This is a genomic window from Parahoeflea alexandrii (assembly GCF_024105735.1).
Lineage (GTDB): Bacteria > Pseudomonadota > Alphaproteobacteria > Rhizobiales > Rhizobiaceae > Hoeflea > Hoeflea alexandrii.
The window spans coordinates 1,169,558-1,227,228 of sequence record NZ_JAAAML010000001.1 but is presented as its reverse complement, the minus strand read 5'-3'; the positions used below and the strand labels follow the sequence as shown (position 1 = coordinate 1,227,228).

The 57,671-nt window shown below is 61.5% G+C and carries 52 protein-coding genes (1 of these 52 cut by a window edge); 17 read left to right on the top strand and 35 right to left on the bottom strand.

The features are described from left to right. Positions 1-205 precede the first annotated feature (205 nt). Both GTW23_RS05595 and GTW23_RS05590 read right to left on the bottom strand, forming a co-directional pair. The gene (locus tag GTW23_RS05595) at positions 206-1,141 is read right to left on the bottom strand and encodes an ornithine cyclodeaminase family protein (protein ID WP_252914951.1); all 936 of its coding nucleotides are present in this window, start codon (positions 1,139-1,141) and stop codon (positions 206-208) included. A 285-nt stretch (positions 1,142-1,426) separates the two neighbouring features. Continuing rightward, positions 1,427-1,861, bottom strand: a complete 435-nt coding sequence (locus tag GTW23_RS05590) for a phasin family protein (protein WP_252914950.1) — start codon at positions 1,859-1,861, stop codon at positions 1,427-1,429. Positions 1,862-2,110: 249 nt separating this feature from the next. Between GTW23_RS05590 and GTW23_RS05585 the strand changes: the two genes are divergently transcribed. Further along, a complete protein-coding gene (locus GTW23_RS05585) occupies positions 2,111-2,641 on the top strand; it encodes a phasin family protein (RefSeq protein WP_252914949.1) in 531 nt (176 codons plus the stop codon). A gap of 147 nt (positions 2,642-2,788) precedes the next feature. On the opposite strand, the gene GTW23_RS05580 is transcribed toward GTW23_RS05585, so the two are convergent. From GTW23_RS05580 to GTW23_RS05545, 8 genes are all read right to left on the bottom strand, one after another. Further along, positions 2,789-3,394: a GNAT family N-acetyltransferase gene (locus GTW23_RS05580; RefSeq protein ID WP_152008164.1), complete on the bottom strand. Its 606-nt coding sequence runs from the start codon at positions 3,392-3,394 to the stop codon at positions 2,789-2,791. A gap of 218 nt (positions 3,395-3,612) precedes the next feature. Continuing rightward, entirely contained in the window at positions 3,613-4,767 is a 1,155-nt protein-coding gene (locus tag GTW23_RS05575; RefSeq protein WP_252914947.1) for an HNH endonuclease, read from the bottom strand. 74 nt (positions 4,768-4,841) lie between these two features. After that, positions 4,842-5,306: a DsrE family protein gene (locus GTW23_RS05570; RefSeq protein WP_152008163.1), complete on the bottom strand. Its 465-nt coding sequence runs from the start codon at positions 5,304-5,306 to the stop codon at positions 4,842-4,844. Positions 5,307-5,421: 115 nt separating this feature from the next. Then, positions 5,422-6,756 (bottom strand): PhnD/SsuA/transferrin family substrate-binding protein, encoded by a 1,335-nt coding sequence (locus tag GTW23_RS05565; RefSeq protein ID WP_252914946.1) that lies wholly within the window; start codon positions 6,754-6,756, stop codon positions 5,422-5,424. Between the two features lie 122 nt (positions 6,757-6,878). Continuing rightward, positions 6,879-8,231, bottom strand: a complete 1,353-nt coding sequence (locus GTW23_RS05560) for a methyl-accepting chemotaxis protein (RefSeq protein WP_252914944.1) — start codon at positions 8,229-8,231, stop codon at positions 6,879-6,881. Positions 8,232-8,501: 270 nt separating this feature from the next. After that, the gene (locus GTW23_RS05555) at positions 8,502-9,428 is read right to left on the bottom strand and encodes an HD-GYP domain-containing protein (RefSeq protein ID WP_267661720.1); all 927 of its coding nucleotides are present in this window, start codon (positions 9,426-9,428) and stop codon (positions 8,502-8,504) included. A 283-nt stretch (positions 9,429-9,711) separates the two neighbouring features. Further along, the gene (locus GTW23_RS05550; RefSeq protein ID WP_290128864.1) at positions 9,712-10,926 is read right to left on the bottom strand and encodes an acyl-CoA dehydrogenase; all 1,215 of its coding nucleotides are present in this window, start codon (positions 10,924-10,926) and stop codon (positions 9,712-9,714) included. A gap of 163 nt (positions 10,927-11,089) precedes the next feature. Next, positions 11,090-11,560: a PAS domain-containing protein gene (locus tag GTW23_RS05545; RefSeq protein ID WP_252914940.1), complete on the bottom strand. Its 471-nt coding sequence runs from the start codon at positions 11,558-11,560 to the stop codon at positions 11,090-11,092. Between the two features lie 117 nt (positions 11,561-11,677). Between GTW23_RS05545 and GTW23_RS05540 the strand changes: the two genes are divergently transcribed. Both GTW23_RS05540 and GTW23_RS05535 read left to right on the top strand, forming a co-directional pair. After that, the gene (locus tag GTW23_RS05540; protein WP_152008158.1) at positions 11,678-12,706 is read left to right on the top strand and encodes an AraC family transcriptional regulator; all 1,029 of its coding nucleotides are present in this window, start codon (positions 11,678-11,680) and stop codon (positions 12,704-12,706) included. A gap of 231 nt (positions 12,707-12,937) precedes the next feature. Further along, a complete protein-coding gene (locus GTW23_RS05535) occupies positions 12,938-13,171 on the top strand; it encodes a LuxR C-terminal-related transcriptional regulator (RefSeq protein ID WP_152008157.1) in 234 nt (77 codons plus the stop codon). Between the two features lie 136 nt (positions 13,172-13,307). On the opposite strand, the gene GTW23_RS05530 is transcribed toward GTW23_RS05535, so the two are convergent. Then, positions 13,308-13,994, bottom strand: coding sequence for a D-lyxose/D-mannose family sugar isomerase (locus GTW23_RS05530; protein WP_252914939.1), 687 nt, complete (start codon positions 13,992-13,994; stop codon positions 13,308-13,310). Positions 13,995-14,170: 176 nt separating this feature from the next. On the opposite strand from GTW23_RS05530, the gene GTW23_RS05525 reads away from it, so the two are divergent. Both GTW23_RS05525 and GTW23_RS05520 read left to right on the top strand, forming a co-directional pair. Continuing rightward, complete coding sequence (locus GTW23_RS05525) at positions 14,171-14,647, top strand: MarR family winged helix-turn-helix transcriptional regulator (RefSeq protein WP_152008155.1); 477 nt, start codon at positions 14,171-14,173, stop codon at positions 14,645-14,647. A 397-nt stretch (positions 14,648-15,044) separates the two neighbouring features. Next, positions 15,045-16,649: a TadE/TadG family type IV pilus assembly protein gene (locus tag GTW23_RS05520; protein ID WP_252914938.1), complete on the top strand. Its 1,605-nt coding sequence runs from the start codon at positions 15,045-15,047 to the stop codon at positions 16,647-16,649. A gap of 167 nt (positions 16,650-16,816) precedes the next feature. Here GTW23_RS05520 and gndA read toward each other — a convergent pair whose 3' ends face one another. The 7 genes from gndA to GTW23_RS05485 all read right to left on the bottom strand — a co-directional run bounded on the left by gndA (position 16,817) and on the right by GTW23_RS05485 (position 25,444). Further along, complete coding sequence (gene gndA, locus GTW23_RS05515) at positions 16,817-18,235, bottom strand: NADP-dependent phosphogluconate dehydrogenase (protein ID WP_152008153.1); 1,419 nt, start codon at positions 18,233-18,235, stop codon at positions 16,817-16,819. A gap of 246 nt (positions 18,236-18,481) precedes the next feature. Next, complete coding sequence (ccoS, locus tag GTW23_RS05510; protein WP_152008152.1) at positions 18,482-18,640, bottom strand: cbb3-type cytochrome oxidase assembly protein CcoS; 159 nt, start codon at positions 18,638-18,640, stop codon at positions 18,482-18,484. Continuing rightward, on the bottom strand, positions 18,637-20,955 hold the full coding sequence (locus tag GTW23_RS05505) for a cation-translocating P-type ATPase (RefSeq protein WP_152008151.1): 2,319 nt from the start codon (positions 20,953-20,955) through the stop codon (positions 18,637-18,639). The genes ccoS and GTW23_RS05505 overlap by 4 nt, the downstream gene beginning before the upstream one ends. Next, positions 20,952-21,464: a FixH family protein gene (locus GTW23_RS05500; RefSeq protein ID WP_252914937.1), complete on the bottom strand. Its 513-nt coding sequence runs from the start codon at positions 21,462-21,464 to the stop codon at positions 20,952-20,954. The genes GTW23_RS05505 and GTW23_RS05500 overlap by 4 nt, the downstream gene beginning before the upstream one ends. Then, positions 21,461-23,044, bottom strand: coding sequence for a cytochrome c oxidase accessory protein CcoG (ccoG, locus tag GTW23_RS05495; protein ID WP_152008150.1), 1,584 nt, complete (start codon positions 23,042-23,044; stop codon positions 21,461-21,463). The genes GTW23_RS05500 and ccoG overlap by 4 nt, the downstream gene beginning before the upstream one ends. Before the next feature lie 71 nt (positions 23,045-23,115). Beyond that, the gene (locus GTW23_RS05490) at positions 23,116-24,222 is read right to left on the bottom strand and encodes a dimethylsulfoniopropionate demethylase (protein WP_252914936.1); all 1,107 of its coding nucleotides are present in this window, start codon (positions 24,220-24,222) and stop codon (positions 23,116-23,118) included. A gap of 109 nt (positions 24,223-24,331) precedes the next feature. Next, the gene (locus tag GTW23_RS05485; RefSeq protein ID WP_252914934.1) at positions 24,332-25,444 is read right to left on the bottom strand and encodes a HupE/UreJ family protein; all 1,113 of its coding nucleotides are present in this window, start codon (positions 25,442-25,444) and stop codon (positions 24,332-24,334) included. 72 nt (positions 25,445-25,516) lie between these two features. Between GTW23_RS05485 and GTW23_RS05480 the strand changes: the two genes are divergently transcribed. Continuing rightward, positions 25,517-26,344, top strand: coding sequence for a DUF4198 domain-containing protein (locus GTW23_RS05480; RefSeq protein WP_252914932.1), 828 nt, complete (start codon positions 25,517-25,519; stop codon positions 26,342-26,344). 877 nt (positions 26,345-27,221) lie between these two features. On the opposite strand, the gene ccoP is transcribed toward GTW23_RS05480, so the two are convergent. Genes ccoP through ccoN form a run of 4 tightly spaced genes read right to left on the bottom strand, consistent with a single transcriptional unit; the run spans position 27,222 to position 30,616 of the window. After that, a complete protein-coding gene (gene ccoP / locus GTW23_RS05475) occupies positions 27,222-28,085 on the bottom strand; it encodes a cytochrome-c oxidase, cbb3-type subunit III (RefSeq protein WP_252914930.1) in 864 nt (287 codons plus the stop codon). 3 nt (positions 28,086-28,088) lie between these two features. After that, the gene (locus GTW23_RS05470) at positions 28,089-28,241 is read right to left on the bottom strand and encodes a cbb3-type cytochrome c oxidase subunit 3 (RefSeq protein ID WP_152008146.1); all 153 of its coding nucleotides are present in this window, start codon (positions 28,239-28,241) and stop codon (positions 28,089-28,091) included. A gap of 12 nt (positions 28,242-28,253) precedes the next feature. Continuing rightward, positions 28,254-28,985 (bottom strand): cytochrome-c oxidase, cbb3-type subunit II, encoded by a 732-nt coding sequence (gene ccoO / locus GTW23_RS05465; protein ID WP_152008145.1) that lies wholly within the window; start codon positions 28,983-28,985, stop codon positions 28,254-28,256. A gap of 11 nt (positions 28,986-28,996) precedes the next feature. Next, positions 28,997-30,616 carry a cytochrome-c oxidase, cbb3-type subunit I gene (gene ccoN, locus GTW23_RS05460; RefSeq protein ID WP_152008144.1) on the bottom strand — a complete coding sequence of 540 codons (1,620 nt, stop codon included), beginning with the start codon at positions 30,614-30,616 and terminating at the stop codon, positions 28,997-28,999. 225 nt (positions 30,617-30,841) lie between these two features. Between ccoN and GTW23_RS05455 the strand changes: the two genes are divergently transcribed. Next, positions 30,842-31,351: a hemerythrin domain-containing protein gene (locus tag GTW23_RS05455; RefSeq protein ID WP_152008143.1), complete on the top strand. Its 510-nt coding sequence runs from the start codon at positions 30,842-30,844 to the stop codon at positions 31,349-31,351. 55 nt (positions 31,352-31,406) lie between these two features. Here GTW23_RS05455 and GTW23_RS05450 read toward each other — a convergent pair whose 3' ends face one another. Continuing rightward, complete coding sequence (locus GTW23_RS05450; protein ID WP_252914929.1) at positions 31,407-32,345, bottom strand: GlxA family transcriptional regulator; 939 nt, start codon at positions 32,343-32,345, stop codon at positions 31,407-31,409. 94 nt (positions 32,346-32,439) lie between these two features. On the opposite strand from GTW23_RS05450, the gene GTW23_RS05445 reads away from it, so the two are divergent. The 8 genes from GTW23_RS05445 (at position 32,440) to GTW23_RS05410 (ending at position 42,707) form a co-directional block, all read left to right on the top strand. After that, positions 32,440-32,991: a cysteine hydrolase family protein gene (locus GTW23_RS05445; protein ID WP_252914927.1), complete on the top strand. Its 552-nt coding sequence runs from the start codon at positions 32,440-32,442 to the stop codon at positions 32,989-32,991. Between the two features lie 222 nt (positions 32,992-33,213). Beyond that, positions 33,214-34,746 (top strand): replicative DNA helicase, encoded by a 1,533-nt coding sequence (locus tag GTW23_RS05440; RefSeq protein ID WP_252914926.1) that lies wholly within the window; start codon positions 33,214-33,216, stop codon positions 34,744-34,746. A 66-nt stretch (positions 34,747-34,812) separates the two neighbouring features. Then, positions 34,813-35,889, top strand: coding sequence for an alanine racemase (gene alr, locus GTW23_RS05435; protein WP_252915575.1), 1,077 nt, complete (start codon positions 34,813-34,815; stop codon positions 35,887-35,889). A 155-nt stretch (positions 35,890-36,044) separates the two neighbouring features. Next, the gene (radA, locus tag GTW23_RS05430) at positions 36,045-37,454 is read left to right on the top strand and encodes a DNA repair protein RadA (RefSeq protein ID WP_252914925.1); all 1,410 of its coding nucleotides are present in this window, start codon (positions 36,045-36,047) and stop codon (positions 37,452-37,454) included. Between the two features lie 61 nt (positions 37,455-37,515). Beyond that, positions 37,516-38,073, top strand: a complete 558-nt coding sequence (locus GTW23_RS05425) for a CvpA family protein (protein ID WP_252914924.1) — start codon at positions 37,516-37,518, stop codon at positions 38,071-38,073. 34 nt (positions 38,074-38,107) lie between these two features. Beyond that, on the top strand, positions 38,108-39,592 hold the full coding sequence (purF, locus tag GTW23_RS05420; RefSeq protein WP_382264078.1) for an amidophosphoribosyltransferase: 1,485 nt from the start codon (positions 38,108-38,110) through the stop codon (positions 39,590-39,592). Positions 39,593-39,601: 9 nt separating this feature from the next. Beyond that, on the top strand, positions 39,602-40,339 hold the full coding sequence (locus tag GTW23_RS05415; protein WP_252914923.1) for an SDR family NAD(P)-dependent oxidoreductase: 738 nt from the start codon (positions 39,602-39,604) through the stop codon (positions 40,337-40,339). A gap of 133 nt (positions 40,340-40,472) precedes the next feature. Then, positions 40,473-42,707 (top strand): AMP-binding protein, encoded by a 2,235-nt coding sequence (locus tag GTW23_RS05410; RefSeq protein ID WP_252914922.1) that lies wholly within the window; start codon positions 40,473-40,475, stop codon positions 42,705-42,707. A gap of 12 nt (positions 42,708-42,719) precedes the next feature. On the opposite strand, the gene pssA is transcribed toward GTW23_RS05410, so the two are convergent. The 5 genes from pssA to GTW23_RS05385 all read right to left on the bottom strand — a co-directional run bounded on the left by pssA (position 42,720) and on the right by GTW23_RS05385 (position 48,889). Then, positions 42,720-43,601: a CDP-diacylglycerol--serine O-phosphatidyltransferase gene (gene pssA, locus GTW23_RS05405; RefSeq protein WP_152008134.1), complete on the bottom strand. Its 882-nt coding sequence runs from the start codon at positions 43,599-43,601 to the stop codon at positions 42,720-42,722. Between the two features lie 31 nt (positions 43,602-43,632). Then, positions 43,633-44,331 carry a phosphatidylserine decarboxylase gene (locus tag GTW23_RS05400; protein WP_252914920.1) on the bottom strand — a complete coding sequence of 233 codons (699 nt, stop codon included), beginning with the start codon at positions 44,329-44,331 and terminating at the stop codon, positions 43,633-43,635. 89 nt (positions 44,332-44,420) lie between these two features. Continuing rightward, positions 44,421-46,313: an ABCB family ABC transporter ATP-binding protein/permease gene (locus tag GTW23_RS05395; protein ID WP_252914919.1), complete on the bottom strand. Its 1,893-nt coding sequence runs from the start codon at positions 46,311-46,313 to the stop codon at positions 44,421-44,423. A gap of 1 nt (position 46,314) precedes the next feature. Then, positions 46,315-46,677: an ArsR/SmtB family transcription factor gene (locus GTW23_RS05390; protein ID WP_324288521.1), complete on the bottom strand. Its 363-nt coding sequence runs from the start codon at positions 46,675-46,677 to the stop codon at positions 46,315-46,317. Positions 46,678-46,762: 85 nt separating this feature from the next. Next, entirely contained in the window at positions 46,763-48,889 is a 2,127-nt protein-coding gene (locus tag GTW23_RS05385; RefSeq protein ID WP_252914916.1) for a LysM peptidoglycan-binding domain-containing protein, read from the bottom strand. Positions 48,890-49,027: 138 nt separating this feature from the next. Here GTW23_RS05385 and GTW23_RS05380 point away from each other — a divergent pair, with 138 nt between their 5' ends. Continuing rightward, positions 49,028-49,645 carry an LOG family protein gene (locus tag GTW23_RS05380; RefSeq protein ID WP_252915573.1) on the top strand — a complete coding sequence of 206 codons (618 nt, stop codon included), beginning with the start codon at positions 49,028-49,030 and terminating at the stop codon, positions 49,643-49,645. A gap of 484 nt (positions 49,646-50,129) precedes the next feature. Beyond that, positions 50,130-51,089 (top strand): flagellin N-terminal helical domain-containing protein, encoded by a 960-nt coding sequence (locus tag GTW23_RS05375; RefSeq protein WP_252914914.1) that lies wholly within the window; start codon positions 50,130-50,132, stop codon positions 51,087-51,089. Between the two features lie 102 nt (positions 51,090-51,191). Here GTW23_RS05375 and rarD read toward each other — a convergent pair whose 3' ends face one another. The 7 genes from rarD to cysS all read right to left on the bottom strand — a co-directional run. Next, positions 51,192-52,139: an EamA family transporter RarD gene (gene rarD, locus GTW23_RS05370; RefSeq protein WP_252914912.1), complete on the bottom strand. Its 948-nt coding sequence runs from the start codon at positions 52,137-52,139 to the stop codon at positions 51,192-51,194. A gap of 108 nt (positions 52,140-52,247) precedes the next feature. Continuing rightward, the gene (gene cimA, locus GTW23_RS05365; RefSeq protein ID WP_252914910.1) at positions 52,248-53,864 is read right to left on the bottom strand and encodes a citramalate synthase; all 1,617 of its coding nucleotides are present in this window, start codon (positions 53,862-53,864) and stop codon (positions 52,248-52,250) included. A gap of 162 nt (positions 53,865-54,026) precedes the next feature. Continuing rightward, a complete protein-coding gene (gene pip / locus GTW23_RS05360) occupies positions 54,027-54,989 on the bottom strand; it encodes a prolyl aminopeptidase (RefSeq protein WP_152008126.1) in 963 nt (320 codons plus the stop codon). A gap of 120 nt (positions 54,990-55,109) precedes the next feature. Next, positions 55,110-55,592 carry a GFA family protein gene (locus GTW23_RS05355; protein ID WP_252914908.1) on the bottom strand — a complete coding sequence of 161 codons (483 nt, stop codon included), beginning with the start codon at positions 55,590-55,592 and terminating at the stop codon, positions 55,110-55,112. Then, positions 55,589-56,095: a GFA family protein gene (locus GTW23_RS05350; RefSeq protein WP_252914906.1), complete on the bottom strand. Its 507-nt coding sequence runs from the start codon at positions 56,093-56,095 to the stop codon at positions 55,589-55,591. The genes GTW23_RS05355 and GTW23_RS05350 overlap by 4 nt, the downstream gene beginning before the upstream one ends. Then, positions 56,088-56,459 (bottom strand): endonuclease domain-containing protein, encoded by a 372-nt coding sequence (locus GTW23_RS05345; protein WP_267661734.1) that lies wholly within the window; start codon positions 56,457-56,459, stop codon positions 56,088-56,090. The genes GTW23_RS05350 and GTW23_RS05345 overlap by 8 nt, the downstream gene beginning before the upstream one ends. A 215-nt stretch (positions 56,460-56,674) precedes the next feature. Beyond that, positions 56,675-57,671, bottom strand: partial view of a cysteine--tRNA ligase gene (cysS, locus tag GTW23_RS05340; protein ID WP_252914904.1) — the 3' portion only. The gene runs 461 nt beyond the window's last position; 997 of the gene's 1,458 nt are visible here — the last part of the coding sequence; its start codon lies beyond the right edge, outside the window; its stop codon occupies positions 56,675-56,677.

The window sequence follows — 57,671 nt, the reverse complement described above, 5'->3', positions numbered from 1 at the left end:
GAAACGGCCCATGAGATTTGGGCTGGCCCCGCCGAGCCATCGGGCAAGGCCATCGGCCTGCCCGGGGAGCGCACGCCCGGGGCCGGCAGCAGAGGCCGGCGGCAGGCCGGCAGAACCGGTGAATTTGGCGCGAGAACGCGCCGGCGCTGTTCGAGCCCGGAAGGCAGAAGGGCCAGGCCGGTTCGCGCTATCGCCGGACGTGCCCCTACTTTTCCTCGAGCGCCAGATGGATCGCATGGGCGATCATCACGTCGAGATGCGCGCCGCCGCCGTTCTTGAAGACCGTGATCTCTTCGGGCGATTGCCGCCCGGCCCGGCCCTGCACCAGCGCGTGCATGTCGCCCTCAATGTCCTCGCGCGCAATCACGCCCGCGTCCATCGGGATCATCACCTCGCCGATATGGCCGACCGTGGTGGCGAAACTGTCGACGAACAGCCGCCCGCGGGTGAGCGCCGCATCATCGGCCTCGCGCATCGAGGGCGTGTAGGCGCCGACGAGGTCGACATGGGTGCCCGGCGCAAGCATGTCGCCCCTGATCAGCGGCTCGGTCGACATGGTGGCCGAGGAGATCAGCCCGGCGCGGGCAACAGCAGCGTCGAGATCGCGCACCACCTCGGCGGCGATGCCGTCGCGTGTCAGCTGCGCCACCAGTTCGGCGGCGCGGGCCTGGCCCCGGTTCCACACCATCACCCTGTCGATCGACGGCCGCACCGAACGGTGCGCGTCAATCAGCGGCCGCGCCATCGAGCCGGCGCCGACCATCAGCATGGTGGAGACATCCGGCCGCGCCAGGCAGGAGGCGCCGAGTGCGGAATCCCCCGCCGTCTTCCAGGCCGTCAGATCGACGCCCTCGAGCACGGCGACCACGTGGCCGCGCGCCTCGTCAAACAGCAAGACCTGGCCCTGCACCGAAGGCATCGGCGGGGTCTGGGACGGATTGTCCGGATAGATCGTCACCGCCTTGACGCCCGAGGCGAGGCCCGGGATCCAGGCCGTGCGCACCAGCATCTTGCGGCCCGCCTGCTCGATCAGCGAATCGCGCAGATCAGCGGGCTGCATCAGGTGCCCGGCCCTCAGCGCCTCCACCGCGAACGGCCAGGAACAGACCGATCGAATGTCGTCTCCGGTAACAATGCGCATATTCACTCCCTCTCGCTGCAAAACTCTCGCGATCCGGCCCGTCAGGCATGTGCCGGAAAAGGCCCGGGGACCGTTTCCCGACCCGGCCCTGACCCGGCCCCGGCCCGGAAGGCCGGTCGGCCTGCATCTAACTGACCCGGCGCGCCGCTTTCAACCCCGCGCCCCAAACCGGCGCCCGAACTGCGCCGCCCGGGGCGTCCGGTGCACTTGCCCCGGCAAACGGCAACCGGCCGGCAGCGCGCTGCGCCACCGGCCGGACAGGATCTCTGCGGTTGAGGCCGCCTGCTATTTCTTCGTCTGCGTCATCGCACGGCGCGCTTCCTCCAGCGTCTCCTGCATGTTCTGCTGCAGCACCTTGAAGGCTTCCGTCGAGGATTTCTGCGCGATCCCGGCAATCTCGCTGGTGTTCTTGATCGCGGCTTCGAACGAGCGCCTGGCAAATTCGGCCTGGGCGGTCATCAGCGACTGCGGACCGCCGCCACCCTTGACGGTCTCGGCCATGGCCGAGATTTCCTCAAGCGCCTCCTGCACCATCGCGCGCTGCCGCGCCATGATCTCCGAGGCGCCGCTGCCGGCGGTCTTGGCCGCGGTATCGAGCGCCTGCAGATTTTTCTTGTGGCGCTCGACAATGGCCTCGAGGTCGGGGGAAGGAAGCTTCATGTCCTTGCCGAAATTCATGAACATGGAGACCAGGTCGTCGGTGTTCTTCTTGTCGGTCATAAAAGTCCTCCGGGTTGTGGCGGGCCCTCCCGCCGGTTGCTGTGGTTGGCCGCCGCAGCGGCACCTGCGGCCGATCCTATCAGACTTGGCGGCATCACGCCGCCGCCCGTGGCAGGTTTTTTCTCCACCCTTGAATCCATATCGCAACGCACCATTTATTGTGCATCGCACAATTTTTTGCGGTATCACATCGAAGCTTCGTGTCGCAACGAGCGAAGCCGAACCATTGCTCACAACGAGGATGACACCATGACCAAGACAACCAGGACCAACACAAATACAAAGACCAACACCAGCACGTCCGGGACGACGCCGGAAATGGCAGCCGCGGAAGCCGGCCGGATCATCAACGACACGCTCGACGCATTGCGTCCCGGCCTTGACGTGCCCGCCGCCGCACGCGACTTCGTCGCCGCACAGGCCGCAACCGCGCAGGCCCGCGTCGAGGACGCCCGCAAGGGCGCGACAGAACTCAACGCACAGGCCGGCAACGCCGCCATGTCCCTCGCCGGCGCCTATGCCGGTCTGGCCAGAACCATGATCGACATCTCCGCCGCCAATTCCGGCCATGCGCTTTCGGCTGCCGAAAGGCTCGCCACGGCAAAGACGCTGCCCGAGGCCATGCAGATCCAGGCGGATTTTGTGCGCGACAGCGCCAGCGCCAATTTCGATCGCTTCCGCGAGCTGACCGACACCGCCCGTCAGACAGCCTCGGAGGTCGCCGCCACAACGCAGGACTCTGCGCTCAAAGCCTGGAGCCTCACCAAGACGGCCGCCTGATCCAGGTTTCTGACAAGACAGTACAACGACGCCCGGGACGCGACCCTCGCTCCCGGGCGCCTGCACTCAACAGAAGACATTTCCAAGCGATATCAGAAGCTTGCAAACAGAAACGGATTCAGATTGGCATCAAGCTGAATCAGTTTCTTATATGAGCGATCCTGAAATTGCGGGCGCCTCACCCACCACCGGCGGCGGCAGCGCGAAGTCACGGCTCTTGAGCTTGCGGCCGGCGAGCCTGAGCCCGTCGGCGACATTGATCCGCCCGACCGACTGGTCTCCGGCAAACTGCATCTTCGCACCGAAGCGGCGCGCCAGCGCCTTCATCGCGTGGTTCTGCGAACCGGTCATGACGATGATGGTAGAAATGTCATTTTCAGAAGCAGCCCGCAGAAGCGCCTTCAAGAGCATCGTTCCGAGCCCCTTGTGGCGCCAGTCCGACGCCACGGAAAAGGCCGATTCACCCTGCCCCGGTTCAATCCGCCCGCCGGTGTGCAATTCGGCGACCGCCACCAGGTGATCATCGGCAAAGGCGCCGATGACGATGGCTTCGTTCAGCGAGCGGGCGATGTATTTGTCGAGCCATTCGTCCGACACCAGACCGTTGAACCGGTCACGGAAATCCTCGAAGTGGAGTTCGTGAATATGATCGCGGAAGGCACTCGCGTCAGCGGGGCCGAGATACCTCAGCCTGATGTCTTCGCTTAGAGCAACTTGCGGTTCACGCGGTTTGAAAAGAAACTTCAAGAGCATTGTCGACCTCCAACGGTCATTCCTCCCGAAAGATCCTGCCTACGATCTAATGCTGCAATGCAGCAAATGCAACACACATTTATGTGACTAAAGTCATATTCCGTGTTCGCCACTCATGCACCCGCCCCTGCGCTGGCCTCACCGCATTGGAGGGCCGAAAGGGACAGTGCGTCAAGCAAAGCGAGGCGGGACGCGGGTGATCGGATGGAGCTGAACAGTCAAGCAGCCTTGAAACAATTGGTTCGGTGCCAATCAAGATAGTACCGATGTGGTCGCAATCGCGGGTCCTCTGGCACCAGCGCTTTCATGTCCGGCCTCAGAAGATGCGAAACATCATGATTGAGATGCCGGGATCTCAAGATCGTATAGTCATCACTCATCGAGAGCAGGCCACGATCGAACATCCAGTGCACCGTTCCTGACAGCGCGATACCATTCTGCACAGAATCTGGCCCGTCCTTTTCAACAGGCATGATGTGTGCTGCTTCAACTTCTGGACGGCCTTTTCCGTTAATGAGCCTCAAGCCTGTGAATGCACAGCGCCGGTCATAAGCAATCCGAACGTGCTGCCGGAATTTCACATCCCGGAAACGTCGGTTGAGCAACTGCTCGACGAAAGGGCGGACAAGCGGCGTTTGGGGTTGGTCGTCAAATCCAATGCCAGGCTCGACATCATCATAGCGTTCGGGCCAGGGTGTCCGTTCACTCAAACCTGCAGTCAATATGGCATCAAACTCTTCATCACCGATCACTCGAACAGCCTGAACCGCGCGCCCCCCGCTCACCTTGCCATCTGCAAGGATCAGTTTTCGCTCAAAGCCGCCGTTTTCTCGATACCCAACCATCCGATCGAAATCGATGTAGTGATCAAGATCTGCGTAATAATGGTCCGCTCGCAACGGATCCTGGCGGATACCCGTCAAGAGTGCCGTTGCCCAATAGAAACGCCCCGCTTGGCTTCCCAAAGGGCCGTAATAGACGATAGACCGCCCAACAACCTGCTCGACCCTCGAAAGATATTGCCTGGGAAAATGGTAATAGAGTGCTGGCAGGTCGTCATAGGCACTGTCCGCCTTGTGATAGAAAACCGCCGCAACCATTCGAATCGCCCCAAGCTTCGCCGTAGGATCACTCACCGCAGCTTTGGCAAATATTTGCAGAATAACAAGCTTTTGGTGCTGGCTCGCGGCATCTCTGCCACGGAGCATGCCCAGATCGCATCTGTGCGGAAACATGCGCAGCCAAGCGGCCAGAGCCAATCCCAAGGCAGGCCGCCCTTGCGCTGCGCCAGGTCTTGGCCGCTTCGGAGAGCAGATGCGGCCAGCACGAAAAACCGCCGGCGAATGTTTTGCCCTCGAGAAATCGGCGTGCATGAAATCACCGGGCAGCTTGGAAGAAGCCAGCGGCAAAACGGCCCGGCCCCGTCACGGGACCGGGCCAGTCGACTTCAAGGCTTGATGTAGGTGTAGCCCATCTGCTGGAGATGCGAGAGTTCGGCCACGCCGCTTGGCACGATGTCTTCCTCGAACACGTCGAAGAGATCGTCCTGGTAGCTGATCTTGCGGCCCTTGAGCGTATTGTTACAGACATTGATCGCCACATTCTGGCCCTTCAGGCTCAGCACCTGACCCTGCAGAGCCTCATTGGTCTTGGCATGCGATAGCAGGCCCAGGCCGTTGCCGTGCAGCACCACCCGGATTTCCATGTTCTCCGCGCCGACCGCGTTGATGTGGTTCTGGATGTTTCTGAGCGCGCCGCGGTAGGCCTTGTCGTCCTCGCCGCCATTGTAATTGATGTGGTAGACAACCTTCTGCTTGCCATAGCGCTCATTGGCGCTCGCATTGCCGGCAATGGCCAGCACCAGTCCGAGTGTGATCGTGACCGCGGTGAAAAGTCTCGTGAAAAGTCGCATGAGTTCCTCCCGAATGTGACTGTGACGCGCGTCGCTGGGTAACAACGTCGCGCTTCACAGTGTCGCATCAGCAAGGATCGAACTTAACTGGAAGGACTGCGTGTTTTGCGCGTTCTCAGCCTAGGGAAACCCCTTGGTCGTAGCCCAGGCGGGTGGCGATCTGCACCAGATGCGCCATGGTTCCGGCTTCCGTCTTGTGCAGCAGATTGGTCCGGTGAAACTCGACGGTTTTCGGACTGATCCCCAGAGCAACGGCAATCGCCCGGGTCTGCTTGCCGTTGCAGATCAGCTCCAGGATCTCGCGTTCGCGCTGGGTCAGCCGCTTCATCCGGTCCTCGTAGACTTCAAACTCCGCGGGCATGCGCGGTTCAGGCTGATGTGCTGCCGCGGTGGGCGCCGCCACCCGGCGCTGCGAACGGAACAGGGCCGCCGACACGCCCATGACAGCAAGCGCCGCAAGGCCGAACAGGAGCCCCGGCGTAAGCACCGGCGAAGCCGGACTGGAGGCGGTCGCAAGCGCTACCCTTGCCTGGTAGCTTCCAACAAGCTTGCGCGTGTTCTCGTAGGAAAGCGGTGCCGACCACAGGTCGCGCAATCCGTAACGGGCCGAGATCTCCGTCTCCTGGCTTCGCAGCAATGCAAGCAACACCGTCTCGCGCAGTTTCTTGTCAACCTTCGGCAGCGCCGCGAAGGGCCATTCGGAAAACAGCGGACTGCTGGACCTGTAGGGAAAACCGGGATGATCCTGCTGATTGAGAACCCGGAAATCATCGAGTTTGATCTGCCCGTCGCCGGCGAGAATTTCCAGAAGCCCGGCACGGATGATGCCGGCATCAACCTCGCCCCGCGCCACCGCGGCGATCACCTCGTCATGGGGAAACCCCATGAAGCGCAGCGAAGCAAGATCGCGGAACGCATCGACCCCCTGTTTCTGCATCTGGCTCCAGGCGATCTGGAACCCGCCGAACGCATCCGGACTGACCGCAGCCACCTTCCTGCCCTTCAGATCGTTGAGCGAGGCCACCGCGCTGTTTTTCGCAACAATGATCGCGGTTCCGAACCGCGACAAATGCGAACCGGAGAGTTCCGCCCAGCGCTCCCTTGTGGCAATCGCACTGAGATCATGCCGGGCGGAAAGCGCAACATAATGACCGGGATTGGTGATCAGGAAATGCAGTCTTCCGGCTTCGATCTCGCCCTCCACAGATGACAGGGTCACCGGCAGCAGCTCGAACCTCCAGCCATCGACACTGTCACTGAGATAGGCCGAAAGCGGTGTCCAGTCCGCAATTGCGGCCCTGTTGCCGCGATAGGCCAGCACGCCGATGCGCGCCACCGCATCACCGGAGGCACCGACCTCGGATGCGGTCTCCTGCGCCCGGCTGCCGATGGCCGCCAGCAATTGGCATACGAAAATCAGCGCAATGCCCGTCAGTCTCGCTCCATGCAAGGCCTGTCTCCTTCCCGGAGATCATCCTACACATGCAATCTGACGAATACCATCCACCGGAAAAACCCGCGACACGACCCGATCGAGGACGCGAAGGAAAGCGACCGCAGCGCTCGCCCCGATCAATCGATCGGGATTCGCTCGAGTTTCTTCAGCCCGGCCAGCACCTTTTCCGAAGCCACGTTGACCATGTCGATCTCGCCCAGGGCACCTTTCACATTGCCGGCGTTGAACTTCCGTGCTGCTTCGATGCCATGCTGGTGGACAGCTGCGTGCGGCGCCTCAAGCGCGATGAAATCAGAGTTGGAGCCGATGACGGTGTTGCGAAGCCCGTCATACCATTTGCCCAGCCGGCAATTGTGGTGATTGGCAAGTTCGTCCGCCTTGAGCCCCTCCCGCCCGATGATCATGTTGGCCAGACGCCGCTTCCAGATCACATGGTCCGATTGCGCCAGCTTGACGATCTTGTTGGGGAAATTCGCCTTGCCGAGATAGAGCAGCCGCGAGTTGATACCCGCCTGCGCGTCATCCATGCAGTCGACCAGGTTTTCCAGCTGTTCCAGCGAATTGCTGGAACTCATGGCAACGGTACCGATTCCACTGGCGACGCTCTGCGACGCTTCCTTTTGCTGTTCCAGCGCCACCGCGATGTGGTCCGCATTGGCAATCACATCACTGAGTTCCTGAGATGCCTTTGAAAGCGCCGTGCGAAGATTGGCAAGCGCCGCATCGCCATTCTGTGCCGAGGCCCGGCTCGTATCCATCGCGCTCACCATGCCGCTCAGTCCGCTGTGCAGGCGAGTGACGATTTCACCGATTTCCTGTGTTGCGACCGCGGTCCGGTCGGACAGTGCCTTGACCTCGGCGGCGATCACCGCAAAGCCACGACCGGCCTCGCCAGCGCGGGCAGCCTCGACAGCCGCGTTGATCGCCAGAATGTTGGTCTGCGAGGCGATCTTGCGGATGTCGGCGGCAATCGCCGAGATGTTGGTGCCCAGTTCCTCGACCACGCCGATGCCGGCGCTGGTTTCCACCAGCGCCTGGTTGATGGTCGACATGCTCTTGGCAGTTTCGCTCAGAGCCTCTTCGCTGATGCTGCTGGCTTCATTGGCGCGCCGGACATTGTTCCTGATCTCCTCGCCATGCTGCGCCACCTCGTTCACAGTGGCAGCCATCTCTTCCGCAGCGGCAGCAATCCCTTGTGCCTCGCCATCGATATGACGCAGGTCATAGAGCAGCTTGGCCGACATCGCCGCGGTCTCATTGACACTGATCGAGGTCTTGACGACATCGTCAAGCTCGGACGAGGACCGGTCGCGGCAGCGGCGAATAAGCGCGGCAACGGACCGCGACAGTTCATCCGACCCCTGCGGCTCACGCGTGAAATCGTCATTGATGGCCGATTTGATACACTCGAGCAGGGTTTCCGTTTCCGAAACATCCGCCTGAACACTGACACTTGCTGGAAGGCCCACTTCATTCTCCTCAAACCAAGAAACGCGTGGGTTTTCTCCAACCCAAGTTCTCGCTACTCTTAATTAGCCTTTGTTAACCAAAACTTATCGGCAACGGCGGTCAGAACGAGTTTTTTGACGAGCTCGACACCGCCACGCAGCCTATGTGCTCCCGCCGTCGCAGCAGCAGCAACAGGCGTTGATTTCGCGGTCATCAAAAAGCCCATGCCCGCACAAGCAAACCGGCATTCGTGTCGCGGGACGAAGACTTTCGAAGCTCACCGCCAAGCCTCAGGACTTGATGATGGCACCAAGACGGAGCACCAACTTGCGGTCGAACTGATTGTTGCGCTCGAACATCCACCCAAGCGCCTTGCCTGCACTCCAGCCCTGCTTGTAGGGCCGGATCGAGGTCAGCGCATCGAAGACATCGCAGACGGTGCAAATCCGCACCAGTTGGTTGATATCGGCCCCGGCCAGCCGCGATGGATAACCGCGGCCGTCAAGCGATTCATGATGGTGCAGGCAGATTTCCAGCACCTCTTCGGGGATAGCGGAATGGGACTTGAGGATCCGGTGGCCACGCCTCGGGTGGCTTTTGATTGTGGCGCGCTCGGACACAGTCAACGAGCCCTGCTTCTGCAGGATCCCCGTCGCAATCGTCAGCTTGCCGATATCGTGCAGCAAACCGGCAACGATCAGCAGTTCAACGGTTTCAAAATCAAGATCCAGCGCATCGCCGAGTTTTCCCATCAGGATGCTCACCGCCAGCGAATGCTGGAATGTGGTTTCGTCCTTGTGCTTGAGCCGGGTGACCTCGAAGAAGAACGACGACGTCTGATCATCCGCCTGGGTGATTTCTTCCACCACCGGCTTGATGCTTGCCAGGTCGAAGGGATCGCCGGTAACCAGACCGATGAGTTCGGCCTTGAGAATCTTTGTCGAGCGCGCCACCGTGGCCGCGGCCTCGCTGCGTGCCTGCTCTGGCGAAAGAGGCGGGCGCATTTGCTCGGTGGCTGCCCCTTTCGCCAGGGCGCTGCCAACAGCTCCGCGAGCCGTATTGATGAGAACATAATCTGCGGGACTTTTCAGGATTTCCGCCAGTTCATCGTCGGAGTCAAGAATGAAGCGGCGTCTGCCGAAGGACACGACCGGACACTCCACGGCTTCAACATACATGCCTCTTCTGACTTCAGTCTTTGGAATGCGTGTGAGCATTTGGTGACCTGAACAAACCGGATGCATTCTTGCATGCCGTATTATGCATATGTCAGCAGGTATTGCGGAAGCGTGAATTTTAGCATGTTCTTTTTAGGTGGATTTTGTCGGATTTCAGCTTGCTGGCTGCCTGAGGCGAGACTCACGCCTGCAGAATGGTACAAAACGCCGCGAGATCATCTCGCAGCGGCCTTTTCCACGCTGAAACTGCATCTTGCGCTACAGCCAACAAAAAAGGCGGACCCGAGGGTCCGCCCTGTCAGATTTCACCAAGCCGAAGCGCTCAGAAAAACGCCTGAATGCCGGTTTGCGCCCGTCCGAGGATCAGCGCATGAACATCATGCGTGCCCTCGTAGGTGTTGACGGTTTCCAGATTCTGCGCGTGGCGCATGACGTGGTACTCGGCCTGGATGCCGTTGCCGCCGTGCATGTCGCGCGCCATCCGGGCGATGTCGAGCGCCTTGCCGCAATTGTTGCGCTTGACGATCGAGATCATTTCCGGCGCGAAGCGGCCCTCGTCCATCAGCCGACCGACGCGAAGCGAGCCCTGAAGCCCGAGCGCGATTTCGGTCTGCATGTCGGCGAGCTTCTTCTGATAGAGCTGCGTGCCGGCCAGCGGCTTGTTGAACTGGTGCCGGTCGAGACCATACTGCCGCGCCCGGTGCCAGCAGTCTTCCGCCGCACCCATCGCACCCCAGGAGATGCCGTAGCGGGCCCGGTTGAGACAGCCGAAAGGTCCCTTCAGGCCCGACACGTTCGGCAGCAGCGCGTCTTCACCAACTTCTACATTGTCCATGACGATCTCGCCAGTGATCGAGGCGCGAAGCGAGAGCTTGCCGCCGATCTTCGGCGCCGACAGCCCCTTCATGCCCTTTTCCAGCACGAAGCCGCGGATCTCGCCGCCATGGGCTTCCGACTTGGCCCAGACCACGAACACATCGGCAATCGGCGCATTCGAGATCCACATCTTCGAACCATTGAGCACATAGCCGCCATCGACCTTTTTGGCGCGGGTCTTCATGCCGCCCGGATCGGACCCCGCATCCGGTTCGGTCAGGCCGAAGCAGCCGACCCACTCGCCGCTGGCGAGTTTAGGCAGGTATTTCATCCGCTGCTCTTCGCTGCCGTAAGCCTGGATCGGGTACATCACCAAGGACGACTGCACGCTCATCATCGAGCGATAACCGGAATCGATTCGTTCGACTTCACGCGCCACCAGGCCGTAGGAAACATAGCCGGCCTCTGCCCCGCCATACTGTTCGGGAACCGTGACGCCGAGCAGACCCGCCTCCCCCATTTCCGAGAAGATCTCGCGGTCGGTCACCTCGTTGAGATACGCATCCGTCACCCGTGGCATCAGCTTGTCGGCAGCGAACGCCCGCGCCGCGTCGGCGATCATCCGTTCCTCCTCGGTGAGCTGATCAGTGATCAGAAACGGATCCTCCCATTGAAAGGACGATTTCGCGGATTTGATCGATACGGCGGGAGAAACGGACATTGCAAGACTCCAATTTGATCCAGAAGGGCAGCGTTCCGCCCCTGTTCAAGGGCATGTTACAGCCTCTGCGTCTTCTTTAACACGGAATACCCGAGATACTATAGGCTTAAAATAAATTTCGGAAAGCCGTTTCCCGCGGCTGCGGGCAGGAGGCGACAGTTGGTCACAGCACAGCCGGAGGCTCCATCACCTCCCAGAAGGCGATCAACTCTCGACCGGCCCCGGCCGCCAGCGGCGCGACCAGCCTTGCCAGCGAGACGGTGCGTCCACCGTGCATCCACGATGTCGTTTCGAAATAATCCGGGATTCCAGCCGACAATGTTTGCCTGAAGGAACTCATCACCCGCCTGATGCTCAGCGGCGGAACAGCTTCCTGCACCGGTCTTCCGGTGACCGGCGGTCCGAAAGGCCAGCGCTGGCCAGCGGCAACCTCACGCCAGACAAGCGACTCATCCCCATCGACACCAATCCGCGCAAGCAAAGGATATTCCCCGCTCAGCGCGGTCACGTCGAAATCGGACGAGAGAGGCAGCCCCTGCCCGGCTTTTGCGAGCCAAAGAGCATGAAAGGCCCGGATCCTGGGATGCACTTTTGACGATAGGTGCAAAGCTGTGTCGGGATTATGGTTGTTCATTGCAGTAATGCACTCTTTTCAAGGCACTCGATGGCGACACAATAGCTTTGATCTCGACAAGGTCGCCGGTTCAGCGTTTACTTGATACGCCGATGTCTTCACCTTGGACGCCATTTCATGAAGCCAACTCTGGCAGACCAGTTTGAAGTCGCCGCCGGAATCGCCTCCGGCATCAACCGGCATGCAGCAAGCATCGGCATTGATTCAGACCCGATCGCCAGAGCCTGCGGACTCGACCCGGAACGGTTTGGAATCATCAACCAGCGCGTCAGCCTCGACCGGGTGTGCCGCTACATGGAGGCACTTGCGCTGATCTCCGGTGACGAGTTGTTCGGGCTCAAATCGGCGGCGATGTTCGTGAAGGGATCAACGGGGCCCTTCGGCTATGCGATGATGAATGCGCCCACCCTGCGCGATTGCCTGGTTTTCATGGGCCGCAACCTTCAAAAGGTAAGCGAAACGGCCATCTGTACTTTGGAAATTGGCCCGAGAACCGCACATTTTGAATGGACTTACTCACCACTGATCCTGCATCGCGACCAGTATGTCGATATGAGTACCGCACAGACCTTCAATCACTTCCGCGCCTTCCTTGGTGACGACGTGCAACAGATGCAACTGGAACTCGAGCGGGACAGGCCAAAAAACGTCAATTACCACAAACAGTTGCTGACCCGAAAGATCAATTTCAGGGCGCCTGTCAACGCACTCGTCATTCCCGCGGAACTCCTCAATCGGGCCAATCCGAATGCCGATCCGCAACTGTTTGGGATGATGTCTCAACAGATGGATGCCATCGAATTGCGCCGGACAGATGCGACCGATCCGGTTGCCGCCGTCAGGCTGCATGTGGCCGAGAACCTGGAACACAACACACCGACGCTGGCCAGCGAAGCCGAGCGGCTCGGCATGAGTTCCCGCACGCTGCAGCGACGGCTCAACGAAGCGGGAACAAGCATGCAGGCCATCATTGATGACTGCCGCAGGGAAATGGCAACACGGTTGTTGCTGGAGACCAAGCTGACACTGTCCAGCATCGGCTACAAGCTGGGCTTCTCGGCGCCAGCCGCCTTCACGCGATCCGCCATCCGCTGGTACGCGATGACACCGAGCGAATTCCGCCAGAAGAACCACGCCAAGAGCTGAAGTCGGACCGAGAGATCACATTCAAACGGTTTAAATGGCAGGTAGTTAAAGTTTATCTCAACAGCAGCATTTTGGCGCGACCGGTGAATGTGTTTCCGGCCGGGGAAGCGCATAAGCGCCACCTAATCTGCAATTGTTGCGCTGAACACTTCACGTCGGGCTCGACGCCCTGACGTGTTCTGAGGATCGGCTGCAGCAACGTCAGACATTCCTGACAAAAGGACTTTGAACGTGGATCTCGGCAAGGATCGGGGGTTGTTACCCTTTACCCGTACAGAATTGGAATGCCTTCGCAAGTGCGCCATGGGCAAGACTGATCTTCAGATCGGTCTGGAACTGGAACTGACGGCGGGCGAAGTCGCCTCCGTGCTCAATGTCGTCATGCTGAAGCTGCGCGTGCCCAACCGGTTGGCCGGTCTGGCCAAGGCGGGCCGACTGGGCCTGGTCGACCAGATCGACTGCTGACCGACACGGAAAACCGCAGCCAGTCCTTGCCCCGGGGGCGGATCAAGGATCTGCGGCGCGGTTTCCCCGGACATCAGCCGGAGCCATGCGGGGCTCCGGCTGATGTCGACCTCTCCGGCACAATCGCCCTCAACGGCTAAAGCCAGCTGTCGTAATCCGACACCAGCAGATGCCGCGGTCGCTCATCCTCGATGATCGTTGAAAACCTGCCGATGGGTTCGCGGAAGACATTGTCGGTCAAGTCATCATTGACGGTCGAGACCTCTCCGATCAGCACATCGTCGCCCTCCCCCCAGAACGCGTGCCAGACACCCGGCATCAGCGTGACGCTCTCGCCCGGATCGAGTTTGAGCAATCCACCGGCGGGAAGCGTGCGCATCACACCGTCAGTCGGCACCGAAACCCTGGCTGCATCATCGATCGAGCCATCCTCTGCGGCCGCGAACAACTCCAGCACCAGCTTGCCACCGCCGCGGTTGATGATGTCCTCGGCCTTGATGTTGTGCCGGTGCATCGGCGACAGCTGATCCTTGCGCGAGATCATGATCTTTTCGGCATAGAGCATGCCCCTGCCCGCGGCCAGGTCTGCAGCCGAGCCGTTGCGGACGGTGAACAGGAACAAGCCCAGCTCATCAAACCTTCCCTGGCCGTAATCGGTGATATCCCAGCCCAGCCGGTTGTCGCGGATGCTGGCCGCATCCGATGCCGTGCGCCTGCGCATCTGCTCCGGATCCCAATAGGCAAAGGGCGGCATGACGTAACCGAAGGAGCGGATGAACCGATCGCTTTCCTCCAGGATTTCGTTGATCTGGCTACGCTCCATCACACCTCCTCGCGGCCTGAGCCGGCCTGCTGGCCGATTGGGTAAAGCCTGATTTAGAAGCCCGGTCCCGGCATGGCAATTGCACCAGGGCAAGTTTCACGCTATGTGAGGTCCGCAGAACAGTTGAAGCCACATAACAGTTGCAGTAGCAACCATGGCAGGAACGACACACGACGATGACCCTGGCTCAAAGATCACCCACGGAAAAGCCCGACACCGACGCGCTGGCGCTCGAAGGATTTCTTCCCTACCGGCTTGCCCGCGCGGCCGAGATCATCAGCCGTCAGTTTGCCACGCTCTACCGCGAGCGGCACGGGCTGACCCGGCCCGAATGGCGGACGCTGGCCACGATCGGACAATTCAAGCGGATCACCGCCACCGAGATCGGGGCGCATTCCTCCATGCACAAGACCAAAGTCAGCCGCGCCATCCGGGCACTGGAAGACCGTAACTGGATCACCCGGGAGATCGATCAGACCGATCGCCGGATCGAGCATATCGAACTCACCCGCGAAGGCCGCAGCCGTTACCGGGATCTGGTCGTTCTTGCCCGGACCTACGAAGCCCGGTTGATCGACACGCTCGGAGAAACCGGCGCCGGTCAGCTCGAGGCCGGCATCAGCGCCATCGAAACGAGGATTGGGGAGGCGTGAGCAGAGTTTTTGGGCGGGGAGCGGACGTTCGCTGCAGATGCGAAAATCCACTGGCACATTACCCGGCACGGACTTTCACACCTCGGATGACGAAGCGCACCGCAGCCACTCACCACGAATGAAAAACTCAGTGCATTTCCAAGAAGGAAGGCATCGGCATCTTTGGGCGAGAGTGATGAGGGCGATGTGATACCTTTTGCAGTCGAACTCATAACCGAGAATTCTTCAGTACGTTTCCGCCATTAAGCCATTACTTGTTCTTAACCAGTCCTACCGAAACGGCTCTATTGAGCGCTCCGAAAGACAAGTCTTTAAGGTTCGCTTTACGCCAACTGCTTATTTGTCCTCGCAATCAGGCTTTGGTCCGAACATGGCGTCTGGCGTCAGGAGCGTTCGAATGTGTGTCTCAAAAAAACTGCTTTCACAGTTCGGCAAATGCAAGCAGGGAAACTTCGGCTTGTTCTCAGCAGCTTTGCTCCCAGTGCTGTTCGTCTCTGCTGGTTTCGCTGTCGACTACGTCAATTTGGCGAGCGCAAGGTCCGAACTGCAGAACTCGGTCGACGCTGCAGTTGTGGCGGTATCAAGGAAAGACGTTACAGATGAAAATCGCTCGGCGGTGTTTGGCCAGTTTCTAACCGCACAGTTGGCATCAAACACCAATATCACCCTGGTCGATCAGCGCTTGGAACAGACGGTTGGCGTGAACTACATTCAAACCGATGCCCGCGCGACAGCGAGTGTTCCTCTTGCTTTCTTGGGCAAATTCATACCGAACAAGGTCTCAGTTGTTGCATCGACAACTTTTTCAACGCGCAGCATCGAAATCGCAATCGCGCTGGATAACACCGGTTCCATGGGGTCAGGCGGCATCTCAGCCCTGAAGCAAGCATCACATGCTCTGGTAGATGCGCTCGGCGGGATCAATACATCCCAGCAGAGTTTGAAGGTTGGTCTCATACCATTCGTGACATCCGTCAACGTGAAGGGTGAAGGCTACGACACGAGCTGGATCGACGAAGATGGGGACTCTCTATACAACGGCTGGACATTCTTGACGGACACCCAACGGTCTACGAGGAAATCATCGGGAAATAGCAATGCGGATTTTGGCAATGGATCTTATCCGCACCATTCCAATCTCTTTAAATGGTCGGGAGCAACATGGAAGGGATGTGTTGAAGCTCGTCCCGCACCTTACAACACTGATCTCACCCCGCCTGATTCCAGCAATCCTGACACCCTATTTGTGCCCTATTTCGCACCTGATGAGCCGGGGAACCGTTTTTCGAAAGGTGGGAACAGCGGCTCGGGATTCAACAACTCCTGGCTCGATGATGACGCGTCAGGTAGCGATGAAGAGATTCAGAGATCAATCAAAAAGTACAAGACCCAGAAGCCTGTTATCAGCAATCACAATGACGATGATGGCCCCCTTACATTGGGTCCCAATCGCGCTTGTCCGACCCCGATCGTTCCTTTGACAAGTGACATTTCAAAAGTCCGCGATGGCATCGATGCAATGCAGTTCTGGAATGGTTCAGGAACCAACATTGCGGAAGGCTTGGCATGGGGTTGGCGTGTTCTCTCGCCAGCGGCTCCTTACACTCAAGCTGCACCATTTGATCCAGATGCCGCTACTAAAATTCTGGTTGTCATGACTGATGGTGCAAATGTCTCATTTGGCGCGTCAAGCACCATCAACAAATCGGACTACGGCTCATATGGCTTTCTGAATGATGGTCGAATTAACTCCGCCAACACGCAGTCAAAAGCCGAGGACTATTTGGACGCGTCGACGGCAAAAATGTGTGTAGACATCAAAAAGCTCGGTGTCGAAGTCTACACAGTTGTCTACAAGACGACCGCATCCGGTGTGGTCAATCTTTTTTCAAATTGCGCAAGCCGTAAAGACAACTTCTTCATGGCCAAGGATGTCGTGGCCCTTAAGCAGGCTTTCTCAGCGATCGGACAATCGGTATCGGGTGTACGGATTAGCAACTGATGAATATCAAGAACACTTGCGGCATAACATCTGGAGGCTCCGCGCTGGACCAAGCGATGTCTTGATGTGGACGATCGGAAGGTCCGCAAAGGGCCGGAACCACCCCTTCAACCGATTTCAATAGAGATACCAGCCGGCCTTCCAAACCGGGGCTCACCCGGCCTGCATCACCCCTGCCCACCCCACGGACCATGATGCTCGCCATCCGCATCCAGCCGTTCAAACCCATGCGCGCCGAAGAAGTCGCGCTGCGCCTGGATCAGGTTGGCGGTGCCGCGCTCGCGCCGGTAGGTATCGAAATAGCCGAGCGCGCCGGCAAGTGCGGGAACCGGCAGACCGTTGAGCGCGGCCTCGGCGACAATCCGCCTCAGATATGGATCGGTCTCCACCAGCATGCTGGAGAAGGCCGGGCTCAGCACCAGGTTCTCGACATCGGGTGTTTCGGTGAAGGCCGTGGCGATCTCGTCGAGAAACCGGGACCTGATGATGCAGCCCGCCCGCCAGATACGGGCGATGGTGGCCATCGGCAGGTTCCAGCCGAACTCCCTCGAAGCCGCCGCCATCACCGCAAACCCCTGGGCATAGGCGGCAACCTTGCCCGCCAGCAGCGCCTTTTCCAGATCATCGACAACAAGCTGTCCCTCGCGCCGGTTCTGCTGCCCGGGAACCCCGAAACGCTTGTGCGCCTTGGCTCTCTCGGCCCGCATGGCTGACAGGCTGCGCGCCGCCACTGCCGCTTCGATCGCGGTCGCCGGAACCCCCATCATCTGGCTTTCGATGACCGACCACCGACCGGTGCCTTTCTGGCCCGCCGCATCGACAATCACATCGACGATCGGACGCCCCGTGGCCGCATCGTGGACCATCAGCACGTCCGCGGTGATATCGATCAGGTAGGAATCGAGCGGCCCGGTCGACCATGCCGAAAACACCGCCGCAATCGTCTCGGCATCCATGGAAAGATGATCGCGCATCACGCCATAGACCTCGGCGATCATCTGCATGTCGGCATACTCGATGCCGTTGTGGATGGTCTTGACGAAATGCCCGGCCCCGTTCTCGCCAAGCCAGGCGGCACAGGGTTCGCCCTGGTACTTGGCCGAGATCGCGGTGAGAACAGGCTCGACCCGGTTCCAGGCTTCTTCGGCACCGCCGACCATGATCGAAGGCCCGTGGCGCGCGCCTTCCTCGCCGCCCGACACGCCCATGCCGATGAAGGTCAGGCCCGAGCCATCGAGATCGGTAAAGCGGCGCATGGTGTCGCGGAAATTGGCGTTTCCGGCATCAATGATAATGTCATTGGCTTCAAGCAGCGGCTTGAGCGCCGCAATCTGCTGATCGACCGGCTCTCCCGCCTTGACCATGATGATGACCGGCCGCGGCGGGCGGATGGCGGCAACGAAGTCCTCGAGCGTCGCACAGGCTGTCACCCGGTCGCCAAGACTGCCGGCGGCGGCCGCGAATTCTTCCGTTCGCGCGGCCGTCCGGTTGAAGACGGCCACATGATAGCCGTTGTCGGCAATGTTAAGCGCCAGATTGGCGCCCATCACGCCCAGACCGATCACACCAATTTCCGCTGCAGCCATGCAAAGCCTCTCCCGGATTGCTGCAGCCGGTACCTGACCTGAGCGAACTCGGGGGATCGGCTGCACATAAACATGCTGACTTTACAATATCTTATCAACGCCGGTTGCAGCGCCGGACACAGGTATAGCCAAGCCTGACTGTGACCCACACCGCGCCGGGCGGCAAGCATCAAGAACCCTGTCAGGGCCGGTTACCACAGTTTTGCTGCACGGTACGGGATCAGGCCCCGGAATAGGGATGGAAGGTCAGTCCGACTTTGGCTTGTCGTCACCATCGTCAAGCACCCGCCAGGCGGCGCCGTCGAGATCTTCATACTGCCCGCTTTTCATCGACCAGAGGAATGCGCCCAGGCCCAGAGCGCCCAGAAACAGGGCAATCGGGATCAGGTAGATCAGGTTGCTCATGCCGATGCCCCCAAACCGGCACCCGGAACCGCGACATCGGAGGCCTGGTCGACCGCCGGGCGGGCAAAGCTCTCGATCCGGGTCTTGCGCCGCAACCTCAGCGAATTCAGCACCACCAGCACCGAGGAGGACGACATCGCCAGGGCTGCAATCAGCGGCGTGGCATGTCCCAGAACCGCCGCCGGCACCGCGATGCAATTGTAGATGATCGCCAGCGCGAAATTCTGCCGGATCAGCGTGCCGGCCTTGCGCGAGACCGCGATTGCCAGAGGCACGGCCTCAAGCGAATCATGCAGGAAGACGAAATCCGCGGCCATCCGCCCGACATCGGCGGCACTCGCCGGCGCCATCGACACGTGCGCTGCCGACAATGCGGGCGCGTCATTGAGACCATCGCCGACCATCAGCGGCTTGCCGCCGGCTGCGGACAGCGACTGGACCCGGTCGACCTTGCCGCGCGGACGCACTCCCGCCATGTACTCGGTAACGCCGAGTTCCGCCGCAAGTCCCCTGACCGGCGCCTCGCGGTCTCCGGAAAGAATTTCGGCCTGAACGCCGAGTTCCAAGAGCCGCGCCACGGCCTGTGCGGCACCCCGGCGCAACTGATCGGAAAACAGAAACACATCAAGGAACTGTCCGTTGCGCGACAGGATCACCTGGCTCGCATCAGCGGCCCGCTCGTAGCTCTCCCCCTGACCTTCGAGCGCGAACGCCCCGCGGCCCAGCCGGTAGACCGTCCCGTCGGCCAGCCTGGCCTCCACCCCGTCGCCGGGAATCTCGACGATGTCGAAGTCCGGAAGATCGGCTACGGCGGTATCAAACGCTGCAAGCGCACGGCTCAGCGGATGCCGTGATGCCCGCGCGATCCGCGCGGCAATGGCGAGATGATCAGCCGCCACCGCATCGGAATTGATCAGCCGCGGCTTGCCCTGGGTCAGCGTTCCGGTCTTGTCGAACACGACATGGTCGGTCTGCGCCATGCGCTCCATCGCCGAGCCGTCCTTGACCATGATGCCGTTCTCGAACAGGCGTCCCGCGGCAATGACCTGGACGACGGGAACCGCAAGACCGAGCGCGCAAGGACAGGTAATGATCAACACGGCAACGGCCGTCATCATCGCCATGCGCCAGTCGCCCGAAACCACCATCCAGCCGATGAAGGTGCCGAGCGCCAGGAGATGCACCACCGGCGCGTATATGGCCGAGGCGCGGTCGGCGATGCGCCTATAGCCGGCGCGGCCGCTCTCCGCAGCCTCCATCATCGAAACCATTTCGGCCAGGAACGAGTTCTGCGCGCTGCGCGTTGCCTCCAGCACCAGCGGGCCGGTCAGGTTGAGCGTGCCCGCCGGCGTCAGTGATCCGGCCTCGACAAGTTGCGGTGCGCTCTCGCCGTTGACGACGGCAAAGTCCATGTCGGAGCGGCCCGAAACGACCCGCCCGTCCACCGGGATCCGGTCGCCCGGCGCGATCGCCAGCCGCATTCCCGGTTCGATCTCGTCGATTGCCAGATACTCACGGCTGCCATCATCCTTGATCAGCATCGCCCCGCGCGGAGACAGCCGCACCAGGTTGCGCACCGCCGAGCGGGCCTTCTCGCGCATCATGTGGTCAAGCGTGCGCCCGGCCAGCAGGAAGAACAGAAGCGTCACCGACGCATCGAAATAGGCATGCGCACCATGGGTGATCGTCTCGTGCAGGGAGATTGCATAGGCCAGGATCACGCCAAGCGAGATCGGCACATCCATGTTGGCGCGGCCATGCCGGAGCGCACCCCAGGCCGAGACGAAGAAGATCCGGCCCGAATAGATCAGCGCGGGCGCAGCAATCAGCGCCGAAATCCAGTGAAACAGGTCACGCGTCGCAGCCTCAGCCCCGGACCAGACCGAGACCGACAGCAGCATCACATTCATCGAGGCAAAGCCAGCCACCGCAAGGGCTTTCAGCAGTTCGCGGAACGCAGGATCGCCCTTCTCGTCGATACCGCCCGGCAGATGTGCCGGGTAGCCCAGGGCATTGAACTTCTCGCCGAGCGCAGCCAGCAGCGGCTCCGGTTCCTTGCGGTCTTCGAACACCACCGAGACGCGCCGGGTGGAGAGATTGACCCGGGCATGGTCCACGCCCGGAACCCTCGGAAGCTCGCGCTCAAGAAGCGCAATACAGGCGCCGCAATGCACGCCGGGCACGATCAGGTCCACCTGCCGCAACCCCTCGTCCAGCTTGCGGCTCGAAAGCCACAATTCCTCCGGCGACGGTGCTTCGGACTTCAGCGCCTCAAGTTCCGCAGCGCTTTCGGTGCCCGCTGCGCAACAACTCACGGCCTCAGGCTCCCGTCCGCCCTGACGTGAAACCGGTGTCCGCGCTTGTAGATGGTCTGGCCGCCGCTTGTGGCGGTGACCGTGGCGATCCATTCGCCTTCCGCCAGTTCGCCCGCGCCCCGGTAAACGCCGTCGGAACCACGGATCAACTGCATTTGCCTGTCCTGGTGGGTTCCGACCGGCCGCCGCAATTCGGCGACCAGGCTGTCGGCAACGGCTGCCGCGCCATCAGGGTCTGTCAGCCTGATCGAAAGCCCGTCGGCGTTCGAACCCAGCACGATCTTGTAGCCGAGAGCCGCAATCGCCCGCGATTCGGCAGCCTTGCCATTGAATTGCTGGCTGGCGACATATGTGTTCGGAACCACCAGTCCGCTCCAGGTGGTGACTGCGAACCGGGCCATGATCATGTTGACGGTGATGATCACCCCGAAGAAAGCCACCATGGCGCCAAGCATGTGCTTGCCGGTGAACTCGGTGGGCTGGAAGATTGCGCGGATCATCTGCATCATTTCGTCTCCGGGCCATGGAAGTTGGCAGTATAGGCGTCACGTTCGAAACTCGACTTGTCTTCGGCGATGAAGCGGAATGTCGCGGTTTCGGGAGCGACGAAATCCTTCGGCTGCAGCACATTGACCCTGAGTTCACGAATCCGGTCTGGCTCCACCGGGATTGCGAAGGTAACCCCCGCAGGCTGATCGATTCCGGGGATCCTCATGGTCGCACCGGGGAGCCCCTCGATCGACAGGAAAATGACGCGTGGTTCCGGGATCATGTTGAGGATCTTGACCGAATAGCCGTTGCGGATGTCGCCGCTGGATTCCAGCACATATTGCGGGTTTCGGTCATGCAGCACATTGACCTCGAGCCGGTCGCGCGACAACAGCGCCACCAGGAGACCAATTCCGACCAGCGACCAGACGCCCATGTACAGGAGCGACCGCGGCCGGAAGACGATACGCCAGTTGAAATGCTTCACCGCATCGACGAAACCGCCATCGGCGGTCCGCACACGGGTCGGATCCAGCGCCCCGGTCTCCGGATCCTGCGCCAGCGCCATGTTGTCGGCGTAATCCGAAAGCGTCGCGTAGGAGATCAGGCCGCGTGGCCGGTCGAGCTTGTCCATGATGTTGTCGCAGGCATCGATGCACAGCGCACAGGTGATGCATTCAAGCTGCTGGCCGTCACGGATGTCGATTCCCATCGGACATACCGCCACGCAGGCATTGCAATCGACGCAATCCCCCTGGACCAGCCCCTGGGACGCCGCCTTCTTGGCGTGGCGACCGCGCGGTTCGCCGCGCCAGTCATTGTAGGTCACCACCAGCGAATTCTCGTCGAGCATCGCCGCCTGGATGCGCGGCCAGGGGCACATGTAGATGCAGACCTGCTCGCGCATCAGCCCGCCGAACGTGTAGGTCGTCGCCGTCAGGATCGCCACGGTGATATAGGCAACCGGCGCGGCATTGCCGGTCAGGAAGTTCATCAGCAGCGTCGGCGCATCGGCAAAATAGAAGATCCAGGCGCCACCGGTGGCGACCCCGATGAAGATCCAGACCGCGTGCTTGAGCACGCGTTTGCCGAGTTTCGAGGCACTCCAGGGCGCACTGTCAAGTTTCATGCGCTGATTGCGGTCGCCCTCGATCGCCCGCTCGACCACCAGGAACAGATCGACCCAGACGGTCTGCGGACAGGTGTAGCCGCACCAGGCGCGGCCGACGGCCGAGGTGATCAGGAACAGCCCGAACCCGGCCATCACCAGCAGGCCCGCGACGAAGAAGAACTCCTGGGGCCATATCTCGATGAAGAAGAAGTAGAACCGCCGGTTGGCGAGGTCGAGCAACACCGCCTGGTCGGGTGCGAACGGCCCGCGATCCCACCTGAGCCACGGCGTGATGTAGTAGATGCCCAGCGTCACCAGCATGATAAGCCACTTGAAGCGGCGATAGGTGCCCTCCGCCCGCTTCGGGAAGATCTTCTTGCGGGCCTCATAGAGCGGCTTGCGTTTCCAGGCGGCATTGACCGCCTCGGCCTCTAGCCGTTCGATTTCATCGGGATCTGCTGAAGGGTCTACGGGAGTCTGCGTGTTCATATCGGGCACCGTTGGTTTGGAGCGCACCATGCATCCGCGACCTCCCATATGCCTTGATCAAGATCAATCCGTCACAGCCAGCTGCCTGCCCGCACCCGTGCCCTGCGACCGCCATCGGGAGCCATGACATCAAGCAGTGTCCCCTCTTCCCAGAAGTCGCGGCCAATCATTCCAATCGCCACATTTGTCCCGAAATCCGGCGACAAGGCAGCCGATGTTATCTGGCCGACAACCTCGTCTCCGGCCCTGACAAGCCATGGTTCCGTGCATGGCGGGACCGCATCTCCCTCGATCTCGAGATAGCGGATCTGCTTGAGCGGACCTTCCTTTGCGACCCGCAGCAATGCATCGCGCCCGACGCAGCCGATGGCCGAGCGCGTGTCGCAAAACCGCCCCAGCCCGCATTCATGCGGCGTATTGGCGCGGGTCATGTCATTGCCGTAGGACAGCATCCCCGCTTCGATCCGTTCGATCAGATTGGGACATCCGGCCCTCACGTCGAGATCCCTGCCCGCCTCGAACAGCGCATCCCACAGCGGCTCTGCGTGCTGGGCTCCCTCGACATAGATCTCGAAGCCGCCCTGCTTGGAGTAGCCCGAGCGCGCCACCACCAGCTCTGCGCCGTTGAAGGACAGCCGCTTGTAGCGGAAGAAGCGGATCGACCGCACCGCGTCGCCGAACACCCGGGAAGCCAGCTCGTCGGCCTGCGGGCCCTGGATCGCAAGCGGCGAGACATCCGGTTCGAACACGTCGACGGCGAGCCTGAACCCGTGCGCCAGCGCCTTGACCCAGAACAGAAGATCGCTGTCGGCGATCGACACCCAGTAGCGGTCCTCGTCAAGCTTGACGGTTACCGGGTCGTTGAGCATGCCGCCGGTCTCATCCACCATCGGTGTATAAAGGCACTGGCCGATGATCATGTCCGAGAGATCGCGCGGGGTCAGCATCTGCACCAGTTCAGCCGCCTGGGGACCGCGCACTTCCACCTGCCGCTCGCAGGCCACGTCCCAGACCTGCACCGCGGTCTTGAGATGCCGGTAATCCTCCGTCACCGACCGGAACACGGTGGGCAACAGCATGTGATTGTAGATGGTGTAGGCCGACACGCCCGCGGCGGTGACGCGGTCAGTGAACGGTGTGCGCCGGGTACGGCGCGAAATCGACAGGAACGGTGGCATTGCAAGTCTCCCCCAGCAAAACACACCCTGAAACGGGGTGTTCCGGCAGACTAGATGCGACGTTTCATCGAAGGCGCGCCAAATCGCGCCATGGCATCACTATTTTTGGTCAGGCAACGAGCCCCGTGCGCTCGGCAAACCACCACACGGCCACGAAGGCGATGGCCAGCGACATCGGCATGGTCACGCGCGCCCGGTACCAGCTCTTATCCGAGAACCAGGCGCCGAACAGAGCATAACAGGCGGCCACCACGGCCAGTTGCCCGACTTCCACACCGATGTTGAACCCGATCAGCCCGCTGGCAAAATGCGCCGGCGACAGCCCGAACTCGGTCAGCACGCCGGCAAAGCCGAGGCCGTGCAGCAGCCCGAAGCCGAACACCACGAAAGGCCGCCACGGACTGAGCCGGTTGGTTGCCAGGTTCTCGACCGCGATGAACACGATGGAGGCGGCAATCAGTGGCTCGACAATGCTGGCCGGGGCAGAAATGAGCCCCATCATCGCCAGCGCCAGCGTCACCGAATGCGCGATGGTGAACGAGGTGATCTGGATCAACAGCGGCTTGAGCCGCGGCGACAGCAGGAACAGCCCGACAACGAACAGGATGTGATCGAGCCCCTTGGGAACGATGTGGGTGAAACCGACGCCGATGTAGTCCCAGAACACCTGCGCGGCGCTCACCGTGAGCCCGCCCACAACCGGGATCGGCTCGCTCGGACCGCCGTCACCCAGATAGGCGGAATAGCTGATCTCGCCCTGCCCATCGGGCACCCGGATAACGCTTGGGCCAAACGCGGGGTCGAAGGAATAGACAACGCTTTCGGCCCCCTCCGGAACCGGACCGGCAAGTTGCAGACGGCTCAACCGGGCAAAATCCGTGTCCCCGACCGGGTCGAGCTCCACAGTCGTGACCTCGAGCGGAATGCGGACGCCGTCCGCGCTCAGGCTGACCCCCTCGAGAAAGCGTGGCTTGAAGCGCTCGAACTCCGCTGCCAGTGCACTCTCGTCGAGAAGCCGCAGGTCGTCATAGCGCGCGGCATTGGGGCTCTCGTCGGTGTCGCTGTGTTCCGCCCCGATTTCCGCCAAGGCCGCTTCCAGGATCAGCGACATGTCGAGCCGGACCGTGCCGTCTCCGTCAAAAACCAGATCGGCGATCGCGGGCCGGATCTCGTGCGCACGCAAGGCTGAAGACCCCGCGACAACCATGAGAACGGCGACCAACAGGCTCGCAAACACTTGATTTATTGTACGGGAACACATCTTCATCTGGAAAGCCACTTTGGAGAAATCACAATGGAACGACCGGCACGTCGCAGCCCGTATCTTGGGACGGCATCGGCACTAATTGGAGCGATACTGGCCGCAAGTCCAGTCTCTGCCCATGAATTCTGGATCGAGCCCGCCGATTTTTCAATCGAAGCGGGTGCGACCATCGAGGCCGACCTCCGTGTCGGGCAGGATTTCACCGGCGACGCCTTCCCCTACATCCCGTCCCGTTTCGCCGCCTTCGAGCGTCATGACCGGCTTGGCGCGGCGGATGTGGAGGGCGTCACCGGCGACCTGCCGGCACTGAGCTTGCTGCCGCGCACCGAGGGCCTGTCGATCTTCACCTATGTCTCTGCCGGCGAACGCATCCGGTTCCGGCAGTGGGACAAGTTCCAGTTCTATCTGGACTACGAGGGTCTCGACAAGATTGCCGCCGTTCACGACGCCCGCGGGCTTCCGCGTGATGACATCCGTGAAATCTACACGCGCTGCGCCAAGACGCTGGTCGCCGTCGGGGATGCCGAGGCCGACCAGGATCGAGCCATCGGCATGCGGCTCGAACTCGTCGCCGCGGACACCCCCTCAAAGCTCGTTCCCGGAGCCGAGATCAGCTTTACCCTGCTATGGGAGGGAGGGGCGCTGCCGGACACGCAAGTGGCCCTGTTTTACAAGAAGGGAACAGCTGACGAGGCCACGCGAACCCTCACCCGCACCGACGGCAATGGCCGCGCCAGCTTCACCCTGCCCGCTTCCGGCTCCTACATGGCCGCATCCGTGCACATGATAGAAGCCGCGCCCGACCGCAATGCCGACTGGCAGAGTTACTGGGCCTCACTGACATTTGGCGTGGAGTAAGCAAAGGATAGGTGGCTCCGCCTGCAGGTAGGAGTGCCAACCACGACAGACTGATGGTTTGCTTTCGAACTCGGAGGAGTTCGGATGGAGAATGCAGCCTGATCGATGCGACCGCGCGCGCGTGATCTCAAGGCAGATGATGCAGCCGTAAGGGACAGGCTTCAGCTTGTCGCCTTGCACGAAACGAGAGCCGGCCCTGTCAGAATTTAGTGAATACTTCTGGCAAATTGACCTGTTTAAGAATTTTATGGAGAACTTAAATACAAACAGCGTTTGGGTGTTTACTGCAACCGATTCGGCGGGAGCTTCGAATGCGATGCTCGGAAAATCTGTTCGACGTACTTATGCCAATTCTCGCGGATACGAACAACTCCAGCGTTCAGGAAATATTTCACACAATTTTCCTGGAACGAATCTTAAACAACGCGATGACAGTGTACACGATCACAATTGAGACCGGGGCTCAAACAGGCGCACGGGTTCTTTGCGAGACATACAGATCCAATGAATTGCAGGAAAAGAATTCGGCTGAATTTGCATCGGTAGACGCTGCGGTTGTTGAGGCAGGTCGTTTGGCACACAACAAGATGTGCAATGGATTTCACTACAGACTGGCGTCGGCGGATACGCGCTTTCGGGACAAAGCACCCGTTTCGATCAGCTGAACCCGCTCTGAGGCAGCTTTTGATCGAGATCCAAAACCCCTCCAGCTCCGCGCATGGCGCAGGCTGACGGTCCGGCCATCGCAGACCACTATCACCAACACACCGGAATTGCACCGGAGGCGACCGCGCCATGTCGCGACAGGGAAAACCCGCCAGACTTGCATCCGGCGGGTTCGGTTTTTCGCGGGTCCTGGTCGGGACCGGTTCAGGTTTTACTGACCGCCGCCCAGCGTATGGACGAAGACGGCAAGCTGCTTGATCGTCGGTTCGCCGAGGCGGTCCACCCAGGCAGGCATGACACCGTGCTTGGGGTTGCGGATCTGCTGGACGATCTGCGCCTCGGTCGACCCCTTCAGCCAGATGCCGTCGGACAGCCGCGGCGCGCCGAAATCGGCAAGGCCTTCAGCATTGTCGCCATGACAGGCAGCGCAGTTCTCGGCAAAGACCACCTGGCCAGGCTCGACCATGGACGGATCGGCAGGTGTATCGCTCAGGCTGACCACATAGGCCGCCACCTGGTTGATCTGCTCGGCTTCGAGAATGTCTCCGAAGGCCGGCATTTCCGACACGCGGGTGTCCTCGTCGCCATCGTAGCGGATGCCGTGCGCGATGCTCAGGTAGATCTGGTCGATCGTTCCGCCCCAGATCCAGTCGTCGTCATTGAGGTTGGGATAGCCGGGGGACCCGGCAGCACCCGAACCATGGCACTGCGCGCAATTGACCTTGAAGGCGGAAGACCCGCCGGCAATGGCGAACTGCAGCAGTTCGGGATCGGAGGCGATCTCCTCGATCGGAGTCGCTGCGACCTTTTCGAGCAGAACACCCTGCTCGGCCTTGGCGTCGGCCAGGTCCGCGACCACATTGGCGCGGCTTGAATAGCCAAGCATCCCCGGGGTGGCTCCATTGATCAGCGGAATCGCCGGATAGGCGATCATGTATCCGATCGCCCAGACGATGGTGGCATAGAACGTCCACAGCCACCAGCGCGGCAGGGGGTTGTTCAACTCACGGATGCCATCCCATTCATGACCGGTGGTCTCGACGCCGGACACGTCATCAATGTGTTTTTCGGACATGTCTCAGTCCTCCTTGAAGGGAATTTGCGCGGCCCGATCGGCGGCAGCCTTGCCGCCGGGCCGGAACATGAAGAGGACAGCGCCGACAAACACGACAAACAGGAAGACCAGCCCCCAGCTGTCGGCAAATTGGCGCATTGCAGTGTAGGTTTCCATCACGCGTTCTCCTTACCGGTAGCCGGAGGCTTCATCGTAGGTCGAGAAATCGACCAGCGTGCCGAGCATCTGCAGATATGCCACGAGCGCATCCATCTCGGTGAGCAAAGCCGGGTTGCCGTCAAAATCGCCGAGCTTCGCCTTCGGATAGCGTTCCTCGATCCCGGACGTATCCGCATCGGGATCGGCTTGCGCAATCAGGTCGGCTTCCGCATTGGCAATCATGTCTTCGGTGTAAGGCACACCGACGGCAAGGCTGGAGGTGAGATCGGCCGTGACATTGGACACCTTGAGCGGGGTCGTCGCCAGGAACGAGTAGCTCGGCATGATCGATTCGGGCACGACCGAGCGTGGCTCGATCAGATGCGCGACATGCCATTCGTTCGAATAGCGGTCGCCGACGCGGGCGAGGTCAGGCCCCGTCCGCTTCGATCCCCACTGGAACGGATGATCATACATCGATTCCGCCGCAAGGCTGTAATGGCCGTAGCGCTCGACCTCGTCCCGGAAGGGACGGATCATCTGGCTGTGGCAGACATAGCAGCCTTCGCGGATGTAGATGTTGCGGCCGGCAAGTTCCAGCGGTGCGTAGGGACGCATCCCCTCCACTTTCTCGATGGTGTTTTCGAGATAGAAGAGCGGCGCGATCTCGACGATACCGCCGATGGAGACCACCACGAGCGAGCCGACAAGAAGCAGCGTCGCATTTCGCTCGATAATGCCGTGTTTTTCAATGAGTGACATTGTTTGTCTCCTTACTCTGCCGGCTGCATGACAGGTTCGTTGCCCGGGATCGGGGCCTCGTCCCGTTCATAGCCGCGGATGGTCATGAACACGTTCCATCCCATGATGATGCCGCCGGCCAGATACATGATCCCGCCAACTGCGCGCAGCAGGTAGTAGGGGAACATGGCCGCCACGGATTCAGCGAAGGAATACACCAGGAAGCCCTGGTCATTGTATTCGCGCCACATCAGACCCTGCTGGATGCCGGCAACCCACAGAACCGCCGCGTAGACAACGATGCCGAGCGTGGCGAGCCAGAAGTGCCAGTTGACCAGCCGCATCGAGTACAGCCGCGGGCGGTTCCACAGTTTGGGCACCAGGTAGTAGATCGCGCCGAACGAGATCATGCCGACCCAGCCAAGCGCGCCGGAGTGAACGTGACCGATGGTCCATTCGGTGTAGTGGCTGAGTGAGTTGACGGCCTTGATCGACATCATCGGACCTTCGAAGGTCGACATGCCGTAGAAGGCCACCGCGATCACCATCATCCGGATGATCGGATCGGTGCGGATCTTGTCCCATGCGCCCGACAGCGTCATCAGACCGTTGATCATGCCGCCCCAGGAGGGCATCCACAGCATGATCGAGAACACCATCCCGAGCGTCTGCGCCCAGTCAGGCAACGCCGTGTAATGCAGGTGATGCGGACCGGCCCAGATGTACAGGAAGATCAGCGCCCAGAAGTGGATGATCGACAGCCGGTAGGAATAGACCGGACGGTTGGCCTGCTTGGGGATGAAATAGTACATCATGCCCAGGAAGCCCGCGGTGAGGAAGAATCCAACCGCATTGTGGCCGTACCACCATTGCGTCAGTGCATCCTGCACACCGGCAAAGGCCGAATAGCTCTTCACCCCGAGGAATGACACCGGCATGGCCAGATTGTTGACGATATGCAGCATCGCGATGGTGACGATGAAGGCAAGGTAGAACCAGTTGGCCACATAGATATGCGGTTCCTTGCGCTTGATGATGGTGCCGAGGAAGGCGATCAGATAGGCGACCCAGACAACCGTCAGCCACAGGTCGACATACCATTCCGGCTCGGCATATTCGCGGCCCTGGGTGATGCCCAGAAGGTAGCCGGTTGCCGCCATGACGATGAACAGCTGATAGCCCCAGAACACGAACCAGCCCAGATCACCGCCGAAGAGGCGGGCGCGAGAGGTGCGCTGGACGACGTAGAACGACGTTGCGATCAGCGCATTGCCGCCAAAGGCGAAAATCACTGCCGAGGTGTGCAGCGGACGCATCCGACCGAAACTGAACCAAGGCTCAATGTTCAGGTCCGGATAGGCCATCTGCAAGGCGACGACAACGCCGACCAGAAACCCGACGATACCCCAGAAGGTCGTTGCGATGATGCCATAGCGCACCACCTCGTCAAAATATCCTGATTTGTCATCAGCCGATTGGCCAGTGGCCGGTGAGAAAGTGACTCGCCGCAGCAGCAGCACGGTGCTCACCAGCAGGACGAAGAACAGGACCCACATATGGGCCGCGAACAGGTCGTCCTTGGCGAAAGCCACGCCGAGCAACGCCAGGAAGGCGCCTATGCCCACGGCGATTGTTTCGAAAGCGTATTTCATGGTTGGTATCCCCCAGGGGTATCGGAATAAAGCCGGAGAAAACCGCGCTGCCTGCCCCCTTTAGACAAGCTGCGAAACTTCACCGGACTGTCGCACAATTCGCAGACCGCCCGCCGCAGCGCATTGATCCAAGTCAAGGACGCCCGCCGAATCCGACCCTACCTTCCGGTAATGAGGGAGACGGACTGAACAACAAGATCGCTCTTGGACTGGGATGAGAAAGTCATGACAGACATCGCCACAATCAGACTGGCGCATGGCGAAGATCCGATCGCTGCCTTGCGAAAGGCACACAAGGATCAGTTGCTGCTATGCGACCGGCTTGAGGAAATCGCCGACTCCCTTCCGGACGGCATCAACCGTCAGAAATGCATGTATGCCGCCCGCGCCCTCGGCCCGATGATCAAGGGCGTCCACCGCCTGGAAGAAGATGTGGTGTTCCCGCTCATCGCGGCGCAGCATGGCGCCGACGACAAGATCGAGACGACGCTCAACCGGCTGCGCTTCGAGCATTGCGAGGACGAGTGTTTCGCCGAGGAACTGACCGAGGCGCTCAACGCGCTCGGCACCGGCAATCCCGACGTCAACATCGAGGCGATCGGCTACATGCTGCGCGGCTTCTTCGAAGCCATGCGCCGCCACATCGCCTTTGAAAGCGAGATGCTGCTGCCGATCGACAATCCGCTCTCACCCGGACTTGCCCAGGGTCAGGCACCCTGCAGCACCCGGCAATAGCAGCGGAGTGCGGACACCGCGAGCCGAGCGGCCGATCAGGTGATCGGTTAAGCGCCTAAGCCCGCACGTCCAGAACACTGAACCGCTGACGGTAGTCGACAGCGCTCAGCCCGGTCACCGACCGGAACACCCGGCCGAAGGCTGAGACATCCTGATACCCCACCGCCCAGCTCACCGCGCTCACCGTGTCCCGGGTCCGCTCGAGCAGTCCGCGGGCTTTTTCGACCCTGAGCGCCTGAACATAGGCATTCGGGCTTTTTCCCGTCGCGGCCTTGAAGCGGCGCAGAAAGGTCCGCCCGGACAGCCTGCTGCGCTTGCTCAACGCATCGGCACTCAAATCATCCCGCACATGGCCTTCCATCCACAGCTGCAGCGTCAGAATCGTCTCGTCACCATGATTGAGGTTGGGCCGGAAACTGCGATAATTGCGCTGCTCGCGCTTTCCCGGATCAACCAGCAGGTGCCGCGCGGTCGCCGTCAGCACATCAACCCCCTGCCAGCGTTCGACGAAGAACAGCCCGAGATCGACCCAGGCCATCATGCCGCCGGCGGTGACAATATCATTGTCATCGATCAGCAGATGCTCGGGCTGCAGGTCCGCATCCGGGAAGGTCGACCGGACCTCCTCCTCCAGCCCCCAGTGTGTTGTCACCGGGCGCGAGGCGAGCAGTCCGGCATGACCGAGCCAGAAAAGCCCGGCACACACCGACGCCGTCAGCGTCCCTGCCCTGTGCTGTTGCCTTATCCAGGCGTGCAGCTCAACATCCTCCGCGCCCCGGGCACCGCTGCGGTTGGGCGGCAGGATGATCGCATCATAGGGAGCCGCTGTTTGTGTCCATTCATTCGGCCTGATCGTGTGAACATCAACCACGACACCATTGCGCCGCCTGCTGATCAGGTTCGCCGCATCAAGCAGATCGGCAAGCCCGAGCACGGCTGCTTCCTGGACTCCCTGGTAGGCGACAATGGCAAGTGATTTTCCGGGCAATGTCATTGTGGCGAATTCCGCATGATCTTTGTCATATCCGCCAATTTAACCGGACCGCCATCACCTGTAAATCAGATCCACCAAAGCAAGGAGAGCCAAGATGACTGATACCGCCCTGATCCTCGTCGACATTCAGAAAGACTATTTCGATGGCGGCCGCTGGACGCTGAGCAAGATGGACCAGGCCAGCGACAACGCGGCCAAGGTTCTCGCCCATGCCCGCACCACCGGCGACATGATCGTTCACATCCACCACGAGATCCCCTCGGATACCGCGCCCTTCTTCCGTCCCGGCAGCGAAGGCGCCGAAATCCATCCGAAAGTGGCGCCGCAGGCGGGCGAGGACGTGATTCTCAAGCACAAGCCCAACAGCTTTCTCAACACCCGCCTCCACGATACGCTCGGCTCACGCGGCATTTCCAATCTGGTCATTGTCGGCGCCATGAGCCAGATGTGCATCGATGCCACCACCCGCGCCGCAGCCGATCTCGGCTACAAGGTAACCGTTGTTCACGACGCCTGCGCGGCGCGCGATACTGAATTCGGCGGCGTGGCCGTTCCGGCCGCACAGGTTCATGCCGCCTTCATGAGCGGCCTCTCGGGCAGCTATGCGACGGTCGTCGACTGTGCAGGCTATCTCGCCGCCCGGTGAGCGGCTCACTTCCGATTCGGTTCCCGGCACAACCCGTCTCCGGCGCATTTCAACTTGCGCCGGCACTTTGCATGGCCAACGCTGTGGACAAGTGTGGACAACGTGCACAACATTGAAGCTTCGGCGATTCGCTTCTGATTTGGGCTGGCCATGCGCTGACATGGCCAACCAAAATCGCTATTGCAAGCCACCGCCCGCATCAAGTTCAGGACCGCCCAGACAATGAATGACGCAGCCCGCAAGATAGAGCCGATTCCGGCCCGCACGGAAAAAAGCCCGCTGTTTCGTGAGGCTCCGTCCAACATCGAGGCGGAACAGGCGCTTCTGGGCGCTATCCTGGTCAACAACGACGCCTTTTACCGTGTGTCGGACTTCCTCAAGCCCGAACACTTCCAGGAACCGCTGCATCGCAAGATCTACGAGGTCGGCGGCGACATCGTGCGCATGGGCAAGACCGCCAACCCGGTGACCATCAAAACCTTCCTGCCCGCCGACGCCAGGGTCGGCGACATGACCGTGGCACAGTACCTCGCCCGTCTGGCCACCGAAGCCGTGACCATCATCAATGCCGAGGACTACGGTCGCGCCATCTACGACCTGGCGCTTCGCCGCTCGCTGATCTCGATCGGCGAGGACATGGTCAACATCGCCTTCGACGCGCCGCTCGACATGCCGCCCTCGACCCAGATCGAGGACGCCGAACGCCGCCTGTTCGAGCTCGCCGAAACCGGCCGCTACGACGGCGGCTTCCAGTCGTTCAGCGACGCAGTGTCGCTCGCCATCGACATGGCGGGTGCTGCCTACCAGCGTGATGGCGGCCTGTCGGGCATCTCGACCGGCATCTCCTCGCTCGACGCCCGCATGGGCGGCCTGCAGCATTCCGACCTGATCGTGCTGGCCGGGCGTCCGGGCATGGGCAAGACCTCGCTCGCCACCAACATCGCCTTCAATATCGCCCAGGCCTATGAAGGAGAAGTCCAGGCCGACGGCTCGATGAAGGCCAAGAACGGCGGCGTCGTCGGCTTCTACTCGCTTGAAATGTCGTCCGAACAGCTCGCCACCCGTATCATTTCCGAACAGACCGAGATCTCGTCTTCGAAGATCCGCCGCGGCGAGATCTCGGAAGCCGATTTCGAGAAGCTCGTCGGTTGCTCGCAGATGATGCAGAAGATCCCGCTCTACATCGACCAGACCGGTGGTATCTCCATCGCCCAGCTTTCGGCCCGTGCCCGACGACTCAAGCGCCAGCGCGGCCTCGATGTTCTGGTCATCGACTACATCCAGCTGATGACCGGATCGGGCAAATCCTCCGACAACCGCGTGCAGGAAATCACCCAGATCACCACCGGCCTGAAAGCGCTTGGCAAGGAGCTGAACGTTCCGATCATCGCCCTGTCCCAGCTGTCGCGTCAGGTGGAAAACCGCGAGGACAAGCGGCCGCAGCTCTCTGACTTGCGCGAATCGGGCTCGATCGAGCAGGACGCCGACGTCGTGCTGTTCGTTTATCGCGAGGAATATTACACCAAGAACAGCGAGCCGCGCCGGAGCCAGGACGAGGTCGTTGCCGACATCAAGACACCGGAATACCTCGCCTGGGAAGAAAAGATGATGAAGGTCAAGGGCACCGCCGACGTCATCATCGCCAAGCAGCGCCACGGCCCGACCGGCACTGTGCAGCTGGGCTTCCAGGCCGAGTTCACCCGCTTTGCCGACCTGGCCGACAATTCCTACGCCCAGTTCATCCACGACGAATAGGCCAAGGTCTTGGCGTCAATCCCGACCACGCAGGACCATGGTCCCACCTCCCCCGCCACGGTGCGGATGGCTGTGGATCTGGGGGCGCTGGCGGAAAACTGGCGGACCATGCGCAAGCTGTCGGGCAACGCCCGTTGCGGCGCCGCCGTCAAGGCCGACGCCTATGGCACCGGCGCCGGTCATGCAGCGCCAAGACTGGCGCGCGAGGGCTGCCGGGATTTTTTCGTTGCCGATGCCAACGAGGGCGCGCGGCTGCGGCCGCTGCTGCCGGATGCAAAAATTCATGTTCTGAACGGCGTTTTCGAAGGCTCTTTCGCACACACCCTGGCGCACGACCTGATACCGGTGATCAACTCGCCGGAACAGGCCGCCTTCTGGTGCGGCAATGCCGACGGCCGGCCCTATGCGCTGCACATCGACACCGGCATGAACCGCCTCGGGCTGACGCCGGAACAGGCAGTGCGCCATTCCGAAAGCAGCGCTGCCGCCCCCTGCCTGGTGATGAGCCATTTCGCCTGCGCCGACGAACCCGCGCATCCGCTCAATGCCCGCCAGATGCAAATGTTCTCGGGGCTGCGCGACTGCTTTCCGGCAGCGGAAATGAGCCTCGCCAATTCCGCGGGTATCCACCTTGGCCCCGGCGCCCATCACGACCTCACCCGGCCTGGCATCGCGCTTTATGGCGGCGAAGCAGGCACCGGCGCTTTGACACCGATGCGCCCGGTTGTCATGGCGGAAGCACGAATTCTGATGGTGAGGCAGGCAAAGGCCGGTGAGACTGTCAGCTATGGCGCCGCCCATACGCTCGCCCGAGACAGCCGCATCGCGGTCTGTGGCGTGGGCTATGCCGACGGGTTTCACCGCTCGGCGTCCGGGGCCGGCGTGCCGCTCCGTTCCGCCGTCGCCCAGGGCGCATTTGGTGCTTTTGATGGCTCCCGCGTCCCGGTGATCGGCAAGATCACCATGGACCTGACCATGTTCGATGTGACCGATATGCCCGAAGGCGCCGTCAACGCCGGTGACTGGATAGAGCTCATGGGCCCCACCATCACGCTGCAGGACGCAGCGACCGCCGCCGGAACCGTCAGTTACGAACTGCTGACCAGCCTCGGAAGCCGCTACACGCGCAAGCATCGCGACTGACGCACGAGAGAGACGCGGGCAAGCTCCAGTGCCAAGGCCCGGCGAACTGAGATGACATCCGAATTGTTGCGTGAATCGCTCGAATAAATAGAACAAACAGTGGACAAAACACCCGCTTCCTGACAAACCGGCTAAAACAGAGAGGTATCCGACCCTTGGCCAAGACCCGCGTTCAATTCGTCTGCCAGTCCTGCGGCACAGTCCATTCCCGCTGGGCGGGCAAGTGTGACGGCTGCGGCGAATGGAACACCATTGTTGAGGACGACCCGACCGGCGGCATCGGTGGCGGCCCCGGCACGGCAGCCCGCAAGGGCCGGCCGGTGGCGCTCGCCAGCCTGGCCGGCGAGATCGAGGAAGCGCCGCGCATTTCGACCAGGGTGAGCGAACTCGACCGCGTTACCGGCGGCGGTTTTGTCCGCGGATCGGCGGTTCTCGTCGGCGGCGATCCGGGCATCGGCAAGTCGACGCTGCTGATGCAGGCCGCGGCAGCACTGGCACGACAGGGCCACCGCGTGATCTATGTCTCGGGCGAGGAAGCCGTCGCCCAGGTGCGATTGCGGGCCCAACGCCTGGGCGCAGCGGATTCGGGCGTGCTTCTGGCGGCTGAAACCAATGTCGAGGACATCCTGGCCACGCTGGCCGAGGGCAAGCGCCCGGATTTCGTCATCATTGATTCGATCCAGACCCTGTGGAGCGACCTCGCTGGCTCAGCACCCGGCACCGTCACCCAGGTGCGTACCGGCGTGCATGCGATGGTACGCTATGCCAAGCAGACCGGGGCCGCCATGGTGCTGGTCGGCCACGTCACCAAGGACGGGCAGATCGCCGGACCCCGCGTGGTCGAGCACATGGTCGACGCGGTGCTCTATTTCGAAGGCGACCGCGGTCATCACTACCGGATTCTCAGAACCGTGAAGAATCGCTTCGGCGCCACCGACGAGATCGGCGTCTTCGAAATGTCCGACAAGGGCCTGCGCGAGGTCGCCAATCCGTCCGAGCTGTTCCTCGGAGAACGCAATGCCAAGGCCCCGGGGGCCGCGGTGTTTGCCGGCATCGAGGGCACCAGGCCGGTGCTGGTCGAGGTTCAGGCGCTGGTCGCCCCCTCGAGCCTGGGCACCCCGCGCCGTGCGGTGATAGGCTGGGATTCGGCGCGGCTGTCGATGATCCTCGCGGTGCTTGAAGCCCATTGCGGGGTGCGGCTCGGAAGCCACGATGTCTACCTCAACATTGCCGGCGGCTACCGCATTGCAGAACCGGCGGCCGATTTGGCTGTGGCTGCAGCGCTGGTTTCCTCTCTCGCCGGGCTTGCCCTTCCCGCCGATTGCGTCTATTTCGGCGAAGTCAGCCTGTCGGGGGCCATCCGGCCGGTGGCGCAAACAGGTTTGCGGCTGAAGGAGGCCGAAAAACTGGGCTTTGCCAACGCGGTCTTGCCGTCGGGATCAGCCGATCTGCCGTCCAAATCGGGCGCGGGCCTGGCCCAGATGGAAACGCTGGCGGATCTGGTTGCGCGCATTGCCGGATCCAAGGGTGCCCTTCTGGCCGGGAGTGACGGGGACGAAAACTGAATGCAGCCTATCCGGACGCCGATTGGCAGGGATGGGCAGAGCCTGAACGGAACGCGATTTCATGCCTATAACCCTTCTTGACGGCATCCTGCTTGGTATCACCCTGTTTTCGGCGGTGCTTGCCATGGTCCGGGGATTTTCGCGCGAGGTGTTGGCCGTCGCATCCTGGATCGCTGCGGCCGCGGCAGCCTATTTTCTCTACCCGCTGCTCACCCCGCTGGCGCTGAAATACACCGCCTCCGACAAGATCGCCATGATCGGCTCAGCCGCAGTGGTGTTCCTGATCGCGCTGATCGTGGTATCCTACATCACCATGCGGATCGCGGACTTCATCATCGACAGCCGCATCGGCGCGCTCGACCGGACCCTCGGCTTCGTCTTCGGCGCGGCCCGCGGCATCCTGCTGGTCGTCGTGGCCATGCTGTTCTTCAACTGGCTGGTGCCCACGCCGAAGCAGCCGGAGTGGGTGGTCACCGCAAAATCCAAGCCGATGCTGGATTCGCTCGGCGCGAAGCTGGTCAACATGCTGCCCGATGACGCCGATGCAACGATTCTGGAGCGCCTGCGCGGCGGCTCCGGAGAGCCTGGATCCGAGGCAGCACCCGCCACCAGCGGATGACAAATTCCTTCCGGGATCAGTCCGGAGGATCTATATGAAGGGTTCGACGCCGATGACAGACAATGGCTTGAAACCGGACGACAACGAAGCAGATTGCTTTCATGACGAGTGTGGTGTGTTCGGCATTTTCGGCAAGCCCGAAGCTGCCGCCGTGGTCACACTCGGACTGCACGCGCTTCAGCACCGCGGCCAGGAAGCCGCAGGGATTGTCGCTTTTGACGGCAAGCAGTTTTCCGTTGAACGTCATGTCGGCCTGATCGGTGACACCTTCACCAAGCGCTCTGTCATGGACCGTCTGCCCGGCGACCGCGCCATCGGCCACACCCGCTACTCGACCACCGGCGGCGAAGGCCTGCGCAACGTGCAGCCCTTTTTCGCGGAATTTGCCGGCGGCGGTTTCGCCATCGCCCACAATGGCAACATCACCAACGCGCTCACCGTGCAACGCGAATTGCAGCAGCGCGGCTCGATCTTCTCGTCGACCTCGGACACGGAAACCATCCTGCACCTGATCGCCGTCAGCGAGAAAACCCGGATCGTGCCTAAGTTCATCGATGCGCTATCGCGCATCGAGGGCGCCTATTCGCTGGTGGGACTGTCCGAGAAGAAGATGATCGGCGCGCGCGATCCGCTCGGCATCCGGCCGCTGTGCATCGGCGATCTCGACGGCGCCTATATCCTGGCGTCGGAAACCTGCGCGCTCGACATCATCGGCGCCCGCTTCGTCCGCGACGTTCAGCCAGGCGAGGTTGTGGTCATTACCGACAAGGGAATCGAGAGCCACTTTCCCTTCGAGAAGCAGCCGCCGCGGCTGTGCATCTTCGAATATGTCTATTTCGCGCGCCCCGACTCGACCATCGAGAACCGCAATGTCTACGAGGCCCGCAAGAAGATCGGCGAGGAACTGGCAAAGGAATGCCCGGTCGACGCCGACGTGATCATTCCGGTGCCGGATTCGGGAACACCTGCGGCCATCGGCTTTGCCCAGCAGGCCAACCTGCCCTTTGAGCTCGGGATCATCCGCAATCACTATGTCGGCCGCACCTTCATCGCGCCGTCCTCGGAAATCCGCCACATGGGGGTCAAGCTCAAGCTCAATCCCAACAGGAACATGATCGAGGGCAAGCGCGTGGTTCTGGTCGATGATTCCATCGTCCGCGGCACAACCAGCCAGAAGATCGTCAAGCTCGTGCGCGAGGCCGGCGCCCGTGAAGTGCACATGCGCATTGCCTCGCCGCCGACGATGTCTTCGTGTTTTTACGGCGTCGATACACCGGAGAAGTCCAAGCTTCTCGCTTCCAGGATGTCGGTCGAGGCGATGGCGGATTTCATCCGCGTCGACAGTCTAGGCTTCGTGTCGATCGACGGTCTCTACCGTGCCGTGCGCGAGCCCGGCCGCAACGCCGAATGCCCGCAATTCTGTGACGCCTGCTTCACCGGCGATTACCCGACGACGCTCACTGATCAGGAAGATCAGGGCAATGTCCGCAGCCTGTCGCTGCTGGCCAACAACGGATAGTTATTCTCCATGACCTCTCTTGAAGGACGCATCGCGCTTGTCACCGGCGCTTCCCGCGGCATTGGCTACTTCACGGCGCTGGCGCTGGCCAAACAGGGTGCCCATGTCATCGCCGTGGCGCGCACCACCGGCGGGCTGGAAGAGCTCGACGACGCCATTCAGGCCGCGGGCGGCAGCGCCACACTGGTGCCGATGGATCTGACCGACATGCCGGCCGTCGACCGGCTGGGCGGCGCCATCAACGAACGCTGGGGCAAGCTCGACATTCTCGTCGCCAACGCGGGCGTACTGGGCACCATTTCACCGGTTGGCCATGTCGAGGCCAAGGTCTTCGACAAGGTCATGGCCATCAACGTCACCGCCACCTGGCGGGTGATCCGCTCGGTCGAACCGCTGCTTCTGAAGTCCGACGCGGGACGCGCGCTGATCCTGTCCTCTGGCGTGGCCCATTCGGCACGCGCCTTCTGGGGCCCCTACGCAGCCTCCAAGGCGGCCGTGGAAACCCTGGCGCGGGTCTGGGCCGAGGAAGCGGCAAAGACCGCCTTGAAGGTCAACTCGATCGATCCCGGCGCCACCCGCACGGCGATGCGGGCGCAGGCCATGCCGGGCGAAAATCCCGAGACCCTGCCCCACCCCTCCGAAGTTGCCGAAAAGCTGGTCCCGCTCTGCGCGCCCGAATGCACGGAGACGGGTAAGCTGTTCCGTGTCGCGGAGAACCGCTTTTTCGACTACCGGCTGCCCGAATAAAACAAGACCCTCGCGATGCGTTGATCAAACCGGTTTCCTTCGCATGAGATCGGCTCTAGGCTTGCCTGCGGGAGCAACCGCCGGGGTCATGTGAAAAGCCTTCATGGTCCGGCGGGCATGAAGGAGGTCGTGCATGACGGGGTTGCTGGCAACGCTGATTGGTCTGGCTATCGCGGGCGGTTTGTTCGCCGCTCTCATCGTGGCGCGCAAGCGACAATGCGGGTTCGCTCAGGCAATCGCCCTGCTCAAGCTCCGGTCCCTCTTCGACCTTCATCTTCCCGATCGAAAAGAGCCCTCCACACATTCTCGCAGGCCGGTTGTTCACCTCTATTCCCGCCAGTCGGGTCTTGATGCCGCGGTGCTTTGGGCAGCGCTTGACCGCAACTGTCTGCATGTTCTCCACGAAGACGATCAGCGCTCGCTGCTTCTTTTCGGACTTCGGCTTTTCGCCCGCACCGCGCATGCAGGCGACCACTCTGCCATAGAGGCGGCGTTGGCTGAGGGACGCTCGGTCACCCTTGGCTTTCCGCAAAACGCCGAACCAACCCCCGAAACCCTGACCGCCTACAAGCATGCGGCTGGCCTTGCCCGGAAGCATGGTGCGGTCCTGCAGGCGCTGCATGTGCGCGGCTCGAGCTTGTCACCCTGGTCGGTCTGGTCCCGTTTGGAAGCGCCGCGCCACCTTTTGCCTCGGCTGCGGCTGGCGCAGACTGCGCTGCTCGATCTCGACGATCCGCAACCGCCTCAGAACGGCGCCACCGATCCGCGCGACGAAGACCGGGTTCATGACCTGCTGGCCGAAGCCCGGCTTGCCAGCAACGACCTCGACCGCAGTCTGTTTCTGGCATTCCGGGACGCTACCGACCGATATGGCAAGGCGGGGCCAGTGCTCGAGGATGCGCTCGGCGGCAAGCTTTCCTACAAGAAACTTATGATCGGCGCCCGCGTGCTTGGCGCGCGGTTTGTGAAGATGAGCGAACCGGGCGAGGCCATGGGCGTCATGCTGCCCAACGCGAATGCCGCGATCGTCACCTTCCTGGCGCTGCAATCGGCCGGCCGGGTCGCCGCCATGCTCAACTACACGGCCGGCCCGGCAGCCATTGTCTCGGCACTGTCGACAGCAAGAATCCGCACTGTGCTCGCCAGCCGCGCCTTTGTCGAAAAGGCCGGCCTCGAAGCCCCGGTCGCCGCCATCGAAAAGGCCGGCATCACCATCGTCTGGCTAGAGGACATGCGCGAAGACATCTCCTGGCAGGAAAAGACAAGCGCTTTCCTCAGATGGCGCAGCCCGTTGCGCGAGGTCGATGCCGGCGATCCGGCGGTCATCCTGTTCACCTCCGGCTCCGAGGGCACGCCCAAGGGCGTTGTCCTGTCCCATCGCAACATCCACGCCAATGCAGCCCAGGCCGAAGCCCGTATCGACATCTCGGTTCGGGACAAGCTGTTCAACGTGCTGCCGGTGTTCCATTGCTTCGGGCTGACCGGCGGCGCCATCCTGCCGCTGCTCTACGGGGTCCGGCTGTTTCTCTATCCCTCACCGCTGCACTACCGGATCATCCCGGCGGTCGCCCGCGAGGTCAAACCCTCGATCATGTTCGGCACCGACACCTTCCTCGCCGGTTACGCCCGCACCGCCAAGGACACGGATTTCGCCAGTCTGCGGCTGATCGTGGCCGGTGCCGAAGCCGTGCGCGCGGAAACCAGGCGGATCTATAGGGAACGGTTCGGCGCGAGCATCGTCGAGGGCTTCGGCATGACCGAAACCGCGCCGGTCGCGGCCGTCAATTCCGGCAGTCACAACAAGGACGGCACGGTCGGCCGGCTTCTGCCGGCGATGGCGCTCAGGCTGGAACCCGTGGAAGGCATCAACGATGCCGGCCGGCTGTTCGTGTCCGGTCCCAATGTCATGCTGGGCTACATGCTGGCGTCCAATCCCGGCGTGCTGCAACCGCTCGCCGACGGCTGGCACGATTCGGGCGACATTGTTGCCGTTGATGAGGACGGCTACATCGCCATCAGGGGCCGTGCCAAGCGGTTTGCGAAGATCGCCGGCGAAATGATCTCGCTCGGCGCCATCGAACTCATGGTGCAGCAGCTCTGGCCCGAGGACTTCCATGCAGCCGTCGCCGTGGCAGACCGCCGCAAGGGCGAGCGCATCGTTCTCGTCACCACCAGAATGCCTGCACTGCGCGAGGAGTTGCGCGACTACTCCCGCCGCTTCGGCGCCACCGAACTGATGATTCCCAACGAGATTGTCAATGTCCCGCAACTGCCGTTGCTGGGCTCGGGCAAGACCGATTACGTGACCGCCCAGAAGATCGCCGACGAATGGATCAGCACCCATCGCGCCGACAAGGCCGAACGATAGAGACTGCCCAACTTACTTTTCGTCCTGGTTGTCAGTCTTTGCAGGAGCATCGTCCCGGGCTTCGGACTTGCCGTTGGCCGATCGCGACTTGGGCCCGTATTTCCGAGACCATGCACGGGCACCGAACGGCAGGGACGCCAGGTAGGCGAGCGCCGTCAAAGTCAGCGTTTCCCAGGTAAAGCTCATCAGCAGCGAAACATAGACCACCGCAATCAGAATGAACGGCATCACCAGGTCGCGGCGCACCCCGCCGCCAAGGCCCTTGCCCGAGAACACCGGAACGCGGCTGATCAGCAGAAAACCGATGAACATCGTGTAGGCCGAAGCCGCAAAACCCGTGCTCTGGTCTATCGGCATGCCCATGATGCCGAGATAGACCGGTAGCAACACCAGAAGCGCACCGGCCGGCGCCGGAACACCGACAAAATAATAGCTCTGCCAGGCCGATCGCTTCGGGCTTTCCGAGATCACGTTGAACCGGGCCAGCCGCAACCCGGCAGCGATGGCAAAGACAATGGCTGCAATCCAGCCGAACGAGCGCGCCTGATCCAGAATGAACACATACAGCACCAGCGCCGGCGCGACGCCGAAATTGATGATGTCGGCGAGCGAATCCATCTGCGCGCCGAACTTCGACTGCGCCTTGAGAAGCCGCGCCACCCGGCCATCGACGCCATCGAGAAAGGCGGCAACCAGAACCATGGCGACCGCGAGCTGGATGTGGTTTTCAAAGGCGAGCCGGATTCCGGTCATGCCGGCACAAATCGCCAGAACCGTGATCAGGTTCGGAATGAGCATCCGGAACGGAATTTCGCGCAACCGCGGTCCACGCCCCTCATCATGGTCGGTCTCGTCCAGACCGTGAGGGTCATAGGGTGGAAACGGCGTTTGCATGCTTGTCTCCCTTGTTCGCCGAGGCAGCCGCTCAGTCGCGGCGGCTGACCACCGGCCCCTTGCTCGATCCGAATTCCGCGAGCATGGTTTCCCCGGCGATCGCGGACTGTCCGACGCTCACCAGCGGCCGCGCCGCTGCCGGCAGGAACACATCAAGCCGCGAGCCGAAACGGATCAGGCCAAACCGCTCGCCGGCATCAAGCTGTTCGTTTTCCTCGGCCCAGCAGAGAATCCGGCGCGCAACAAGGCCTGCGATCTGCACCACGCCGATGGCGCCATGGCTGGTCTCGATCACCAGGCCACTGCGTTCGTTTTCGCTGCTGGCCTTGTCGAGCTCGGCATTGAGGAACGAGCCCTGCGAATAGACCTTGCGGACCACGCGGCCCTTCACCGGCGCCCGGTTCACATGGCAGTTGAAGACATTCATGAACACCGAGATACGCAGCATCTCGTCGGTCCCCAGACCAAGCTCGGCCGGCGGCACCATCCGCACCACCGAGGAGACGCGGCCATCGGCGGGGCTGATCACCAGATCCTCGTCGAGCGGCGTGACCCGCTCGGGATCACGGAAGAAATAGGCGCACCAGGCAGTCAGCACCATGCCGATCCAGAACAGCGGATCGGCGATCCAGCCCAGGATCAATGACGCGACGAAGAAGATCGCGACAAACTTGTAGCCTTCCCGGTGAACCGGAACCAGCGTGTTGCGAACGCTGTCGATGATACTCATGACGTTTTCCCTGAAATTCCCTTTGGCCGTGACTACAGCAAATTGCCGGAAAGGGGAAACCACTTTCGGGCCTCCCCTTCATGAAGGACTCAGGCCTGGTCGATTTCCGGCGTCCTGCGCCGTGTCACCACGCCCATTTCATCTTCTTCACGCATCCGCTTGAGCTGTTCCTCGGCCTCGGTCGCCTCCCGCTGACGATCCCACATCGAGGTATAAAGCCCCTTCTGGGCAAGAAGATCAGTATGCCGGCCGCGTTCGGCGATTTCGCCGTTCTTGAGCACGATGATCTCGTCGGCACTGACAACGGTCGACAGGCGGTGGGCAATGACCAGCGTCGTCCGCCCCTTGGAGACGAAGTCCAGCGCCGCCTGGATTTCCTGCTCGGTCGCCGTATCAAGTGCTGAAGTGGCCTCGTCAAGGATCAGGATCGGCGGTGCCTTGAGGATGGTGCGGGCAATGGCAACGCGTTGCTTCTCGCCGCCCGAAAGCTTCAGGCCACGCTCCCCGACCATGGCATTGAAGCCCTCCGGCAGGCCGCGGATGAAATCCCCGATCTGCGCCAGGTCGGCCGCCCGGTTGACCTCATCGTCGCTTGCATCGATCCGGCCATAGCGGATGTTGTAGGCAATGGTGTCGTTGAACAGCACCGTATCCTGCGGGACCATGCCGATGGCCGACCGCAGGCTTTTCTGGGTGACATCGCGCAAATTTTGCCCATCGATGACGATGTTTCCGGACTGGATGTCATAGAACCGGTACAACAGCCGCGAGATGGTGGATTTGCCTGCACCCGAAGGCCCGACGATGGCAACGGTCTTGCCGGCGGGAACCTCGAACGAGATGCCCTTCAGGATCGGCCGAGCCGGATCATAGCTGAAGTTGACATTGTCGAAGCGGATAGCGCCCTGGTCCACGGCAAGCGGCCGGGCTCCGGGAAGGTCGCGCACTTCCGGCTCGACATCGAGAAGCTCGAACATCTGCTCGATATCGGTCAGCCCCTGCCGGATCTCACGGTAGACAAAGCCGATGAAGTTGAGCGGCACCGACAGCTGCATCAACATTGCATTGATGAACACGAAGTCACCGATGGTCTGTTCGCCGGCCTGCACTGCCAGTGCCGACATCACCATCATCACTGTCATGCCGACACCGAAGATGACGCCCTGCCCCATGTTGAGCCAGCCGAGCGAGGTCCAGACCTGGGTGGCCGACTTCTCGTAGGATGCCATCGACACATCGAAGCGGCGCGCCTCCATCGCCTCGTTGCCGAAATACTTCACGGTCTCGAAGTTGAGCAGCGAATCGACCGACTTGGTGTTGGCGTCGGTGTCCGAGGCGTTCATCGACCGCCGGATCGAAATCCGCCAGTCCGAGGCCCGCACGGTGAACCAGATGTAGAACCAGACGGTGATCGCGGTGACCAGCACGTAGCTCCAGCCATAGGCCAGGCCGAAGATGACGGCGGTCAGGGCAAACTCGATCAGCGTCGGTGCAGTGTTGAGAATGGTGAACCGGACAATGGTCTCGATGCCCTTGGTGCCGCGTTCGATGACGCGCGACAGGCCGCCGGTTCGGCGCTCCAGATGGAACCTCAATGACAATTCGTGCATGTGCACGAAGGTCTTGTAGGCCAGTTGCCGCACGGCATGCTGGCCGACACGGGCAAACAGTGCATCACGCAGCTGGTTGAACCCCCACTGCACGATCCGGACCGCATTATAGGCGATGACCAGCATGACCGGGGTGGCGATCAGCGCCGGCATCCAGGAAACCACATCCGGATTTCCGTTGAGAGCGTCGGTCGCCCATTTGAAGAAATACGGCACCGAGATCAGCACCAGTTTCGACAACACAAGAAACAGGCTTGCCCAAAGCACCCGCATCTTCAGGTCGGGTCTGTCGGCGGGCCACATGTAGGGCCAAAGATTTTTCAGCGTGCCGAAGGGATTGCCCTGGTCGGCCGATACGGTTTTCGAAGCCAATTCAGATGTCCTTGTGTCCGGCCGGGTCCGCCGCGGCAGGCCCCGTCCGATTGTAGTCCGTCAATTCGTCCCGGCCCGCACCCGTACAACTGGCGCCGGCGCAGCAGCGATCAAGTGTCGTGCCGATAATGGCTGCCAATTCGCGCAGTGCATCGGAATTGACCGTGTATCTCGAGCTTTGCCGATCGGTCCGGAAGCTTACCAGTTCCGCGTCGACCAGGACCTTGAGATGCTGCGACACGGTCGACTGCGCCAATCCGATCCGACCGACCATGTCCTTGACGCAACAGCTGTCGGCGGCTCCAAGGTCCCTCAGCAATCGCAAGCGCACCGGATGAGCCAGCGCCGCAAGCTTGCGCGCCACTGCCCTGTCCCGATCCGAATTGTCCGTTGCATCAGCCTTCATCGTTAATCGGCGATATACGATGAAGGCTGAAGGGTCAAGCGGCCTACAGGTTTTTATTCCCGTCGAGCAGCTGCTTGTGCATCTCCTCCGCGTTGTCCAGCGGGTTCTCAGGCACGGAGAAGACCTGACCGGGCTTGATCCGGTTCGGATCCTGGATCTGCGACCGGTTGGCGACATAGATGGTGGTGTACCGAACACCCTCGCCATAGGTCCGCCGGGAAATCTGCCACAACGTGTCGCCACGGCGGATGATGACCGCACCCGGGGTGGAGGCCAGTGGCGCCTGCAGGATGGTCTTGGGTTCACCGGTCTGCACGGCCGCTTCCGCGACCTGCTCGGTTGCAGCATCCGCCGCAACGGACATGTCTGCCGGTTCTGCGAGTACCGTCTCGGCACGGGTGAGGATTTCACTCATCGCGGACAGGTCCCCGGTGTCAATCATTGCACCGGCGGCACTGGCACCTCCGTCAGCATTCGGCACCAGCACTGCAAGCGCCGACTCCGCCTGGATCCGCATTGAGCGGGCGATGGCCATCGCGTCGCTGCCGCTTCCTTCAGGCAGATCCGCAGAGGCCGCGCTCTTGAGTTTTGCGACGGCCTGGTCCAGAGCCTCGGCAACCCGACCAGACTCAGGCGCGTCAGCAGCCGACACCATGTTCTTGAGATCTGACAGCGCCTGGAAAGCGTCTTCGCGCATTTTCGACAGGCTGGCGATATCAGGCAGGATCAGTTCGCCTGTGCCGGCAGCATCAGCTTCCTGTGTCGCTGCGGGGGTTTCGTCGACGGGATCGGCCTCGGTGGCAACGGGGGCATCGGCCACGGGTTCCGCCGGCGCAACCGCCGCAAGCGCCTCGCCCTCGGGACGGTTGAACGGCACGGTGGCCCGCAAGAGCACATCGCTGCCGCTCGCGTCCATCAGGTCGGCACTGATGATATGATCGCCAACCGAAAGCTCGCTTATGGCCTCGACGATGAATCGTCCGGTCTCGTCCACCTTGTCGGAGCCGATGACGACCCCGTCTGCGGAGACCTGGACGGTGTATCCGGGTGTGGCCGAACCGGCGATGAAAATCCGGTCACCCTCGATTTCAACGGCATCGACCCGCACCGTGGTACCGGCCGGAAGGTCGGGTTGAGCCGCATCTGCGGACGCCTCGGGCGATGCCATGGCAACCTCCTCGGCGGCAGGCTGACCATCCGAAGAGGTCGCGGAATCGCCGGTTGCCGGCATATTCTGGACGCCCGCTATTTCTGGCGCTGATGTGGTCAGCAGTGAAGCCGCATCGGGCAGCGCCGGGGTCTCAGTTCTTTCGCTCGCCCCAGCCACGGCAACTTCCGCCGCCTGCCCCGCTGCTGCGTCAGACTGGGCCGTGCCGGAAGCATCTGACTGCGTATCGCCGGCAGCATCTGCCACCGGTTGGGCGCTAGCGGTCTCATCGCCGGATACCTGCTCCGCAGGCGCGGTGGCAACGTCGGTCGCTTCCTGATCGGTCGGATCCGTGTTCGTGCTGGCCCCATCAGTGTCAGGGGTTGCTGCAGCAACCGGCGCTGTGTCGGCGGCCTGACCGGCGGGAGCCATGGGCTGCGCGATGATCCGGCTTGCCTTGCCCGGTTTGCTGACCATGGCCAGCAATTCGCCACCGGCGCTTTCTGGAATGGAGACCGTGGCGACTTCCTCGGACTGCCGCATCTCGCCGTCTTCTCCGGTGATCCGCAGGGTCAGCTGGTAGTCCCCGGCCGAAAGCGGGGTATCGAGAATGACAGCGAAATCACCGCTGGGACCAACCTGTGTCGAGGCAATCACCGCATCGCCATTCATGATGTCGAGCGTGGTGCCAGGCTCTGCCTTGCCGGCGATCACGGTGGACCCATCAGGTTCGACACGCAGGATATCGAAGCTTGGCATGATCCAGCCATCGGCCACTTCCGCAGGCTCCGACCCCGCTGCCGGCCCCGATTCGGTGCCTGCACCATCCACGGGCAGGCCCTGGTTGCCGGCCGGCGCATCCTCTGCCGGCGCCGTGGCATCGACCATGTTGCTCTTCGGTGTGCTGTCCGAAGCAGTTTCTGCATTATTTTTCAAAAAGTTGGGTGCTAGAAAAAAAGCGCCGATGACAATCGCGGCCGCGACACCGAGGAACGCCCAGAAACCGGCATTATTCTTGTTCATTGTCTGCTCCGTGAATACGGCAAAAACTGCGTATGACGGCCGAAAACCTATATGCTTTGGGTACATGGCACAAGAAAAAGCGGTTCGAGCCACCAGCCCGGCCTTGACCAGGGTATCGGGCCGATGTTCAGTGCACCCATGAGCACAAACCCGTCGCGTATCTCTTCCATCTGCGTCTATTGCGGCTCCCAGCCAGGCATTGATCCATCCTACCGGGAAGCCGCCCGCAATCTCGGCCAGGCAATGGCGGAAAACGGCATCGACCTGGTCTATGGCGGCGGCACCAAGGGCCTTATGGGGGCCGTTGCCGATGCGGTGATGAGCAATGGCGGCAAAGCGATCGGGATCATCCCCGAATTCCTCATGGACAAGGAAGCCTCGCGGCAGGAATTGAGCAACCTGACCGAGCTGCACGTGACCAGCGACATGCATGAGCGCAAGCACATGATGTTCGATCGCTCGGACGCTTTCGTCACGCTGCCGGGCGGCATCGGCACGCTTGAGGAAATCATCGAGATCATGACATGGGCGCAACTGGGCCGTCACACCAAACCGATGGTATTCGCCAATATCGGCGGTTTCTGGGATCCGCTCAATGCCCTGATCGGACACATGAGCTCTCAGGGCTTCATTCACACCGCCCATCTGGTTCGGCCACTGGTCATCGACCGGGTCAAGGAGATCGTCCCGGCCATCCTGTCTGCGGCGGCCTTGACCGCCAACGGGCAAGATGCCGAAGTGATCGCTAAATTATAACATAATCAGCAACTTACAGCGACATCCTTTTCGGCAAAATTTGTCTTTTCCGGCCTTTCCCCGGGCCTGCGTTAGATCTTTTTTAACGCAACTGGCGCCACTATGGTCTCACAGAACAGGCGACATCAGCCCTGCTCTTCTGCAAAAGCGCTGAGCCATGACCGGCCCCGGCAAAATCTATTTCCCGGTTCCGGACAGAAGTCCGGCCCGATGACCGAAGACTTTACACACAGCCATTTATCGACATGCGAGGGTCCGGAACGACCTGACGGATTCACAAGATTTCTCTGTGTCCCGCCTCTCATCACAAGCGGAACACGAAGACAGCATTCTCGGACCGGTCCGGTTTTCGGGTCCGGCCCGCTTTCAGATACTGAACAGGCATGATGCCGATCATGGTCCCGCCTCCTCTTAACGCCCGGCGGTCATGGATTCCAGTCGGTTGAGCCGACAGCCTTTTTTTTAAAACAAGTGAATTTTGACAATGACGAGTATCATGACCAACACCGCGGCCATTGCCGCGCTTTCCACCTTGCGTGGCATCAACAATGACATGGAAACCACCCAGAACCGCGTCGCCACAGGCTATCGTGTCGCCAGTGCTGCCGACAACTCTGCCTATTGGTCGATCGCAACCACGATGCGGTCCGACAGGAAGGCCTTGGAGACGGTGACGGACGCCCTTGGCCTCGGCGGCGCCATGGTCGACGTCACCTATACCGCCATGGAATCGGCGATCGACATCGTCGACCAGATCAAGTCGAAGATGCTCGCCGCTCTCCAGCCCGGCGTCGACAAGAACAAGATCCAGCTCGACATCAACGAGATGCAGGAGCAGATCATCTCGATTGCCAAGTCCGCCAGTTTTGCCGGCGAAAACTGGCTCTATCACGAATTCGGCCAAAGCAGCCCCGGCATAAAATCGATCGTCGGCTCGTTCAACCGCGATGCCTCGGGCAATGTCAGCGTGACCACCCTGGACATCGACACCGAGTACACCTCACTGATCAAGCTCGGGTTCGGCGGACCCGTCGCCACCAGCGGCAACGGTTACCTCTCGGTCATCAAGGTCGGGGTCAGCTACACCAATTCCGCCGGCGCAACTGTGACTGGCAACACCACAGCCGGCGTCATCGACTTTGACCTGACGACGATGACCCGGGACGAGTTGCTGCTACAGGTCCAGGCGACCGACGACGCGCTTTTCGAGCTGACCGATGCCTCTTCAAATCTCGGCGCCATCAAGAGCCGCATCGAGATGCAGACGAAGTTCGTCGAGGACCTGGTGGATTCCATCAGCACCGGTATCGGCAGGCTGGTGGATGCGGACATGAACGACGAATCCTCTCGTCTCAAGGCGCTGCAGACCCAGCAGCAACTCGGCATTCAGTCGCTGTCGATTGCCAACTCCAGCTCGCAGGCAATCATTCAGCTGTTCAACTGAGCCAGCACCCGGCCGCAGAGAGAATGAACATGGACCGCGCTCCACCGGAGCGCGGTTTTTCGTTGGGAAGGACCGATAGACCTCGCGGCCCGCCTCAACGCTTCAGCCAGGCGGATTGACAGCCGTTGCGGCGGCTGCAGCCTGCCGCGCCCGCCGGCTGCGCAAAAGCGATGACGTATAGATTGCCAATGCAATCCAGATCAGCACGAAGGCTGCCAGCTTGTAAGGTCCGAAGGGCTCCTTGAAGGCGAATACCGCGATGAAGAAGATCATCGTCGGGGCGATATACTGCATGATGCCGATGGTCGAGAGCCTGAGAAGCTTGGCGCCGTTGGCGTAGATCATCAGCGGCACCGCGGTGACAACGCCGCAGCCCATGAGAAGCAGCATGTCCGCCGGCCCGGTGTCGCCGAAATGGCCGGTGCCATTGATTTCCGTATAGATGATGAAGCCAAGCGCGGGCACGGTTAGGATCAGGACCTCGAGAAAGAACCCCTGGTTCGGGCCGACCGGCAGCGACTTCTTGAAGAATGCGTAAAAGCCCCAGGACAGCGCCAGCCCGACAGACACCCAGGGCACCCCGCCCGATTCCCATGCCAGAATGCCAACCGCCGCCACTGCAAGCGCGATCGCGGCCTTCTGGCGCCCGTCGAGACTTTCCCTCAAAAGGATCGCGCCCAGAAAGATCGAGAACAGCGGATTGATGTAGTAACCGAGTGCCGTCTCGATTGCCCGGCCGGCAGCGATCGACCAGACATAGATACTCCAGTTGACGGTGATCAGGCCCGCCGTGATCAGCGCCATGCCCATTGTCCGCGGCGACCGGAAGGCGGCCCGGATATCCTGGGTCCGGCCAAGCAGGATCAGCACCACCGCGGCGATCGGCACCGACCAGACCACCCGGTGCGCCACCACCTCGACCGCGGGAATGTGGCTGACAGCCTTCATGTAGAAAGGCAGGAAGCCCCACAACAGATAGGCCACGAGCGCAAAGGCGAAGCCGCGCGGCGTGTCTTCATCATAGGCCGCCGGAGCCTTTCTGGTCGCCATTGTCTGTCCCGTTCTCTTGCTGGTTGCGAGGCTCGACGCATATGGCAAGCAGCGTGAATGCACAAATTCATTCCGATGAACAATGCATGCCGCCGCCGCGACGCAACCCTACTCCGCCGCCACCCTGCCCGCCATGTCGCGGTTCTTCATCAGCTTGAAGACGATGGAATCCATCAGCGCCTGGAACGAGGCGTCGATGATGTTGTCCGACACGCCCACCGTCCACCAGCGTCCGCCTTCGCCATCGGCCGATTCGATCAGCACCCTTGTGATCGCCTCGGTGCCGCCATTGAGGATGCGCACCTTGTAGTCGACCAGTTCGAGATCGGCGATCTCCGACTGGTAGACGCCGAGATCCTTCCTGAGCGCGATGTCGAGCGCGTTGACCGGACCATGACCCTCGGCCACCGACATCATCTCGACCCCGTCGACCGAGAGCTTGACCACGGCTTCAGATACCGTTCGTATCCGACCCATCGCATCGAAGCGGCGTTCCACCATCACCCGGAAACTGGTCACCGAGAAGAACTCCGGAACCCGGCCGAGCATCCGGTGCGCCAGAAGTTCGAAGCTCGCATCCGCACCTTCATAGGCGTATCCGGTGGCCTCGCGCTCCTTGACGATGCCGATCAGCTTGTCGAGCTTCGGATCATCCTTGCCGACCGCGATGCCGCGGCGCTTCAGCGCGTTGATGAAATTGGATTTTCCACCCTGGTCGGAGACCATCACCTTGCGGAAATTGCCGACGCTTTCGGGCGGCACATGTTCGTAGGTGCGCGGATCCTTGAGCAGCGCCGAGGCATGAATGCCGGCCTTGGTGGCGAATGCCGAAGCGCCGACATAGGGCGATTGCGTCGAAGGCGAGCGGTTGAGCAACTCGTCGAAGCCGTGGCTCAGTGCGGTCAGCTCAGCCAGTTTCTCCGGCACGATGCCCGTCTCGAACCGGTCGGCGAACGCCGGTTTGAGCATCAGCGTCGGGATCAGCGTCACCAGGTTGGCATTGCCGCAGCGCTCGCCGATGCCGTTGAGCGTGCCCTGGATCTGCCGCACGCCTGCTTCCACCGCGGCGAGCGAATTGGCCACCGCCTGGCCGGTATCGTTGTGGGCATGGATGCCAAGCCGGTCGCCGGGGATACCCGACGCGATCAGCGCGCCGATGATGTCGCGGATTTCCGAAGGCTGGGTGCCGCCATTGGTGTCGCACAGCACGATCCAGCGCGCCCCGGCGTCATAAGCCGCCCTGGCGCAGGCGATGGCATAGGCGGGATTGGCCTTGTAGCCGTCGAAGAAATGCTCGCAATCGACCATCGCCTCCTTGCCGGCATCGGCAACGGCTTTCACCGAACCCGAAATAGACTCGAGATTTTCGTCGTTGGAGCAGCCGAGCGCCACTTTCACATGGTAGTCCCAGCTCTTGGCGACGAGGCACACCACATCGCTTTCAGCCTGGATCAGGCCGGCGAGCCCGGGGTCATTCGATGCAGAGACGCCTGCCCGCTTGGTCATGCCGAAGGCCACGAACGACGCCTTCTCCGTCCGCTTTTTCGAGAAGAACGCGGTATCGGTCGGATTGGCGCCGGGATAGCCGCCCTCGACATAATCGATGCCGAACTCGTCGAGCATCTTCGCGATGGCGATCTTGTCCTCGACGGAAAAATCGATGCCTGGCGTCTGCTGACCATCGCGCAGCGTTGTGTCGAACAGGTAGATACGTTGCTTTGTCATGATTTCATTCCGGTATTGACGGGGCGAACACCCCCCTCTGTCACTTCGTGACATCTCCCCCGCAAGGGGGGAGATCGGACGCCGAGATTTTGCAGGGTCCATTCTACCCCTTTGCGGGGGAGATGTCGGCGCAGCCGACAGAGGGGGGTGTGACGCAGGTACTCAAGCATCGGCCTTCCCCGCAAACCTGTCGGTAGCCCGAACCAGTTGGTCGAGAATCCCAGGCTCGGAAAAGGCGTGCCCCGCGCCCTCGATCAGGTGGAAATCGGCCCGCGGCCAGGCCTTGTGCAATTGCCAGGCGATGCGCGCCGGGCATGGCATGTCGTAGCGCCCGTGCACGATGACGCCGTCGATGTCTGAGAGCCGTCCCGAATCGCGCAGCAATTGCCCTTCCTCGAGCCAGCCGGCATGGACGAAGAAATGGTTCTCGATCCGGGCAAAGGCCAGCGCGAACTGGTCCTCGTGGAACTTGTCGCTGGTCGAGGGTTCAGGCAGCAGCGTGATGGTCTCGCCTTCCCAGCCGCTCCACGCCTTGGCGGCGGCAATCTGCGCGTCACGGTCATTGCCCACCAGCCGCTTGCGATAGGCCGCCATCAGGTCGCCCCGTTCGGCCACGGGGATCGGCGCCAGGAACCGCTCCCACTTGTCGGGAAACATTTCCGAGACACCGAACTGGTAGTACCAGTCAAGCTCGGCCTTGGTCAGCGTATAGATGCCGCGCAGCACCAGTTCGCTCACCCGTTCCGGATGCGTCTCGGCATAGGCCAGCGCCAAGGTAGATCCCCAGGAGCCACCGAAGACCAGCCATTTGTCGAACCCGGCCATCTGCCGCAGCCGCTCGATGTCGGCGACCAGATCCCAGGTGGTGTTGTTGTCGAGCGAGGCAAATGGCGTCGAGCGGCCGCAGCCGCGCTGGTCGAACAGGATAACGTCGTAGAGCGCCGGATCGAACAGCCGCCGGTGAACGGGGCCAAAGCCTCCACCGGGCCCGCCATGCAGGAACACCGCCGGTTTGCCGCCGCGGGTGCCGACCCGCTCCCAGTAGATCCGGTGCCCATCGCCGGTGTCGAGAAAGCCGGTCTCGAACGGTTCGATCTCGGGGTACAACCCGCGCGGTTCACTCATGCTCTCACCCCCAACTGACCCAGACCACGACGGCCACCGTCACCACGGCCACCAGTACGCCCTTGCCGATCAGGCCGTAAAGCAGCCATTTCGGCATCTCCGTTCCCGGCTTGCGCTCGCTCATGCCCGATCCTCCGGCGGCCAGGCTTCGGTGTCGTGGTCCGGATGCTGGAAGGATGTCAGCGTTCTCAGAAACGCCACCGCCTCGGCATCCTCCAGCGTGTGCCGCTCGGGCAGCCCCGGAATGCCGTCGCACCAGATCCGCTTGGCCTCGGTGCCATAGGCGATGGTTGGCGCCACCCTGTCGGGATCGTCAAACGCCAGCACCGACAGCGCCAGGCCGTCGGGTGCATCATAGGCGAGCGGCGTTCCGCACTTGTCGCAGAACCCGCGCCGCGCCGCATTCGAGCTCTGGAACCAGGACGGCTGTCCCCGCGTCCATTCGAAGTCAGCATCGCCGACCGAGACAAGCGCCAGCGCGTGGCTTGCCGAGGCCTTCTGGCACATCCGGCAATAGCACACCGACGAGGTGCCGGGCGCGCCCGTCAGCCGGAACCGCACCGCGCCGCACTGGCAGCCGCCGGAATGGATATCCATGCTCATGGCTTTCCCTCCGCCGGCCAGACACTTGTGTCATGATCGGGATGCTGATGATTGGTTGAGGCAATGCTTTCGAGCCCGCCGGGCAGATCGTTACGATCGACGCTCTTTGCCGGCAGCCCGTCAAGAAGCGCATGAAACGGCACTCGCGTTTCCATGCCGTCATTGGCCACCGGTGGAAACGCCGCAGGATCGTCGAGACTGCCAAGCGTCACCGCTATCCCGTCCGATTGCAGCGTATCGAAGAACAACGGCGTGCCGCAGTCCCGGCAGAACCCGCGCCGGACCGGATCGGACGACCGGAACCACCCCGGCTCCCCGCGGGTGATCTCAAGCATCTTCTCCGGCGCGAAGCCGAGCGGCATGAAATAGTTTCCGGCAGCCTTCTGGCACATCCGGCAATGGCACAGATGCGGGTATTCGAGATCCCCATCGATGCGGTAGCGAACCGCACCGCATTGGCAGCCGCCGGAGTGGGTGGTTTGGTGTTTGAGCGGCTCAGTCATGGAGATACCCGCCAATGGTCTTTTCGATTTCGAGATAGACATGATCTTCCGCATCAATGAGGTCGGCATTGTCAAACCGCAAAACGGTATAGCCCTGTTGCCTCATCCATGCATCTCGAGCCTTGTCATGGGTCCGGCCCTGTTCGGTCTCGTGACTGTCACCATCCACCTCAATGACGATCTTCTTCGACAGCCAGGCAAAATCCGCGATGTAGGGACCAATCGGCGTCTCGCGTCGGAACCGCGCACCCCGCGGCCGGAAATCGCGCAGCAGGTTCCACATCTGCGCCTCCGCGCGCGTCAGTTCAGTGCGGAGCTTCCTTGCCCTGTCCCGGGTCTGAGGCGTGATGTTGGAGTGAGGCATCGTTCAGGTACCCCGCGACATCAAATTCGGGGATACAAAAGACCCCTCCCCAACCCCTCCCCACAAGGGGGAGGGGCTACCAAGCCGCACCATCCCATCAAATAATCCCCTCTTTGCAGTGTTGATGGATGGTTCGGCAGGCGCCAAACTCACGGAGCCGAGCCCCTCCCCCTTGTGGGGAGGGGTTGGGGAGGGGTCCTTGCCCAAGCTCGAACTCACCGCCGGACCTCCCATGTCGTCACCCGCTCACCAGTCTCCGGATTCTTGCCGTCCTTGAGCTGGATGCCCTGCTCCAGCAACTCATCACGGATCCGGTCGGCTTCGGCCCAGTTCTTGGCCTTGAGGAGCTCGAGTCGCTCGTCACGCAAAGCTTCGATTCTTGATTGCTGTTCCTCAGTCAGGCCAAAGCCAAGCAACGCCTTGGAAGCATATTCGATTTCATCGAACCCAAGCAAATCCAACCCCAACCGAAAAGCAATGCGGGCGCTCGCATCCCCAGCCTTGGCCTCCTTATACAGTCCTTGCAATTGATTGATGACCAACGGTGTGTTGAGATCGTCCAACAGTGGAAACCCTTCCGGAAGCTTCGGGCTATAGCCTGAAGTGTCTGTGCCCAGAGCGAGATCGGCCCAGCGATTGTAGATCCCCTCCGCCTCCTCGAGCCGCTTCACGCTGAAATCGATCGGCTCTCGGTAATGCGTCATCAGCATCGCAAGCCGCAGCACCTCGCCCGGCCATTTGCGGCCGCCGAATTTTTCGGTTTCCAAGAGCTCAGCGATGGTGACGAAGTTGCCGTCGGATTTTGACATCTTCTTGCCCTCGACCTGCAGAAAGCCATTGTGCATCCACAGGTTCGCCATCCGGTCATTGCCATGGGCGCAGCAGGACTGGGCGATCTCGTTTTCGTGATGCGGAAAGATCAGGTCGAGCCCGCCGCCGTGGATGTCGAAGGTCTCACCCAGATGATGCTCGCTCATCACCGAGCATTCGATGTGCCAGCCGGGGCGGCCATGGATGGTGATGCTCTCGCCGCCCTCGGTGAAACTCCCGTCCCAGCCGGGCTCGTCGGCGGCCGATTCCTTCCACAGCACGAAATCAGCCGGATTGCGCTTGTGGTCTTCCACCGCGATGCGGGCGCCGGCCTGCTGGTCTTCGAGCTTGCGGTTCGACAGCTTGCCGTAATCGGGCATCGAGCCGACCGCAAACAGCACT

Coding starts and splice junctions, on each gene's coding strand:
- GTW23_RS05595 (WP_252914951.1), bottom strand. CDS start 1,141: ATGCGCATTGTTACCGGAGACGACATTCGATCGGTCTGTTCCTGGCCG.
- GTW23_RS05590 (WP_252914950.1), bottom strand. CDS start 1,861: ATGACCGACAAGAAGAACACCGACGACCTGGTCTCCATGTTCATGAAT.
- GTW23_RS05585 (WP_252914949.1), top strand. CDS start 2,111: ATGACCAAGACAACCAGGACCAACACAAATACAAAGACCAACACCAGC.
- GTW23_RS05580 (WP_152008164.1), bottom strand. CDS start 3,394: ATGCTCTTGAAGTTTCTTTTCAAACCGCGTGAACCGCAAGTTGCTCTA.
- GTW23_RS05575 (WP_252914947.1), bottom strand. CDS start 4,767: ATGCACGCCGATTTCTCGAGGGCAAAACATTCGCCGGCGGTTTTTCGT.
- GTW23_RS05570 (WP_152008163.1), bottom strand. CDS start 5,306: ATGCGACTTTTCACGAGACTTTTCACCGCGGTCACGATCACACTCGGA.
- GTW23_RS05555 (WP_267661720.1), bottom strand. CDS start 9,428: ATGCTCACACGCATTCCAAAGACTGAAGTCAGAAGAGGCATGTATGTT.
- GTW23_RS05550 (WP_290128864.1), bottom strand. CDS start 10,926: ATGTCCGTTTCTCCCGCCGTATCGATCAAATCCGCGAAATCGTCCTTT.
- GTW23_RS05545 (WP_252914940.1), bottom strand. CDS start 11,560: ATGAACAACCATAATCCCGACACAGCTTTGCACCTATCGTCAAAAGTG.
- GTW23_RS05540 (WP_152008158.1), top strand. CDS start 11,678: ATGAAGCCAACTCTGGCAGACCAGTTTGAAGTCGCCGCCGGAATCGCC.
- GTW23_RS05530 (WP_252914939.1), bottom strand. CDS start 13,994: ATGGAGCGTAGCCAGATCAACGAAATCCTGGAGGAAAGCGATCGGTTC.
- GTW23_RS05525 (WP_152008155.1), top strand. CDS start 14,171: ATGACCCTGGCTCAAAGATCACCCACGGAAAAGCCCGACACCGACGCG.
- GTW23_RS05520 (WP_252914938.1), top strand. CDS start 15,045: ATGTGTGTCTCAAAAAAACTGCTTTCACAGTTCGGCAAATGCAAGCAG.
- gndA (WP_152008153.1), bottom strand. CDS start 18,235: ATGGCTGCAGCGGAAATTGGTGTGATCGGTCTGGGCGTGATGGGCGCC.
- ccoS (WP_152008152.1), bottom strand. CDS start 18,640: ATGAGCAACCTGATCTACCTGATCCCGATTGCCCTGTTTCTGGGCGCT.
- GTW23_RS05500 (WP_252914937.1), bottom strand. CDS start 21,464: ATGATGCAGATGATCCGCGCAATCTTCCAGCCCACCGAGTTCACCGGC.
- ccoG (WP_152008150.1), bottom strand. CDS start 23,044: ATGAACACGCAGACTCCCGTAGACCCTTCAGCAGATCCCGATGAAATC.
- GTW23_RS05490 (WP_252914936.1), bottom strand. CDS start 24,222: ATGCCACCGTTCCTGTCGATTTCGCGCCGTACCCGGCGCACACCGTTC.
- GTW23_RS05480 (WP_252914932.1), top strand. CDS start 25,517: ATGGAACGACCGGCACGTCGCAGCCCGTATCTTGGGACGGCATCGGCA.
- ccoP (WP_252914930.1), bottom strand. CDS start 28,085: ATGTCCGAAAAACACATTGATGACGTGTCCGGCGTCGAGACCACCGGT.
- GTW23_RS05470 (WP_152008146.1), bottom strand. CDS start 28,241: ATGGAAACCTACACTGCAATGCGCCAATTTGCCGACAGCTGGGGGCTG.
- ccoO (WP_152008145.1), bottom strand. CDS start 28,985: ATGTCACTCATTGAAAAACACGGCATTATCGAGCGAAATGCGACGCTG.
- ccoN (WP_152008144.1), bottom strand. CDS start 30,616: ATGAAATACGCTTTCGAAACAATCGCCGTGGGCATAGGCGCCTTCCTG.
- GTW23_RS05455 (WP_152008143.1), top strand. CDS start 30,842: ATGACAGACATCGCCACAATCAGACTGGCGCATGGCGAAGATCCGATC.
- GTW23_RS05450 (WP_252914929.1), bottom strand. CDS start 32,345: ATGACATTGCCCGGAAAATCACTTGCCATTGTCGCCTACCAGGGAGTC.
- GTW23_RS05445 (WP_252914927.1), top strand. CDS start 32,440: ATGACTGATACCGCCCTGATCCTCGTCGACATTCAGAAAGACTATTTC.
- GTW23_RS05440 (WP_252914926.1), top strand. CDS start 33,214: ATGAATGACGCAGCCCGCAAGATAGAGCCGATTCCGGCCCGCACGGAA.
- alr (WP_252915575.1), top strand. CDS start 34,813: ATGGCTGTGGATCTGGGGGCGCTGGCGGAAAACTGGCGGACCATGCGC.
- GTW23_RS05425 (WP_252914924.1), top strand. CDS start 37,516: ATGCCTATAACCCTTCTTGACGGCATCCTGCTTGGTATCACCCTGTTT.
- purF (WP_382264078.1), top strand. CDS start 38,108: ATGAAGGGTTCGACGCCGATGACAGACAATGGCTTGAAACCGGACGAC.
- GTW23_RS05415 (WP_252914923.1), top strand. CDS start 39,602: ATGACCTCTCTTGAAGGACGCATCGCGCTTGTCACCGGCGCTTCCCGC.
- GTW23_RS05410 (WP_252914922.1), top strand. CDS start 40,473: ATGACGGGGTTGCTGGCAACGCTGATTGGTCTGGCTATCGCGGGCGGT.
- pssA (WP_152008134.1), bottom strand. CDS start 43,601: ATGCAAACGCCGTTTCCACCCTATGACCCTCACGGTCTGGACGAGACC.
- GTW23_RS05400 (WP_252914920.1), bottom strand. CDS start 44,331: ATGAGTATCATCGACAGCGTTCGCAACACGCTGGTTCCGGTTCACCGG.
- GTW23_RS05385 (WP_252914916.1), bottom strand. CDS start 48,889: ATGAACAAGAATAATGCCGGTTTCTGGGCGTTCCTCGGTGTCGCGGCC.
- GTW23_RS05380 (WP_252915573.1), top strand. CDS start 49,028: ATGAGCACAAACCCGTCGCGTATCTCTTCCATCTGCGTCTATTGCGGC.
- GTW23_RS05375 (WP_252914914.1), top strand. CDS start 50,130: ATGACGAGTATCATGACCAACACCGCGGCCATTGCCGCGCTTTCCACC.
- rarD (WP_252914912.1), bottom strand. CDS start 52,139: ATGGCGACCAGAAAGGCTCCGGCGGCCTATGATGAAGACACGCCGCGC.
- cimA (WP_252914910.1), bottom strand. CDS start 53,864: ATGACAAAGCAACGTATCTACCTGTTCGACACAACGCTGCGCGATGGT.
- pip (WP_152008126.1), bottom strand. CDS start 54,989: ATGAGTGAACCGCGCGGGTTGTACCCCGAGATCGAACCGTTCGAGACC.
- GTW23_RS05355 (WP_252914908.1), bottom strand. CDS start 55,592: ATGAGCATGGATATCCATTCCGGCGGCTGCCAGTGCGGCGCGGTGCGG.
- GTW23_RS05350 (WP_252914906.1), bottom strand. CDS start 56,095: ATGACTGAGCCGCTCAAACACCAAACCACCCACTCCGGCGGCTGCCAA.
- GTW23_RS05345 (WP_267661734.1), bottom strand. CDS start 56,459: ATGCCTCACTCCAACATCACGCCTCAGACCCGGGACAGGGCAAGGAAG.